Source organism: Acinetobacter sp. YH12205, from assembly GCF_013418125.1.
In the GTDB taxonomy this organism is placed as follows: Bacteria; Pseudomonadota; Gammaproteobacteria; order Pseudomonadales; family Moraxellaceae; genus Acinetobacter; species Acinetobacter towneri.
Genome location: NZ_VPCQ01000004.1, coordinates 230,686 through 288,356 on the forward strand (window position 1 = coordinate 230,686; position 57,671 = coordinate 288,356).

Sequence of the window (57,671 nt, forward strand, 5' to 3'; positions counted from 1 at the left end):
GGCAAAATTGGCTCACGGTAAATTTTGTCTGAAATTTTAGGCGAATATGACAAAGGTGTAACAATCTAAATTTGAGAGAATGGCATAAGAAAAGTAGGTTTATTTATTCTAAGTGTTTAAATTTAAATGTTAATTTTAATTTTATGCACAAAAAAAACAGCTTAAAGTGTGAAAATAAAGTATGAAAGTTGCTTTATATAGCAGCTCTTTGTCATATAATTGTCACAATTTAATTGAACAATAAGGGGATTTTAAATCCTCTTTTCTGCTTGCATGAATTCTAATCCAACTCCTGTAGATTCAGCACACAAGTCGACCACTAAATCGACCAATGTTCATGTGCCTACACCGAAATTTTTTATGCCGGTGTTTTTAACGATCATCGTTTCTACCCTTATTTATATTGGTTTCCAATTGTCTGCGGACTTATCCCACGTGCCTGCGCTGAGTATGTACTCGGTGATTTTATTGGCGACCGCTTTATTCATTGCCTTAGGCTTTGAATTTGTGAATGGTTTCCACGACACAGCCAACGCAGTGGCAACGGTCATTTATACTAATGCCTTGTCTGCACCTGTGGCAGTAATGTGGGCGGGTTTCTGTAACTTCCTTGGGGTGATGGTCGCCAGTGGTGCAGTTGCCTACGGTATTATTGCCTTACTTCCAGTCGAACTAATTATGAATGTCGGTTCAGGCGCAGGCTTTGCCATGGTTTTTGCCATGTTGATTGCCGCGATTGTCTGGAACTTGGGAACGTGGTACTTCGGTATTCCTGCTTCAAGTTCGCACACTTTAATCGGTTCGATTTTAGGTGTGGGGATTATGAACTACTTGATTAACTCAGGTGCGGGTGCAAGTGGTGTAGATATGGAACAAGTCATGAAAGTGGGCAAGGCTTTATTGTTCTCGCCACTGATTGGTTTTGCTTTTGCTGCGATTTTGTTCTTCTTGGTGAAAAAAATCTTCAAGAAACAAATGGAGTTGTTCCAGCCGCCTGAAGGCAATAAGCCACCACCACCACTGATTCGTGCCATTCTAATTTTTACTTGTACTGGGGTAAGTTTTGCGCATGGTTCAAACGATGGTCAAAAAGGCATGGGTTTAATCATGTTGATTTTGATCGGGATTGTACCGTTGGCGTACTCGTTAAATAAAGAGTTAGACCAAAACCACATTCAATCGTTCCAACAGCTTTCAACGCAAACAGCTGATGTGATTTATGCACAACATGTCGATATGCCAGATGAAAAAGCACGTCAGGTCATCACTAGCTATATTCAGACCAAAGAAATTACCCCTGAAGTCGTGCCTGCTTTGGCAAGCTTAACTGACCATTTGGGTGAGCGTGTGGGTCAATATGGCAACTTGAAAGATGTGCCTGAAGCTGAAGTAGCAGAAATGCGTAATGATATGTATTTAAGCACGACTTCATTCAAGCGTTTAGACAAAGCCAATGCCTTGCCTGAAATGTCGGAAGAACAGAAAAAAGTGGTTAAAAGCTACCGCAGCCATTTAGATTCATTCTTACAATACATTCCAACTTGGGTCAAAGTTGCCGTTGCCTTAGCACTAGGCTTGGGTACGATGGTCGGCTGGAAACGTATTGTGGTGACTGTTGGTGAACGTATCGGTAAGCAGCACATGACTTATGGTCAAGGTATGTCTGCCGAGCTTGTGGCAATGTCAACTATTGCTGCTGCAGATGGTTTGGGGATGCCAGTTTCAACTACACACGTACTGAACAGTGCGGTGGCAGGTACCATGGTGGCAAATAAATCGGGTCTGAATTTCCAAATGGTGCGTACAATTCTTTCGGCTTGGATTTTCACTTTACCTGCGACAATTTGTTTATCGGGTAGCTTGTTCTGGTTGTTCTTAAAAGTGTTTTAATCCATTCTCAACTTTTTTGAGTGGTTGAAAAAAGCGCTGTGATGATACAGCGCTTTTTTTATACCTGCAGATCAGTCTAGAGAAATATTTGCAGGCAAGTTTTTGAATAGATAGATTAGCGGTTTACATTACTTTTTAAATTTTTGGATGACTTTGTCCAGTGGTAATTTATCTGCAGCAAAGCCATAGAGCGCAGCGAAAGGTAGGGCCGTTCGTGCCAAATACGCCACGCGCCACAATCCACCATGGTTCGCACCTTCCATCATCAATTCGAGCGGATGCTCAAGTTTCACTTCAGGATTGGCTGCCGAGTTTGGATTGCGTAAGTCATGAATCCACAATGCCGCCATAATCGCATTGGTGGTTTCAGGGCTAAATGCTTCAACATCAAACAAACTTGCGCCACTAAATGCTGCTTTGAGTAATGGATTTTTGGTCACAGAGTGTGTGGTGGTCGAAGGTGCAATATTGATGCTGACATGCTGTCCTTGATGACGCGCTAAAATTGCACGCCATTGCTGGATGCGTTTTGCTAAAGCATAGTTTGGCCCTTGTTCAACCACCAAACAGTCGGCAATACCATAATGTTGACCATTGTCTGAAGCAATTAAATTATGCAGATTCTTTTGGAAGAAATGACTGCGTGAAATGGTTTCAATACTTTTGGTGAGTAGCTTTTGCCCTTGTGAACGCTGCTGAAACTTCTCTGCCGATGCGCTAATCACTTCTTCAGGAACGGCATAAACATCGGTTGGGGTACACATAAACATAAGGCTGCTATCAGCTTTGTGTTCGCTGACATATTGCATAATCGCATCCATCGCCATCGCAACACGCACGTGTTTTTCACCATCTAAATAGGCAATGGCTGCTAAATCTAGCGTTTCAGGTTTTTGAGCTAACCATTGTGCAATTTCTGGGGTTTGTGTCAGTAGATTTGCACCCAACTGTTCTGTTAAAATATCAAGTGGGGTATCTGCCGCGAGTTGTGTTGTACTGGGTGCATATAAGGTGGCATTGCCTTGTTGCACAGTGCTTAAAATTTTATTCCACACACGGCTATTTGGTAAATCGACTGCAATAATATTGGCTTTCCATTTGGCTAACCATGTGAGTGGCCCTGCTTCTGAAGCTGCACCAAATAGCACCATGTTACGGTCAGACAAATCAAACCATTCAGGATGCGCCATTGCAGCATTTAACGCTTCGGCATGACTTGGTTCAATAATGCCTGCTGCTAGCCAAATTGCAATTTGATCTAGTAGAGCTTGACCTTGTAACTTTTGCCCACGATACGGCACATACCATTCGGGTGCTGCTTGGCTGCTGCCTTGTAATTTAAAGGTATGTAAAGTTTCAGTAGGCAAGAGCATGACATCTTTCAGCACATATTTTTGCTCATGACGATAAAACTCAAAACTTTGATGCGCTTTTCTTAAACCATCTTCTGCAATTTGAATTGCGTTAGCTTGTTCACGAATACCATTGGTCACGAGGGCTTTAAAGTATTTTGGATAGTGTTTACGCCAGTTTTTTTCTGCCAAAGCATCGACTGAGCTTTGATGATCGACTGTGGCTAAGGCTTCGGCAATAATTTGTTTGCCCGTGCTTGAGGTGCTGGGTTTATGATTTTCTGGATGAATTGGAAACTGTAAGCCATCGTAAGAAGTGGACATGCAAAAACTCGCAAACTAAATTGAAATTAATATACAGATGTATACATTATCTATGCCAAGTTGCGATATGGGGTAGCAAAAACTACCAAAATTGAGTGAAATTTGAATAAAAAAACCTTCACGAAGTGTAAAGATTTTTAATGTGAATGAAATGTTGTTGAGATTTAAAGGTTAGTGTTTAAATGTCTAGGTTCGAATCATAAATGAGTCTGATGCTGTATCAACAATGTTTTATTCACTCAGACCAACAGCTTAACAACGTCCTTTTTTCGCCTGACCTGGAGGACAAAAATCACCATCACCATGCGGATGTTGGTGTGGATAATAGCCTTTCGGGTAGATCGTGCGGTCAGGATCAATCACCACACTGCCTTCAGGGGTATGTACGGCACAGGCGCTTAATCCTAGACTGAGTAACAGGGCGCTTAGAAGTGCAAACTTTTTCATGGCTGACTCCTGATTGCTTGATAGTTTTAGTCTTTATATTCTTAGTATAAGTGCTTGTCGAGTAACTGCATGTTATTTGTTGTGTGCTTTATGCTGTATTGGATCATTCAGATGCTTTCATCAATCAAAAATACTTATCAGCAGTTCATAAAATGACGATTGAAAGTCGTTTTTCCCAATGAGAGAGGCTGAAGATGAGAGGCAATAAATGATGGTGTTAAGCGGATTTATGAAAGCAGTCTATTGACGGATTTGAAAATTCTTTAAAGTAGCAACGACTCAGTGGTAGATGTACCGAGTCGTTATAGTTTTAAAAGTTAAAACGGCAGTTGCGCCAGTTTATTCAGGAAGTGAGGCAAGATGCGTGGTTCAATTAAAATAGTCACAATCACACCATAGGCCGCACCCCATAAATGCGCACTGTGATTAATATTGGAATTGCCGCGTTTACCCGACCAAATGCTATACGCTACATACAGTATTGCAAAAATAATGGCAGGCACTGGAATAAAGAACACGAAAATCAACTTCCACGGCTCAAACAAAATATAGGCAAACAACACCGCAGATACAGCACCAGATGCGCCTAAGCTGGCCCAACGATGGTCATTTTTATGCTTTAAATAACTTGGAATAATCGCGGCAATCAAACCACCCAAATAGAATAAAACAAAGCCTAAATCATAGACGTATTGGCGATAAAAACTTTCAATAATGCTGCCAAAGAAAAACAGGGTAATCATATTGAACAGCAAATGCGCACCATCGGCATGCACAAAACCATGGGTAATGAAGCGATCATATTGTCCACGTTGCATGGCAGGCGGCCAAAAGATCAGGCGATTCATTAATTCTTGTTTGGAAAATGCCAACATAGACACAATGACCGTAATAATGATAATGGTCACGGTATGATTAAAAGGTAAATCGAGCATAAACGCCTATTCTTTTACTTGAATTCTGCTGTAATAATGCATCAAAACTGAGTTTGAGTCGAACTTTAGGAATAAATCCGACAATTTTGGTTGATTTTTTTTTATTCCCCCGCATCTTCAGTTAAAATAGCCACTTCAGCTTGAGGAAATTATTGTTATGTCGACTGAGAACAGCAGCACAGCAGTTGTAGATGAAATTCCAAACTTATTGATTACGCCAACTGCTCAAGAGTATTTGAAGGATTTATTGGCAAAGCAAAATACACCGGGTATTGGTGTGCGTGTTTTTGTGGAAAATCCTGGTACACCGCGTGCTGAATGTTGCATGGCTTATAGTGCGCCCGATGAAGTTGTACCTACAGACTACAAACAGGAATATCCAGACTTTCCTGCATTTATTGATACGCCGTCTATTCCGTATTTATTGGATGCCGTAATTGACTACAACAAAGACCGTTTTGGTGGTCAATTGACTTTCCGTGCACCGAACTCAAAAGTGCCACGCGTAGGCCCAGATGCTTCAGTAGAAGAACGCATTACTTATGTTTTACAGTCTGAAATTAACCCAGGTTTAGCAGGGCATGGTGGTAACTGTGCTTTGGTTGAAGTGGTTGAAGATGAAGAACACGGCTTAACTGCAGTATTGAAATTTGGTGGCGGTTGCCAAGGATGTTCAGCGATTGATGTGACTTTAAAGCAAGGTGTTGAAACAACCTTGAAACAACACGTACCTGAATTGATGCGTGTGGTGGATCAGACTGACCACAGTCAATCTGAAGGTGCTTATTTTAAATAAGCTCTAAGCCTCGCTTAAAAATAACCTCCTAAATTTTAGGAGGTTATTTTTTATCTGAAATTGTCAACAGACCCTATTCATTCGTTTGTAGATTTAAAATTTGTTGTGTTTTTTCAGAATAATAAAATTTCTCTAAATAATGGCGCGCACGTTGCTTTAAATAGCCTTCAGCGATCATTTTTTGAATGACTGGATTTAACAGTTGTTGTAATTGTTGTTGGACTAGCGCTTCATCAATGTTTAAGTCGTGCAATAACAAGTCAAAAGGGCGCGCCTGATTGCGTACATACCACGCATAAACCCCATCATGCACTTGCTGTTTCAAATAGTCACTTTGGCGTAAATGATCCCAAATTTCATGTCCTAAATTGACAGTTTGGGATAGGTCTTGTACTTCAATATAATTTTTTAAAACGGAAAGTGGCAAGTCTTTAACTTTGTGCCATAAATTGGCTTGGAAGTGATACAGTTTTTCCTCATCAAAATGTTGATTAAGCACCGACTCGCTCATTTGAGTCAGCTTCTGCACATTTTTTTGCAAATAATGCTGAATGGTCTGGTCTAAATTGGTATCGGTAACGCTTTCCAAAACCGATTTACCCATTTTCATAAAACGCGATACGCCAGGCACGCTTTTGGCGATCACCGAATTATCCATATAATCCTGAATGGAATGTTGAATGAGTTGGGTAATCATGGCGGCAAAGGCAGGATTATTCACCACGGCTTTAATCAAACGCTGACGATGTCCACTTTTACTTGCAACATATTGTGCAATTTTGTCGATGGTCAGCACAGGTATCACATCGGCAATTTTACTGCTGTCATTAACAGGGTGTACCAGTGCAAAACGAATATGCTCAGCAATTTGTTCCACTAAAAATGAACTGGCAGGTGTATTTAAAATTTGATGTTGAATCAGTTGATGAATGGCTTCAGATGTCCATAAATCTTGTAAGCTTTGTTTGCGAAACCATTGGTAAAACTGCACAAATTCAGTTTGTACCATTTCACTTTGGTTAAATTCTTGATCTAAAAAATCAAGCTGAGCTTCAATTAGTTGCTCAATGATGGGATGTTTCTGCATGAAGGTTTTATATAATAATTAATTTAGAGGAATCAGTTTATCAGCAAGTGGGTTTTTTAGGTTTTGAGTTTTAGCCAGAAACGGCAAATAATATTGTGCGACTTGTTTTTCAGCTTCCAATAACGGCATGTGTCCAACATTATTAAGAATCACAGGTGTTTCGGCGCGTTTGAGTAAAGATTGTAATTCCTTCGCCACTTCAACATTAATAATGCGATCTTGCTTACCCCATAAAATCAGGGTCGGTGCTTCAATTGATCCTGCTAAACGTGCAAATGAGTCTGGAGTATAAATACGGTTGAGTTTGACAATTTGCTCAATTGCTTTACGGGTTTGTTCTGAGCGAGAAATCAGGACTTCTTCTTGCGCATGTTGAATTTGTGAGGTCATGGCAGGCGGGCTTTGCATGATTTGTTTGGCGACGTCGGCTAAATCGCCATGTTTGCTCACAATTAAGTCATTTAAAGATAATGGATTTTTGGTGTAAGGCGTATTAGCAAGTTTATAAATGCCTGCACTATTGAGTAAAAATAAACTTTGCGTATCAAAAGGATATTGCGAGGCATACACGGTTGCAATTGAGCCGCCTAAAGAATGTCCTGCCACGTGTAAGTTTTCTTCACAGTCAATTGCTTCAATAAATTGACGCAGTTGTGAAGTTACATTCGGAACTGAATTATCAAAATTGCTTGGAGTTTTGGTGTCACCGCTATTGGGTAAATCTGGAATAATCACATGATAATGTGGGGTTAAAAATTGCGCGACACGGTTCCAATTATCACGTGTGCCTGCCAAACCATGAATCAATAAAATTGTGGGTTTGCTGTGCGAGCCACCTTCGTTATAGCTCCAGACGACATCTCCAACACGAATGCTTTTAGAGCTTAGTCCTGCTTGTTTGCGCTGTTGCTGAAAATGATTTTGTAATAGTTTAAGTTCAGTTGCGTTGCTGTTACTGGCGTTATTGTTTTTTGTGAAGGTATATGGATTGGGCGCAGCGCTTTGCACAAGGCAAGATGTACTTAGTCCCAAAGCCAATAAAGTCGTATGTAGATAACGTGATCGAATAAATTTCATCATGAAAACGTCTTCCCCTGACGAACCCAAAACAGGCTCCAATAATGATAGGCACTAGCTCTTAGGTCTAATTGCACAAGTGTATTCTGTCTATTGTAGGCGTTTAAAAATGAAAGTCATCCCTTGCTTTTTTGATCAAAGCTTTGAAATTGGTAGAAAATGTGACCTATCTCAATAAAAAGTGAAAAAATTTATAACAAAAATGAATAAAGAAAAGCGCAGCTGCATATTTTTTTGCAAGTGACATTCATAAAAACTGGCTTTAGAATATCGCAACTTCAAAGATCGGTGGTAAATCAAGAATGCTAACAGCTCAAGAAGCTTTAGAACGTCTTAAACAAGGAAACCAACGTTTTGTTTCTGGTGATACCAGACATCCGAAGCAATTGTCGCACCAACAGCGTGCAGAAATGGCAGAAGACCAAAATCCATTTGCCATTATTTTAGGATGTTCAGATTCACGTGTTCCTGCAGAAATGGTATTTGACCAAGGATTGGGTGATCTTTTTGTAATTCGTGTTGCGGGCAATGTGGTTGCGCCATCACAGGTAGGTAGTGTTGAATTTGCGGCAGAGCGTTATGACTGTGCTGTGGTTGTTGTCTTAGGACACAGTCACTGTGGTGCAATTCAAGCGACAATTGATACTTTAATGTGCCCAGACTGTCCACCATCGGCAAATTTAATGTCGATTGTGAACCGTGTTCGCCCTTCAGTTGAAACCTTAATGCAGACTGAACTGAAAAATGATTTGGCGAAATTGTCTAAGCATGCAGTACGTTCCAATGTATTTGCATCGGTAAATCAATTGCGTCATGGTTCAGCAGTTTTAGAAAACCTGATTGAACAAGGTCAGTTGAAAGTAGTCGGTGCAGAATATTCACTGGAAACAGGTGAAGTGGTTTTTTTTGATTTTTAATCCGAACCGCACAGCAATTAGATTTTCCTCAAAGGCGCTTTATAAAGCGCCTTTGATATATGGATAAGCATTATTTAGCAAAATAGGCTGAGCTTTGGCATTTGGATGAATTAAATCTTTTTGCATCAATTGCTTATTGCCCGCAATACCTTCCATAAAAAATGGCAGTAATTTGACTTTATATTGCTGACTCACCACTTTATAGTTATTTTCAAATGCTTTGCTATACGCCGAGCCGTAATTTGGCGGCATTTTCATCCCAAAAATCACCACTTTCGCTTTGGCTTTTTGGCTATGCTGAATTAAGTTCGCTAAATTTTTTTGAATCATTTGTGGCGGTTGTCCACGCAAGCCATCATTTCCGCCTAACTCAATGACTACAACGTCTGGACGATGGGTCTGCAGCAATTTAGGCAGACGCGCCAAAGCACCACTGGTGGTTTCGGCACTGACACTTGCATTGACCACTTTATGCTGTTTCGGATACTGTTGTTCTAAACGTTTTTGCAATAAGTGAACCCAACCTTGTTGTGGTTGTATGCCGTAACCTGCACTTAAGCTGTCACCTACAATCATAATGGTTTTTGCAGATACCACGAGTGGGCTGAAACATAGTCCGAGCAGCAACACACGCGGGAAGACACGACTAGTTAGATTGCGATTTTGCATAATGGGAAACGTATGACTCAAAACACTAAAGAATCTAATATCATGCCACAAACGATTATTTCTGCCCAAAATTTGACACAAAAGATACAACTTGCACAAAAACAATTGACCATTTTTGAGAATTTAAACTTCGATATTCAGGAAGGTGAACAAGTGGCCATTACAGGTCGTTCGGGTTCAGGAAAATCGACCTTATTGGGTATTTTGGCAACATTAGATCAGGCCAGCAGTGGAAAATTGGTGGTATGTGGTGAGTCAATTGCAGAATTAAACGAAGAACAACGTGCAGAAGTTCGTTTAAAGCATATTGGTTTTGTGTTCCAGTCATTTCAGTTATTGCCGCATTTGACGGCACTGGAAAATGTGATGTTGCCACTACGTTTGCAGGAAAAATTTAAATATGCAGAGGCAGAACAAAAAGCCCTCAACTTGCTGAAACGTGTGGGTTTAGAACGACAAGCACAGCAAACGCCGAAAGTGCTTTCGGGAGGTGAGCAACAACGTGTCGCCATTGCACGTGCTTTAATTCGTGAACCTAAAATTATTTTTGCCGATGAACCGACAGGAAACTTGGATGGGGAAACTGCAACTGAAATTGAGCAATTGTTATTTGAATTGAACCGCGAGTTGGGCACAACCTTGGTGTTGGTCACGCACGACCCGAAACTGGCGGCACAATGTCAGCGTCACTATGCCTTAATTGATGGGCAATTGGTTGAGCAATTTGCAGCTAAGCCAACTGCTGCCATAACAGGAGGATGAAATGAACGCATTATTTCATCCGCTGTTAAAGCAGAGTTTTAAAAGCAGTGGTGTATATTTACTGATTATTGCGCTGACTTTAGCGATTAGTGCGACCACGGCCTTAAAGTTTAGCAATGAGCAAATTCAAAATGCAGTGGCATTGCAAGCGGCAGAAATGCTGGCGGGTGATTTAGTACTGAGTGACAATGAGCCCATTGCGCAAGACTGGCAGGATCAGGCGACTGCACATCAGTTACAACAGTCGCATGTGACTGTATTTAGTTCGATGGCACATACTCAAGCGCAATTTGTGATGGTGAATGTCAAAGCGATTGAGCACAATTTTCCGTTACGTGGTGAATTGAGGGTGAGTCCTGCAGCGGACAAGATTCAATCTGGTGAAATTTGGCTCAGCCAACGTGCCATGGATTTGCTTCACGTTAAACTTGGTGAAACGGTGAATATTGCCGATGCAGCATTTACCGTGACTGCCAAAATTGAACATGATTCTAATCAGGAACTCGGTTTTTCAGGTTTTTCGCCGACAGTAATTATTTCACAGGCCGATGTGGCACGTACCCACGCGATTCAAGTGGGTAGCCGCATAGATTACCGTTTGTTGTTGGCAGGCAGCGCCAAAGATACACAAAATTTTGAGCAGTATTTTAAAACACATACACAACAGCCTGCACAGGCACAGCAAACGGCCAGCCCTGAACAAAACTTTGAAGAACAAAGTAGTTTAAGACTACGCAATGCCAGTGAAGGCAATACTCGCTTAATGCGCCCAATTGCCAATTTAGACACCTTTTTACAGTTAGCGAATATCCTGACCATTTTATTGTGTGGGATTGCGATTGGTTTGACCAGTCAGCGCTATGTGCAACAAAATCAGGATCATATCGCCTTATTACGTTGTATTGGTGCAAGTAAACGACAAGTTTTAGCCGCTTATTTGGCTTTGCTTGCTTTGGTCTTAATTATCGCTATGGGCATTGGCAGTATTTTGGGCGTGACGTTGGGCTATGCTTTGTTGCAAATCATGCTGCAACTGATTCCGCACCTGGAAATTCAATTTTCAGCCATGGCAATGTTGCTTGGGCCATTGCCAATCGCCATGCTCACCAGTGCTGTGGTGTTGTTGGGTTTTGTGCTGCCTAATTTATTGCAATTGCTGAATACCGCACCGATTCGCGTGATTCGCCAACAAGACAAAAGCATGCGCGCTTGGTGGTGGATGTTGCTTACAGGGACGCTAAGTCTAATCGTATTTTGTGTGGTCTTGACCGAAAGTTTAGTGCTTAGTACATGGGTGATTGGTGCGATTATTGCGCTGTGCGTATTGCTGTATGGAGTGGTGTGGAGTTTATTAAAATTATTGCGTCATTCTAAAGGCAGACTCGCAGCGTATATTCGTGCGCCTGCTGTCACGGCATTTCAAATTACTGCATTGGCTTTAGGATTAAGTTTAATTACGGTACTTGCAGTGTTGCGTACCGACCTGCTAGATCGTTGGCAGCAGCAATTGCCCGAAGGAACACCCAATCAGTTTGTTTACGGCTTGCCACCGTTTGATATGCCTGAGTTTCAACAACAATTAACGCAGCAGCAGTGGCACAGCACGCCACTTTATCCAAATATACGCGGGCGTTTGGTCGCCAAAAATGATCAACCTTTTGCCGACGCCTTAATTCAGCAAAGCAATACGTTAAGACGCGAACTCAACCTGACACAGTCTGACCGTTATCCTGCCGATAATATCATTGTAAATGGGCAAGCCAATTTCAGTGCAGTGGGACAAGTGTCAGTAGAAGCAGATACGGCTGCCGAGTTGGGCATTCAAATTGGTGATCGACTCAGTTTTAGTTTGCCTGAAGGCATACTTGAAGCCGAAGTGATTAATCTGCGTACGGTGGAGTGGGAAAGCTTTAGTCCAAATTTTTTCTTTATTTTTTCACCGCACACTATGGATGAAAATGCAGGCAGTTATTTGGGCAGTTTCTATGTGCCTGAAGCAGATAAACCGAAACTAATTCAATTGATTCAGCAATTTGCCAACACAGTGTTTATTGATGTCAGCCTAATTTTGGATGAAATTAAACGCATTGTGAATGTGTTGGTGCAGATCATCACCATTTTAGCCATTTTGGTGAGTGTGTCTGGGCTGTTGGTATTAATCGCGTGTTTAAACTTGCTGATGGATGAGCGCAAACGCGAAGTCGCATTACTGCGTTCTTTTGGTAGTTCTAAACAAAAACTCAAACGTATGTTGAGTCTGGAAATCGGTTTTATGGGCTTTATAGCGGGAATAGTGGCGTGTTTATTTGCCGAAGTCATTAGTGCTGTTGCCAGTTACCGCATGGATTTAATGCTGCAACCACATTGGGAAATCTGGCTGATTTTGCCTGTATTTATGACCGTGCTGTGTGCCTTGATTGGACGTTATCGTTTAAGTTATTTATGCGATATTCCGCCACTGCAAAGTTTAAGGGAGATGAATCAGTCCTGATTCATCTCTAGTTGATGTTGTTTTACTTGCTGTAAAGGTTGATTGTTCAACCCAGACTGCGTTGCATCATGCTAAGCAGTTCTTGCCAAAGGGGTTGAATTGGAGCAAGCAGTTTATGGCAATACCAGTAAAATGCAGCACAACCCAATGGTGCAAGGAGCATCGCAAAACTGTTCACTAAGTTACTGTGTTTGCTGCGTTGTCCAAGGTACCAAATGATTGTCATGGCTGCGCCCATGAGCATGCCGCCAATATGTGCAGCATTATTAATGCCACTGATCATAAAGCCCATACCTAAGTTCAGTGCCATCACCATCACCAAAGTCTTGCCATCCAACAGAAATTTTTGGCGAGGTAATTGGGGCAATAACGCCAATACCGTCAGTGCAGCTCCAAGTCCCATCACTGCACCCGATGCACCTGCACCCACGCTAGGTAACAGCTTTGGATTAGCGACACCTTGTTCGAGCAGGGTATAGCTGTCTTGAATGCTGACATAGCCACTAAGCAGGCTACCCATCAAACCTGCGCAAACATATAACACTATAAAATAGACACGCCCAAACAACTGTTCACTGACGCTGCCAAAAATATACAAGGCCCACATATTTAACATTAAATGTACTAAACCGAAATGAAAAAACATGCTGCTGAACAGGCGAATGGGTTCCGCCAAAAAGGTTAAAGGTGCATAATCAGCACCCCAGCGTATTGCATCTTGCGGGCTAGGATTGCTAATGTTCATGCCGTTGAGCACTTGCCATGCAAACAAAGCCACGTTTATTGCAATCAGGGCTGCGGTAATCCACCACAGGTGAATTTCAACTTTATTGTTGCGCAGGTTTGGGGGATGTTGGGACATATATTTGAATATTGTGTCGTAGTGATCAATCTAAGCTTAACACGAAAAAATAACGCTTCAGGAGCCATGCACCAAGATGAAAGCTTTTTTTATACGAACTTTGTTAATTCTTGTCAGTGTGGTGCTTTTGGTTCAATTATGGATTTTTAGCAGCTTGGTGTGGTGGCGTACGCAGCCTGTGCAATCGACCATGATGATGCGTTTGGATTATTGGGCTGAACCGAGTAAGCCTATACAACATCAATGGCGCGACTATGACCAACTCAGTGATAATTTAAAGCGAGCTGTGGTGACTGCCGAAGATGGCAAATTTATGCAACATCATGGCTTTGACTGGGAAGGTATTCAAACTGCGCTGGAACGGAACAAAGATGAAGGCAAGGTTGTTGCAGGTGGTTCCACAATTTCTCAGCAGCTCGCCAAGAATTTGTTTTTATACAATAAGCGATCTTTTTTGCGTAAAGGGCAAGAAGTTGTGGCGACATGGATGATGGAACGCATGTGGTCAAAGCAGCGTATTTTAGAGGTCTATCTCAACTCGGTAGAATTTGGCGATAATATTTATGGTGCCGAAGCTGCGGCACAGCATTATTTTGGCAAAAGTGCAAAAAGTTTAAGCCGTGATCAAGCAATTTTCTTGGCTGCGATTTTAACCAATCCAAAATATTTTCAGGAACATCGTAATGCGGGGGCATTAAAAGCCCGTAAACAGATGGTGCAGCGCTATATGCGTTATGCGGAAATTCCCTAAATTGAGCGAAAACAAACTATAAAATGTGAAAATATCCACAAAGCCTAATTTTTTAGGCTTTTTTTATGAAAATGTCACAAAATTGAAGCATACTTGTAGCAGTGCCAAACATTTTAAAAAAGCATAGGTGGGTATGAATACGGCAACAGGCGCGACTCCTGCGCAAACAGAATATACATATAATGATCGCTACATTAACCGCGAACTGTCTATTTTAGATTTCCATTTGCGCGTGCTTGAGCAAGCTGTCGATCCGTTGCATCCTTTGTTGGAACGCATGAACTTCCTGCTGATTTTTTCACGTAACTTGGATGAGTTTTTTGAAATTCGTGTTGCGGGCATGATGGAACAATTGGACTTGGGCAATGAAAGCCGTAGTCCAGATGGTTTAACCCCTAAGCAGGTGTTAGATCAAATTTCTAAAACAGCACATGCTGCTATTGAACGCCAGTACCGTATTTTAAATCAGGAAATTTTGCCAAAATTACGTGAAGAAGACATTTGTTTCTTACGTCGTGGTGAATTAACCCCTGCACAATCGGCATGGGTGAAAAAATATTTCCAAGAGCAAGTTGCCCCTGTATTAACCCCAATTAGCCTAGACCCTGCACATCCATTCCCACGTTTGGTCAATAAAAGCCTGAACTTTATTGTGACTTTGGAAGGGAAAGATGCTTTTGGTCGTCAAATTGATTTGGCGGTTGTTCCTGCTCCTCGTTCATTACCACGTGTAGTGCGTTTACCCGATGAACTTACAGGCGGTAAAGAGCACCACGTCATGCTTTCAGCAATTATTCATGAGCATGTGTCTGACTTATTCCCAGGCATGACTGCGACAGGATGCTATCAATTCCGCGTGACCCGTAATGCAGATTTGGCCTTAAATGAAGATGTTGAAGACTTGGCTAAAGCCCTAAAAGGCGAATTAAACTCACGCCGTTTTGGTCGTGCGGTACGTTTAGAAGTAACGCAAAACTGCCCGAAAGCCATTTATGATTATTTGTTAGATGAGTTTGATCTTGAAGAAGAGCAACTTTATAAAGTAGATGGCCCAGTGAACTTGGCGCGTTTATTGTCTAATTTTAAACGTCCACATTTACGTTATGATTCACATACACCCGCCATTCCAAAGGTGTTAAAAAAGTCTGAAAATATTTTTTCAGCGATGCAAAAGCAAGACATTTTATTACACCATCCGTTTGAATCTTTTGCACCCGTGATTAACTTGCTGCGTGAAGCTGCACGTGATCCACAAGTCTTGGCAATCAAACAAACTTTATATCGTAGTGGCGCAGATTCTGAAATTGTACAAGTGCTTGCAGAGGCTGCACGAAACGGTAAAGAAGTGACTGCGGTGATTGAACTGCGTGCACGTTTTGATGAAGAATCTAACATTGCTGTGGCTAACGTGTTGCAAGAAGCGGGCGCTGTGGTTGTGTACGGTATTGTGGGGTATAAAACCCACGCCAAAATGATTTTGGTGGTGCGCCGTGAAAATAATAAATTGGTGCGTTATGTACATTTAGGCACAGGTAACTACCACGCAGGCAATGCGCGTATTTATACCGACTATGGTTTACTGACCACAGACAAAGAGCTGTGTGAAGATGTGCATCGTATTTTCCAAGAGCTAACAGGCATGGGTAAAATGGCAAAACTGAAAAAGTTGTTGCATGCACCATTTACCCTGCACGCACAGTTGGTGAATTATATTGATGAAGAAATTGCCAATGCTAAAGCAGGTAAGCCCGCACAAATTATTGTGAAAGTGAATGCACTGACTGAAATGCAATTGATCAATAAATTGTACGAGGCGTCTCAGGCGGGTGTGCAAATTGATCTCATCATCCGTTCAATTTGCTGCTTGCGCCCAGGTTTGCCGGGCTTATCGGAAAATATCCGTGTGCGTTCGATTGTCGGACGTTTCCTTGAACATACCCGTGTCTATTATTTCTCTAATAATGGCAATCCACGTATTTATTGTTCAAGTGCTGACTGGATGGATCGTAACTTATTTAACCGTGTTGAAGCGTGTTTCCCAATTGAAGATCCTGCCTTGAAAAAGCGTATTTATGAGCAAGGTTTATTGACCTACATGCAAGACAATCAACAGGCGTGGTTGTTGCAGGGTGATGGAACTTGGGTGCGTGTAAAAGCAGCTGAGGGTGAAGAGCCACACAATGCGCAGCGTATACTGACCGATAGTATTGTTTAGTTTAAAGCATTTATAACAGGTAAAAAGAGCGATGCCAGACATCGCTCTTTTTTTGTTTCTAATATTTATTTAAGACTTATATTTTTGATTGATATTTATTGATCAATAATTTAAGAAAAACAGCACATCGCATCATCCGCATTCATAATTTTGCGATAAATACTTTTCACATAACCATGCACCAGTTGTTCTGAAGCATTCAGGTTGGCAGCAACTTGTTGTGAAGGTAAACCTTGTCCTGAAAGCGCCAATATTTCATGTTCAGTTTTAGAGAGTGCCAAAGAATGACCATGTGCGACAATGGATTGTTCGCAGGCTAAGATTTCATTGGCTAAGTTGACATCTAGCGGTGAGCCACCACGTAAAATAGTGCGAATCTGGTTTTGCATGCCTGTAGCAGATTGGTCGCTAAAGACATAGGCTGAAATGCCTAAATGGATGGCTTGTAGCAATTGTTTGGGCATACTGGAAGGCAGCACTGCCACAATTAAGGTGTCTTTACGGAAATGTTTGAGATTTTGAATAAAATCAATTTGAGCTTTTGACCAAGACTGTAAATTGATAAATACCAAATTAGGTAAATGTTGCTGCACCATCAACACTGCATTTGCGAGCGATGAGCTACAAAGCAAAACCTCTTTAGGGTAGCCAAAATTTTGTAAAATGTGGCTTAAATTTTTTAGTGCTTCTACCTGATCATCAATCAGCAGAACAGGTACAGGTAAAATGAGATCTCTGTGAATCATGGCAATTACTCCTGTGCTGTTCTATAAATAATTTTTATAAATAGATTGTGCGTGATATTGCTGTAACTGAATATCCTTAAATATAGTGATTTTTATATAAAAATGGTAAATATAAGTAATTGTTGCTGAATATTTTTTTTGAAATGTGTTGAAAACGTGAGTAATGTAACTCGATACCGTTCTTTCGTTCAGTGGTAAGAGTGAATTGTTGAATTTGTGATGAATCTCACATTTTAAAACTTATTCATATTTATAAGTCACTTAAATCATAGTGAACTGCAAAAACAATACGCATTTTTGAACGAAAAATAAAAAAGGAGCCATGTTGGCTCCTTAATGAAATGTTGGATCGTGTGTCTAAATTTAGACTGCGTTTTGAGTGATTTTCTGTAAAATCTGCAGCAAAACGTCAAATTCACTTTGTAATGGCGTGCTTTTACGCGTCACTAAAGCCAAAGTACGGCTTGGTGCAGCCTCAATACTTTTGATCTGTAAATCTGGATTCGATTTGATCATGGCATTATGAATTGCAATTTCAGGCAATAGGGTAAAGCCTAAATTTGCAGACACCATTTCAACCAAGGTCGGCAAAGAGCTGGCTTTTAAACGATGATCGTTTTTGCGTTCACCAATCGGGCAAGCACTTAAAGTGTGATCACGTAAGCAATGACCTTCTTCAAGCAGCATTAAACGCGATAAATCCAAATCATCTAAAGAATTGGCCTGCGCCGATTTTTGATCGCCCTTGTGATAAACCAAGAACAAATCTTCTTTAGAAATTTCAGCCACTTTCAAACCACGCGTATCGAATGGCAGGGCTAACACCACCATATCTAAATTGCCGTGTTCCAGTTTTTCGACAATTTTTTCACTTTGCGCTTCGTGTAAATGCAATTGAATTTTAGGTAGCTGCTTATGCACTTCATCTAACAGTTGCGCCAAAATAAATGGGGCAATGGTTGGAATCACGCCTAAGTGTAAATCACCTGTGAGAGGCTCACTCATTTCACGGCTTAAACGCATTAAGTCCTGTGCATCTGCTAACAGAACACGGGCGCGTGCTACGACTTGTTCACCCAATGGGGTTAAACGTACATTCTGTCGATCACGTTCTACCAGTACGCCGCCAAGCAGGCGCTCCAGTTCCATGATCCCGCCAGACAAAGTCGACTGAGTTACAAAAGAACGGCGAGCCGCTTCTGTAAAATGTAACGTTTCAGACAGTGTAACGAGGTATGACAGCTGTCTTAAAGATGGTAATGCAGCCATAGTGTCCTAATGATTATGATTTAAAGTGGTGAGCAAACAGTTCGCTAAGATGAGGAATAAAGTGTGGAGGAATATCATGCCCCATTCCTTTGATTAATTCAAACTTAGCGCCCGGAATCGCTTTCGCAACAGCCTTACCATGCCCTGGTGGGAGCAAACGATCTTGCGAACCATGTACCACAAGGGTAGGTTGCTGAATTTGTTTGTCCAGTTGTAGCAACGAGCCTGTACATAATATTGCTAAAAACTGTTGAAGTACACCCGCAGGGTAATAACTTCGCTGATATAATTTGCGTGCAGTTTGCATCGTTTCGAGTTGATTCACATAGCCAGGTGAGCCTATCACCTTAAATAGTTTTAAACTATGATCAACAATGCCATTTTCATCTTGTGATTTTGGTCTTTCTAGCAAGCTGAACAGTTGTTTCGGAAATGGTGGTGGTAAAAAAGGCTGGTTATTACTGGTAAATAATAAGCCTAAATTATTCACGCGATCTGCATATTTGGCTGCCAAAATTTGTGCAATCATGCCGCCCATAGAAGCACCAATCACCTCGGTCTTTTCAATGCCTAAGCGCTCTAATAGCAATGCAGCATCATCCGCCATATCAAATAAGTTATAAGGCGCACCGTGGTTTTGCAGACCTAAGCTAAAACGCCCCATCATTTTATAGGTGTTCAGACGTGGACCTTTGTGGCGAATTTTGGATGACAAACCAATATCGCGGTTGTCATAGCGAATGACACGATAGCCCTGATCAATCAGTGATTTACAAAAGAAATCGGGCCAGTACAACATTTGTGCGCCTAAACCCATAATCAGCAAAATAGGTGGATCTTCAGTTTTGCCGCCCACTTCGACATGCAGCTGAATTCCGTTGCCTAAATCGACTTTGGTTTCGTGCATAAATGCCGTATAGGGCGATGTGGTGAACTGAAGTGCACTATTCATGTTGTGATCCTCATGTCAGGCAAGGGCGAAATCAATCGCCCTTTATTGTTTTTATTTTATTCCGATACAGGCAATAAGTCTGGCACTAATTTGGTCAAACTCAAGCGTTGTTTGGCCGCTGTTGTGCCTAATAGGACAAAGCCACGTAAGGTATCGGTTTGGTCATAGGCTCTGGCAATCATGCCATCGTCAAATTCTTCGGTATGCCAGTTGACATCTACCCCTAGTGGCGCAGGTAAAACGGTCAGTGGTGCAGCAGGTGTTTTCACTGCAACAGGCATGGCAGGGTAGTGTACCTGAGTAGTTTCACCATTTAAGGTTTTGGCTAAGGCACGTGCTTGCTGCATGATTGGCATCACATACGGCAATAAAATACCATTCACTTCCGCACAGTCACCTACTGCATAGATATCAGCTTGGCTGGTTTCAAGTTGCGCATTGGTTAAGACCCCACGACTGGTTTCGATGCCTGCTGTTTTAGCCAAAGCAATGTTTGGTTGTAAACCAATGGCAGACAGTACCACATCGGCAATTAAAGACTGACCACTGGTAATGGTCACTAAATAGTCGTCATTTTTAATTTTCGAAACTTTTTCAACGGTTGTACCCAATACAAAATGGATACCCGTTTCTTCTAGGTTTTGTTTAAAAGCACTGGCTACATAATCCGGCAATAAACGACCTAGTGGTTGTGGTGCAAGGTCAATCACCGTGACTTGGTGTCCTGTTTGCTGCAAGTCATTGGCAAATTCACAACCAATTAAACCTGCACCTAAAATCACCACACGTTTGTCTTGACGTTGTTCAAGCTGTTGGCGAAATGCGGTGTAATCACTTAAATTATTTACCACATGAATGTCATCACTGCCATCGCCCGCAATGGCTAAACGTACAGGATTCGCACCCACTGCCAAAACCAATTTAGAATAAGGTTGTTGGCTGCTTACACCCTCTTTTTCTAATTCAAGTACATGCGCTTCTGCATCAATTGCTTTAACCCAAGTGTGGGTTTCAATACGCATATTGAGTTGGCTTGCCATTTTAGCTGCATCGCCCAATGCAATTTGAGCAGGGGCTTTATTGCCCGCCAATGCGTTAGATAAAGTTGGTTTGGCATAATTGGCAGCATCATCTGCACAAATCATGACTAACTCTTGTTCTGCATTTAGCTTACGAAACTCGCGTGCAACAGTATAACCTGCCATGCCTGAACCAATAATAACGATAGGATGCATAAGGTGAACTCCAAATGAGGGCATAGAAATTGGCGTTAAAAAAAGACCATCGGACATGGTCTTTTCGTGGTCTTAAACTTCAATCATTTCAAAATCAGCTTTTGAAACGCCGCAGTCTGGGCAAGTCCAGTCATCAGGAATATCTTCCCATAATGTACCTGCCACAATACCATCTTGAGGCCAGCCTTCTGCTTCGTCATAAATCCATCCACAAACGATGCATTGATACTTTTTCATTCAATTCTCCATAAACCGATCTTTAAATTTCCAGATCAGCAAAAAACTTATCTACGACTAGTTGTATGATATATCTATTTGATTAAATTTTTACGCAGTTATACGGCTAAAGTAAAGTAAATAAGCGATTTTAATCTGTGCTTTTATAGAATGAATAGCTGCATGGGACATAACCGCGCAGAAAAGACCTCTTTTGATATAGATACGGCATTGTAATGAGAGAATGGCTGCAGGAAAAATCACGTTTTTATGCGTTTAAATGCCATTTAAGACCTTGGTCGTACAGTAAAAGTCTTATATTTTTGCTATTTTATTATGGAATAAATATATATTAATATTTTTAAGTATATTAAAGTTTATAAAAATCAAAACCTTGTAGTGTTTTAATGCGTGATTGATGGCAGTCTTGCCGATTCGATCACTAGCCTTATGTGAAAATAAACGGTAAAATTCAACCATTCTTTAGTCACATTTCTGATCTTCCATGAGCAATTTGTCTACTTTTTTGTGGTCGCATATTCGTACAGTTCCTCATTTTCCAAAACCAGGCGTAGATTTTTATGATTTAACGCCTTTGTTTATGAATAATTTGGATTCATTAACAGATGCTTTAATTGCCAGTATTCCTGCAGAAAAATTAGCTGAAGTTGAAAGCTTTATTGCAGTAGAAGCACGTGGTTTTGTATTGGCGAGCCTTTTGGCACAGCGTACAGGCAAAGGTTTGGTACTTGTGCGTAAAGCAGGTAAATTGCCACCACCAGTTGTGGGTGTGGGTTATAGCTTAGAATACGGTTTAGACCGTTTAGAAATGGCTGCCGATGTGCAAGCGCAAAAAGTCATTATTGTAGATGATGTATTGGCGACAGGTGGCACTTTAAAAGCAGTGAAACAATTGGCTGAAAAATGTAATCATCAAGTTTTAGGTGCAAGCATTTTCCTAGACTTACCAGATTTACACAAAAATTTAGGTTTAGATATTTGGTCCGTATTGGACAATAAATCTAAACCAGAACAAGCAGTGGCTTAATCCTTTTAAGTTATTGTAACTGCTGTAAAAAAGCCTGATCTCCATAGTTGTGATCAGGCTTTTTTAATGGGTGATGTTTAATTGATTGTTTTTAATGGATAGCTTTGACTTTATTTGGCAAGATAAGCTTGTTCGATTTGCTGAATACAAGAATTAATATTTTCTGGATGCAATAAGCGATGATGCCCAGACTCAAAAGTAGAGGTCTGCATATAGTTTTCTAAAAATGCTTGCGCGGCATGCATATCCAAAATTTCATCGCCCAATTCTAAATAAGCCAATTGTGGAATATCGTGCTGCAAGTCATCATCTGAAATTGCAGGATAGTCATTGCGAAACGTGGGAGCTAAACTTGGATTTGCCACCACACACGGAATATGGTGCGACAAAGACATTTTGAGTGCCCAATAGCCGCCTAGACTATGTCCCACCAAAATTTCAGGCTTAATTTTTTGAATGATATTGTGATAAAAATCGGCAACAGTTTGATAATTTAAGTTGCGATAATCGACATTGATACAAAATTTTTGTTTTGCATCTATGGTATGGAATTTAGTCGACTCCCGCGAGGAATCTAATCCATGTAAAAACAAGACTTTTAAAGCACATGTATTCATTGCCAGATTCACAAAGTTAAACATCTTGAGTCAAACTGAGCCTAAAGATAAAGTGGATAGAAAATAAAATATTTAGACTGATACATCAGCAGGTTTAAAAACAGCAAAATACGGTCTTTTTCATCTATTTTCTGAACAATATTGTAGTGCGCTTAGCCTGAGAAAGAAGTTAGCTTTTGGTCTAAGTCTACAAAAAATCACAAAAGCAAGTGGCAATTTAAAAAATAAATTGCTCGAGTCAGAGAAGGCATACGAAATCGTGTCTAAATCTGCTATTCTATTGAACTTCTTTTTTTAGTAATTATTCGAGGCAGAGATGACGCAACATAACGCTCAATCGACTTCTGAACCCACTATTTCCGAAAACGATTTAATTGCGCAGCGTCATGCCAAGTTAAAGCAAATTCAAGAACAAGCGCAGGCGAAGGGAACTAGCCCTTGGCCAAATACGTTTAAGCGTGAAAACTACGCAGAAGATTTGCAGGCACAATTCGCAGAAGTTTCTAAAGAAGAAATTGAAGCAGGCGAAAAAGTGTATGTGTCTGTAGCAGGTCGTGTGATGTTGAACCGCGGTTCATTCATCGTAATTCAAGACATGACAGGTCGTATTCAGTTGTATGTGGCGCGTAAAGAACTTAGTGCTGAAACATTAGAGACGATCAAGAGCCTAGATTTGGGCGATATTATCGCAGTGAAAGGCTATATTGGTCGTTCAGGCAAAGGCGATTTATATGTTCATATTCAACATTTTGAATTGTTGACCAAATCTTTACGTCCATTACCAGACAAATATCATGGTTTAAGCGATACCGAAGCGAAATATCGTAAGCGTTATTTAGACTTAATCGTAAATGAAGACACCCGTAAAACCTTTGAAATTCGTGCCAAAGTGGTTTCGGGTATTCGTGCATTTTTAACTGAACAGCGTTTTATGGAAGTTGAAACGCCAATGATGCATGTGATTCCTGGCGGTGCATCGGCACGTCCATTTGAAACGCATCATAATGCTTTAGATATGCCGTTATTCTTGCGTATTGCGCCTGAATTATATTTAAAGCGTTTAGTGGTTGGCGGTTTTGAACGTGTGTTTGAAATTAACCGTAACTTCCGTAATGAAGGGGTGTCTACACGTCATAACCCTGAATTTACCATGATCGAATTCTACCAAGCTTATGCCGACTATAAAGATTTGATGGCATTGACTGAGCAAATGCTAGAAAAACTGGCTTTGGATATTTTGGGTACTACCGATGTGCCGTATGGCGATGAAGTGTATAGCTTCAAAGGCCCATTCAAGAAAATTTCTATGTTTGATGCCATTCTTGAGCATAATCCACAATTCACGCCAGAAAATGTTAATGACCGTGATTTCTTGGCTAAATTTGTGCAGGAAGAATTGAAAGAACAGGTGAAGCCTGGTTTTGGTTTGGGCAAATTACAAACGATTGTGTTTGAAGAAACCGTAGAAACTCAATTACGTCAGCCGACTTTCATTACAGAATATCCTGCAGAAACGTCGCCTTTGGCACGTCGTAATGACGATAACCCACACATTACTGACCGTTTTGAGTTCTTTATTGGTGGTCGTGAATTGGCGAATGGTTTCTCAGAATTAAATGACCCGATTGACCAAGCTGAGCGTTTCCAAGCACAGGTTGCAGAAAAAGACGCAGGCGATGATGAAGCGATGCATTACGATGCAGACTTTGTTGAAGCTTTGGAATACGGCTTACCACCAACTGCAGGTGAGGGCATCGGGATTGACCGTTTGGTAATGTTGTTTGCCAACGCTGCGAGTATCCGTGATGTGATTTTATTCCCACACATGCGTCATAAAAACTAAGTTTTAGCGCATCGTTGACGACATAAAAAACAACCTGCAGAAATGCAGGTTGTTTTTTTGTTGTAACTTAAAGTTAAACACTTGCCACCAATTTTTTGATCATAGGTCGCTGGCGTTGACTGGCAAGCCATAAATCATGCTGCATTTGTAAATTCAACCAAAACTCTGGTGAGGTTTCTAAGGCTTCACTCAAACGAATCGCCATATCTGCAGAAATTCCAGTATGACCATTCAAAATGCGAGATAGGTTTGCACGTGTCACTCCAAGTGCTTGAGCCACTTCAGTCACAGAAGTTTCACCAATATATTCGCGCAACATTTCGCCCGGATGAGGTGCATTAAACATCATATTCATCTTTGTACTCCTGCGCTAGAAGCTATGTGATAATCCAAATAATCTACAATGTAGACATCACCATCTTCAAATTTAAAAATTACACGCCAATTACCATTTACTGTTAGTGACCATTGATCTTGTAGATTTCCACTCAATTTATGTAAACGCCAATTGGGTGGAGTTCGCAAATCATTCACCGTAGATGCAGCATGTAGTGCTGCAAGTATTAAACGTAATTTTGTAGAATGCGCTGCTTGAATACCTGCTGTTGAACCAGTTTGGAAAAAAGCCTGAAGACCTTTATGTTTAAAACTCTTAATCAAGCCTTAGTATCCAAGTGTATTGTGTATGTGTACAGTATACGATAATTTCGAGTTTAATCAATCAACCAGTTTTGGCGGGGTTTAAGTGCATCTTGCGTAATCCGCAGAAACTTAAAGTGATGATGCTTATAACAACGCCGTTTGAATCCGTACTTTCATCTCTAAAGCTTGCTGCAAAATATGCGCTTTCATCCAAGTTACTTGTGTACCCATGGGGTTGGTTTTAATAGCAGTGTTTAAGAAATCCAGTTTTTCTTGCGAAAATAATTGCGTTTCAATCGCTTGATGCAGTTCTGCCGTGGTTGCATTTAAAGGCACATCTACCAAATAAAAACCTTTAGGATAATTATAAAATGCATACATTAAGTTAAAGGCTTTTTGTTCGGCCTTTAAATTGCCCGCACCAATTTCATAGCTGCGGTCTTGATTGCTATGCGTCACGCCTATTAAAAAGGAGAGTTGTTGATCACGGCAACGCAAACCAAATTGCAGCCCAATCTGATCTGCACTGAGTTCATGTTGCACAAAAACATTCAGCATTGAAGCATCATCGTTTAAAGGCTCTTGTAGGACGAGTAGCTCAGGGCTGTGCTGATACAAAAAACCAGCCAGCTGCGCCTGTTCAAGTTTGGATTTGATCTGTTCAATCTGTGGCATGGGAGCATCTTAAAAATAAAAAAATATGTTTTTACTTTAAGCATTTTTTGTTCATGCTTGAAGCACTGAATTAGATGAATAATCTATGAAGTTATTCAAAAATGAGCAGCTTGTAAGCGCGATTTGTATGTATCAAACGTAGCGAGAATGACGTTAAATTTCAATATATGATGGAATAAACTATTGATTAAATAAAACTTATACTGCTTATTGGTTTTCTTTTATATGAGCTTTTTGCATATAAATATAATAAAACAAGCAATAGTCTGCATAACTAAGTCACTATAATGAAAATCAAATTCTATCTGTGTTATTCGTACACAAGTTTAAGTACATCTGGTGTGATCAATGTCAATAAATCAGGAAAGACTTACTCATCTTAAACAGCTTGAAGCTGAGAGTATTCATATTATCCGTGAAGTTGCAGCCGAGTTTGAAAATCCAGTCATGTTGTATTCGATTGGTAAAGATTCAGCGGTAATGTTGCATTTGGCTTTAAAAGCATTCTATCCAGCGAAACTGCCATTTCCACTGTTACATGTGGATACAGGCTGGAAATTCAAAGACATGATCACTTTCCGTGACAACATGGCAAAACAGCACGGTTTTGACTTGATTGTTCATCAAAATAAAGAAGGGGTAGATGCCAACATTAACCCATTCGATCATGGCAGTTCTAAATATACCGACATCATGAAAACCCAAGGCTTAAAACAAGCTTTAGATAAATACGGTTTTGATGCGGCATTTGGTGGCGCGCGTCGTGATGAGGAAAAATCACGTGCCAAAGAACGTGTTTATTCTTTCCGTGATGCAAAACATCGTTGGGACCCGAAAAATCAGCGTCCTGAATTGTGGAATTTGTATAATGGCAAGGTCAATAAAGGCGAAAGTATTCGTGTGTTCCCATTGTCTAACTGGACTGAATTGGATATTTGGCAATACATTTACCTCGAAAGTATTCCATTAGTACCGTTGTATTTGGCTGCAGAACGTCCTGTCGTTGAGCGTAGCGGCACTTTAATTATGGTCGATGACGAACGCATGCCGTTGCTAGAAGGTGAAGTTCCACAAATGAAATCGGTACGCTTCCGTACTTTAGGTTGTTATCCACTTACGGGTGCAGTCGAATCAGAAGCGAATACCTTGCCTGAAATTATTCAGGAAATGCTATTGGCAACCAGTTCAGAGCGTCAGGGTCGTATGATTGACCACGATGAAGCTGGCTCGATGGAAAAGAAAAAGCAAGAAGGTTACTTCTAATCTCTCCTGAAAAATCTCCCCAAACCCCTCTTTATAAAAGAGGGACTTATAAAAAGCGGAGCAAAGCCTCCCTTTATAAAAGGGAGATTTAGAGGGATTAAAGATTAAAAAACCGATTTCTAAAAAATATGTGGAGCTTTGAGCAATGTCTCATCAATCGAATTTAATTAGCCAAGATATTTTGGCGTATTTAAAACAGCACGAAAACAAAGATCTGCTGCGCTTTTTAACTTGCGGTAACGTAGACGATGGTAAATCGACATTAATTGGTCGTTTGTTGTATGACTCAAAATTGATTTATGAAGATCAATTACAAGCCGTGACTCGTGACTCGAAAAAAGTCGGCACTACGGGCGATGCACCTGATTTAGCTTTATTGGTCGATGGTTTGCAAGCCGAGCGTGAGCAGGGCATTACCATTGATGTGGCTTATCGTTATTTTTCTACTGAAAAGCGTAAGTTCATCATTGCCGATACACCTGGGCATGAGCAATATACACGTAACATGGCAACAGGTGCATCGACTTGTGACTTGGCGATTATTTTGATTGATGCGCGTTATGGCGTACAAACTCAGACCCGTCGTCATACTTTTATTTCTAGTTTATTGGGCATTAACAATATTGTGGTTGCCATCAATAAAATGGATTTGGTGGATTATTCAGAAGCACGATTTAACGAAATTCAGACGGAATATGCGAACTTTGTGAATCAACTGGGTGATCGTAAACCATCGAATATTATTTTCACGCCAATTTCTGCCTTAAATGGCGATAACGTGGTGAACAAGTCTGAGCATACCCCTTGGTACACAGGCGATACTTTAATGGGAACATTGGAGTCGGTAGAAATTAACCGTAACTCGGCTCAAAATGATTTCCGTTTCCCTGTGCAGTATGTCAACCGTCCAAACCTTGACTTCCGTGGTTTCTGCGGCACGATTGCTTTGGGCGATATTCATGTGGGTGACCGCATTGTGGCATTGCCATCGGGTAAAAGCTCGACAGTAAAAGAGATTGTGACTTTTGATGGCAATCTTGAACATGCAATTGCAGGTCAAGCAGTTACCCTAACACTGAACGATGAAATTGATATTTCACGTGGTAATGTGTTGGTGCGTGAAGATCAAGTGCGTCCTGAAATTTCACGTGCTGTAAATGCCACTGTGGTGTGGATGGCTGATCAGCCACTATCTATTGGCAAGCTGTATAACTTAAAAGTGGGTACACAAACTGTGCCTGCAAAAGTCACAGCCATTCATTACCGTACCAATGTGAATACTTTGGAACAGGTGCAGGTTGAACAGCTTGAACTGAATGCAATTGCCAATGTCACCATCGAATTTGATGCGCCTGTGGTATTTGACCGTTATCAAGACAGTCGTTATACGGGTTCGTTTATTTTCATTGATCGTTTAAATAACGTGACCATTGGCGCAGGTATGGTTGAAGCTTGCGTAGAATGGACTGCACACAGTACACCTGTAACAGCCGAAGACCGTGCTGCACGTTTGGGTCAAAAACCTGCAGCGGTATGTGTACCAAGCCAAGCACTTGAACAGGCACAAGCACTTGAAAGCTTGCTGATTCAGCAGGGTATTGTTGCCATTGCCAAAGCAGGTTTAGATGCTGCGCAGGTTGCATTACTCCGCGAAACGGGCATTGTGGTCATTAGTGATGTAAACAGTGGTGCAGATGCAGAGTTGACTGCGACAGCTACAGAAGAACTGGCAGAAAAAATTATTGCCCTAGTTCGCTTATGAAATTAGATTCGTTTATAAAATCGAATCCACATCCCCAAAAAACCGCTTTCACCTGAAAGCGGTTTTTTTATGTGCGTTCACTATATTGGAAAGTTTGTTTTTTAAGTGTGCTCTAAGGGTTCGCCATTGAGATGTTTGAGCATGGGTGTGAAGTGCCCATAGCTAATTTTTTGAGGTTGTATTTCAAAGCCATTTTTTTCATAAAAACTTAAAGCAGTCTGTGTGCTAAATACACTCATGTGCGATACATTTTTGCGCTTTAAATCGCTTATTGCTTCAAATAACAAGGCTTGACCAATACCGCGTTGTTGTACTTCGGGGGCAATGGCATGTTGTAAAATTTGCCCGCGATCACTCATCATAATAAAGCCAACCACCACATGCTGTAAGACATAGACCCAACAATTGTTGTAATGCAGCAGCATTAAAATATTTTCATAGCTTTTATTTTCTAGCCATGCCTGAATTTTGGCTTCATTGCGTTGATGATCTTGAATACAAGAGCGAATACTGGCGTGTAATACCGCAACCAAATTGGCGACATCTTGAATTTGTGCAGCTCTAATCATCTAGGCTTAGGGTGATAGATAAAAACAAGGCTCTATTGGAAGCGAAAAGTGTTTAAAGAAATAGCAGAAAATTGTTGTGTTTTACTGCGTTATACTGCAGCACAAGTCCTATTTTTAAGGCAATCGGTATCATTGTGTAATTGAGCATTGCACTTTTTAGCGATGCATGGATGGAATCATCTGTTAAAGCATAAGCGTTGAAGCGTGCAGCAGCGAATAGACGCTAAGCCCTGAAATGGTTATACTTTATTGAAACGCCTGAAATAAGAGCGAAGACCAAGATGGCAAAACTATTGTTATGGATTTTGTTGTTGATTGCCGTATATGCAGTCTGGAAAGTCTGGTTCAAAATAAAAATTAATCGTACTTTTCAGCAAAGCTGTCAAGATATTGCCAATATTGTCCAAGACCCGATTATCCACAAAGCACCGCGCCCTGTAGAAGAGGTGGTGGAAGAAGTTGCCGAATACGAACAGCAATTATTTGATGATATCGCAGAAATATTTTTAAGCTTAAAAGTATCTAGTCGTGACCCTGAAGATGCCGAAACTATTCAACAAGAAGTGCTGAATAAAATGCCTGCCAAAGCACATACGCAAATTCGTCAGTTAGACTTGGGGGAGTGGTCAATTTACTGGAGTTTTTACGAGCAATCCCTTGAATATTTTGTCGGCAAATACGGAGTTTTTATTACCCATGTAGACCGCTTTGGGCAAGAGCATAAATACAATAATTCAGAGCAGTTTCAAACAGATTGATTTTCATGCCTGATTTTCTGTTTATGATTTTACAGAGGTTTCTTGAAAATTAATTGCAGCATCTTCTTGTCAGTTAAGTGTTTGGTTAAATGTTGAGTTTTGCGCTATTTTCCCGAAAAGAGGTATCATGCCTTTTTCTTTTACATAGGCAGCATCAATGTCAGTTTTAGAAATCATTGCTGTGTTGATTAGTGTTTTAGGCGTGACCTTAACCATTAAGCGACATATAGCTTGCTGGGTGGTGAATTTTATTGCCTGTTTGCTGTATGCCTATTTGTTCTTTGAATATCAATTGTATGGCGAAACGGTATTACAAACCCTATTTATGGGCATGGCTGTTTATGGTTTTTTCCAGTGGAAAACTGCACAGCAGCAAAAACAACATATCATCGTTCAAAGCTTGCCACTCTCTAAAATGTGGCTGCAAATTGCACTGAGTAGCATACTGGGTTTACTGTTTGGGCTAAGTTTAAAGTGGTGGACGCAGGCTTCACTGCCTTTATTGGATGCACAACTGGCAGCTATGAGTCTATTGGCAACCTACTGGACCAGTCGTAAATACTTGGCTACATGGGTGTTATGGATTGTGGTCGATCTGGTGTATATCGGCATGTTTATTTACAAAGAGTTGCTGTTAACGGCTGTGTTATATGCAGGTTTTGTGGTTCTTGCTTATTTGGGCTGGCGTGAATGGCATAAAATCCGACAACAACATGCGGCACATTCTGCGGTGTGATGGCGTGTAGCGATGAGCAATTTAATTGATTTTAAACAGGCGCAGCTTAAACAATTTGATTTATTGGCATTGGATATTTTAGCGTATCCTGAGCGTTATTTACAGTTTGATTCGATTGCAGATTTTTACCAAGCCCAGTGGTTAGATGATTTCCCCAAAGGGACGACATGGTGTTCCACAGGACTAGATGATGGCGCAGAACATTTTTATGCCAAAATTGAATTTTATGGGCATTATTTAACTATTTATAGCCATGAAACCTATGCCGCTGAATTTGGCATCATTCACACAGAATAGACAAAATAGAGTCAATGACAGCAGGCGGAAAAAACACTTTAATAGCCTGAAAATAAAGTTGTATTTAGGATATAAAACAACTTATACCCGTTGAGCATCAGCCAAATTATATTGCACGATGATGCTAGACCTACTCCATCAATAAACAAAATAAAAGGAACTCAAATGGCTCATCAATTTACTGTAAACGCCACCATTCATGGCGTTTCAATTGACGAATTTAAGCGTTTAGTGGCAGATGTTGCTTTGCATGAAGCAGTCTGCAAGCGTATTCCTGGTGAAAATTTGGAAATTTTAGAATCTAAAAAGAACGGTGATATTTACACTTTACGCCGTGCTTATAATTTAGATGTGAATATTCCAGATATGGCTAAAAAATTATTAAAAGATGCATTTCGTTTAAAACGCAATGATGTGACCCATTTAACGGCGCTTACTTCTACCGTGGAGCTTGGTGCAAACTTGCCTTTAGAAGCTAAAGGCGAGCGTAGTGTGACAGGCAACCATGAAAAAATTGATATTCAATTAAACTGGACAATTAAGGTTAAAGTGCCATTGATTGGCGGCATGTTGGAAAAACATGCAGAAGGGGAAATCCGTCGTTTCAGTGAGTTGGAAATTGGTATTGTAGAAGATGAACTCAAGAAAAATTTAGCGGCTTAACCCTTCATTTCTACTAGAAAAGATTGCTCTTAAATACATGCTTGGCGCTGCCGTTTTCGGTGGCGCTTTGTTTTTTGGACGTATTGAATTGTGATTGTTGATGCTGGGGTCATTTTACAGTGATCAATTTTTGATTTTTGAAAAAGTTTAGTGCTTGGCTTTATTGCATACAGACTATCGTCTTAATTTATTATTTAAATATAGTATATTTATTATGCTAATATTTTGACCAGATTTAAATTGAGTGTGAGTTCTGCCATGAAATTGATTCAGTTGTTATGTTTATCGGTTTTGCTGACCTTTGCCAGTCTATCTCCAGCAATGGCAGAGAGCAAAAAAGATCCACTTTTTGTCTTGCTTACCAGCAGTGATGCGCACCGCACCAAAATGGCAATTGGCATGAGCAATAACCAATTTGGCAAAGGTCATCCACTGACGATTTATTTGGTCGATCAAGGCGTAATGTTGGCATCTAACCGCTTTGAACATAAATATGCAGAGCATCAGAACATGCTGAAAAGTATTATCGCCAAAGGTGGTGATGTGTATATCTGCAAAATGTGTATGGAGCAGTACGGTGTTGTTGAAGGTGACTTAATGAAAGGTCTGAAATATGCCAATCCAGATGCTATGGGTGAAGCAATTTTCCGTCCAGGCACTCAGACACTGAGCTGGTAATTCGGCTGCTTGAAATGCAAAAGCCTTGTTGAAAAACAGGGCTTTTTTATTGCGGAATTTCTAGCGCATGGCGTATTTTTTTTAAACGATAATCCAGTGCAGCGCGGGAAATTCCCAATAAGCGTGCCGCTTCAGATACATTGTGTTTGGCTTTTTGCATCGCGGTGATAATCAGTTGTTGCTCATGCTGTTCTAAATCAAAACCTTCGGTTAAAAGCGTGTCTAAATCTACGCTGTCTTGCTCATCTACAGTATGGTCGCTGTGCATTTGCGGAAACAGGGCATTCAGTTTAATCAGTTGTTGATCTTCCGTCAGTAGTACCGCACGTTCGAGCAGGTTTTCCAGTTCACGAATATTGCCAGGCCACGCATAGCTTTGCATAAAGTTAGTGGCTTTTTCACTGACGCCTTGAATTTGTTTGTCATACATTTTTTCAAAGCGTTTTAAGAAATGTGCAACCAATAATGGTAAATCTTCACGGCGTTCACGCAGCGGTGGAATCTGCACAGGAAAAATGTTTAAACGGTAATATAAATCGGCACGGAAACGACCTGCTTTAACCGCTTGTTCTAAATCTTCATTGGTTGCAGCAATCACGCGAACATCAATATGACGGGTTTGCGAATCTCCAACGCGTTCCACTTCACCTTCTTGTAGCACACGCAGCAAAGCCGCTTGAGCGCGTGGCGAAAGTTCAATCACTTCATCTAAAAAAATAGTACCGCCATGGGCGCGTTCAAATTTACCTAAGCGTGATTGATGTGCACCTGTAAATGCACCTTTTTCAACACCAAACAGTTCAGATTCAATCAGTTCAGGTGGAATTGCCGCGCAGTTGACCGCAACAAAAGCATGTTCTTTACGCTGACTCAGTTCATGCACACCACGGGCAAAGGCTTCTTTTCCGACCCCTGTTTCACCTTGCAGCAAAATCGACACTTTGGCACCTGCGGCTTTTTTGAGTAAGTCACACACCCGCTGATAAGCCGCCGATTGTCCGACTGAGCTGAACATGCTGTAGTCATTTTTACTGGTGGCATAAATCGACTTTTTCAGTTCATACAATTCGGCTTGCAGTGCAATGAGTTCCTGTTCCATCGGTTCAGGCGACATGAACTGAATCAGCTCATCGGCATTTTCCCATTCACTGAGTTGTTTACCAATAATACGGCAATGCTCACGCCCGCAGGCTTTACATTCCACTTCCTGATAAATAATGGTCATGCCTGTGGCAAAACTGCTGTAACCGCAAGCATAGCCCAGCAGCATCCAGCAGGAAGGTTCGTGACTCAGTCCAAATTGCTCAACATGCACATCGGCTTCAAAAGAGTTATGCCAGTTTAAGTCTGCATAAAACTGTTTTTTCTTTTGATTTAAAATCAATTGATTGGCAGAAACTTGCACCATGCCACGAATACCGTGCATTTGCGGCCCTGCCATAAAAGCCTGTTCTTCATTTAAACCTGGGCGCATTTTAGTAGTGACTTCTGCATCTTTCAGACCTGCCTGATAGCCCAAACGAATAAAAAAGCGTTTGGTGCGTTCCATTCCAATCATATTGGCAAGGTCTTTACGCAAATAGCCCATGATGCTGGTATGCATCAGCAACATGCGATATTCATCAAACCAGATTTGTCCACGCTCAGTGTCAAAATGTAGTTTGGAAAGCAGGTCGTGAATTTCCTGAGGATGACCTGCATATTTGCCGCTGCTGTCGTATTTTACTCGTACCATGCGCCGTGTTTAATCCATTAAATTCGAGGCTGTTTAGCCATCTTATGCAAATTCGTGAAAATTCAATAATACCTAAACAGCATCATGCCAAACCTTAAAGGTATTTAGTTGTATCTATATGTTTTTGTTGTTTTTATTCCGTCTTTGTCATAAGCGAATTGCATAAAGCCCAAGGGTAAATTTTTGTATCTGTACGGGCTGTATTTCATCAAATCATGAAATCTTAAATTTTTTAAACATCAAAATTCATCAAATCATGAAATCCAAATTCTTATAAAAACACTCAGATTTTTTAAGTTGCTGTTTTTCAATGTTTTTATAAAGTTGGCACGCTTGTTGTAATAGTAAAAGTAAGCAACAGATGCATGAAGCAACTGAAGCAAGTTCTGAATGAATCAGATCTTGTAGGAGAACAATATGAAGGATGCAACAGGCGCATTGCCCTTAACCAAATATATTCGGGTAACGGGCGATATTAATGCCGCATTTGTCGAGTTCGACTTTGCCATTCACGATCCCACTTTATATGTGGAGTTGGTGTTACCGCAGCAAGCATTCCGCGAGTTCTGCGCAACCAATCAAGTGGTGGAAATGAGCGAACAACAGCAAGCCGTGAATGATGCTGAAGAAGACAAATGGCGTTACGGCATTGAACACGACACTTTAGTCGGTGCACAGCGATACAACATTGATCATGAAGATCAACACTGAATGCTTAAGGAGATAAGCGATGACTTTAGAAATTAAAACAGCGGGTATTGAGCCAATTCGTCAAAACTATGCCTATATTGAGCGCCGTTTTGGCAACAAGCCAGCCACCCGTTATCAGGAAGTCAGTTTTGATATTCAGGCGGAAACCAACTTTCACTATCGTCCGCTGTGGAAACCTGAAAAAACCTTAAATGATAAAACCCATACTGCAATTGAAATGCAGGATTGGTACGCATTTAAAGACCCGCGTCAGTTTTATTACGGAACTTATGTGCAGCATCGTGCGCGTTTGCAGGACATTGCCGAAAGTAACTTTAGCTTTTTTGAAAAGCGTCAGTTGGCAGAGCATATTTCTGAAGATGTCAAAGCCAAAGTGATTGCCTTGTTTTTGCCGTTTCGTCATATCGAACAGACTGCCAATTTACACATGATGTCGGGCAGTGCTTATGGTTATGGCACGGTGCTGACCCAAGCCTGTATTTATGCTGCGATGGATCGTTTAGGGATGGCGCAGTACATCTCACGGGTTGGTTTGGCACTCGATGGCAACACGGGCGAATCTTTAATTCCAGCCAAACAAGCATGGATGCAGGATGAAGCATGGCAAGGACTGCGCAAGTTGTGTGAAACCAGTTTGATCGAGCAGGACTATTTCAAACTGTTTTTATTACAAAACTTGGTGATTGACAGCTTTATGAGCGAATTGGTTTACACCCAATTTGATCAATGGTTGGCACAGCATCAAGCACGTGACTTGGCGATGCTGATGGAATTTATGCAGGAAGCCATGGCAGATTTACGCAAATGGTCAGACAGCGTATTTAAAACCGCAGCTGCAGAATCTGCACATAACAAACAATTGTTGAGCCAGTGGTTAGCCGAATATTTACCTGAAGTGAAAGCGGCATTTTCAGCGTGGGCAGCTGAGGCGTTGTCTGCAGATGCAGTCGACATTGCAGAACAAAAACTGCTGGAACGCAGTAAAAAAATTGGCATCGAACTCGAACAAATTTTGCAGGCTTAAGGAGAAGCAGCATGTCTAAGGTTTATCTCGCATTACAGGACAATGACACGTCGCGCTACATCATTGAAGCGATTGAAGAAGACAACCCAGATGCCACGATTCAATATCTGCCAGCCATGATTCGGGTAGAAAGCGAAACAGGTCTGATTGTTAAAGCAGAAACGGTATCTGAAAAACTTGGACAAGATTGGGATATTCAGTCTTTACAACTCAACATGATTACGTTGGGCGGCAACGTCGAAGAAGATGATGACAGTTTCCGTTTGCACTGGAACTAGGAATAAGGATGTGCACTGAGCCAATTTGAGTACAGTGCCGCCAGAACATATTGCTGCATAGATTGCCGCTAAAAAATTTAAGGATGATGAGCATGAATTCACAAGTTAAAACCCCAGCAAAAAAACTGAATGCCAAAGACCGTTATCGCGCACTTACTCGTGACTTGGATTGGGACTTTTCTTATGCAGACCGCAAAGAAGCCTTTCCATACGAAGAATTTGAAGGCATTAAAATTACAGACTGGTCTAAATGGGAAGATCCATTCCGTTTAACCATGGATGCTTACTGGAAGTATCAGGCAGAAAAAGAGAAAAAACTTTACGCCATTTTTGATGCTTTTGCACAAAACAACGGTCAAATGAACGTGACCAATGAGCGTTATTTGAATGCCATCAAACTGTTTTTAACTGCGGTAACTCCGCTTGAATATCAGGCATTCCAAGGTTATGCACATGTAGGGCGTCAGTTCAGTGGTGTAGGTGCACGTATCGCATCACAAATGCAGTCGATTGATGAATTACGTCACGTGCAGACGCAAATTCATGCCATGAGCCATTACAACAAATTCTTTGATGGTTTTCAGGATTGGTCGCACATGCATGACCGCGTTTGGTACTTGTCTGTACCAAAATCTTTCTTTGAAGATGCGCGTTCAGCAGGGCCGTTTGAGTTCTTGTTAGCCATTAGCTTTGCCTTTGAATATGTATTGACCAACTTGTTGTTCGTACCGTTCATGTCAGGTGCAGCACACAATGGCGATATGGCAACGGTCACCTTTGGTTTTAGTGCACAGTCCGATGAAGCACGTCACATGACTTTAGGTCTAGAAATCGTGAAATTCTTGTTAGAACAACACGAAGATAACGTGCCAATCGTACAGGAATGGATTGATAAGTGGTTCTGGCGTGGGACTCGTCTGTTATCTATAGTTGGCATGATGATGGACTACATGCTGCCAAACAAAGTGATGTCGTGGAAAGAAGCGTGGGAAACCTACTTTGAAGAAGCGGGCGGTGCGTTATTTAAAGACTTGAGCCGTTACGGTATTCGTATGCCGAAATATTCAGAAGTAATTACCAAAGAAAAAGAACACGTGTCGCATCAAGCGTGGTGGATTTTCTATAACTTCGGTCATGCAGCAGGTTTCCATACTTGGATTCCAACCGATCAGGAAATGGATTGGTTATCTGAAAAATATCCAGACACCTTTGACAAATACTACCGTCCAAAGTGGGAGTTAGCACGCAAGATGGAAGCAGAAGGCAAGCGTTTCTACAGCGCAGGCTTACCGCAATTGTGCCAAATTTGCCAAGTGCCAATGACTTTCACCGAAATGGATGGCGATCCGACCATGTTTACGTATCGTGAGTCTGTTTATAAAGGCGAGCGTTACCACACCTGTTCAGATGGTTGTCACGATATTTTTGAACGTGAACCTGAAAAATATGTGCAGGCATGGTTGCCAGTGAACCAAATTCTACAAGGCAACTGTGGTGGCTTAGATTTGGAAAACATGCTGCGCGAATATTATCGCTTCAATGTCGGTGCAGATAACTTGGATATTGAAGGTTCACCAGACCAGCAACGCTGGAAAAAATGGAAAGGTGATGCGGCTTAACACGCATTCACTATCTAAAGTAAATATCTAAAATTTAAGTTATTTCAAGATTCAAATTTAAAAGGATTTCGGTTTGAGTCATTTGCGGCTCAAACCACCCCAATACGGAGAATGACCATGTCAGTACGCGCTATTCGCCCAGATTACGACTTTGAACCACGCGACCTACAAAAACACTATGGCGACAACATTTTGGTGTATGTGGGTTGGGATCATCACACTTTATATTGTTCTGCACACGCCATGTTGGTTTCGCCGCAGCAAACCTTTCAGGAATTTTTGGATCAGCAAATGCAGGCGGGTTTCCATCAACATCCTGACTTTGAAAACATTAAATGGGATGAAGTGCAATTTACTTTAAACAAACAGGTAATTCAGCCACGCCCTGAACAGACCTTGGCAGAAATTGGCTTCGATCAAAAATCACTACTGCGTTTTGTGACCCCAGGACTGAATGGGTACAAGGGCGCACACGTTTAAAACAGTAAGATCACAACAAAATAAAGACAGCAAAGCACAGTCAGTAAGTACAAGACAGGAGGTCGCAGATGAGCTATCAAGTCACAATTGAGCCAATTGGCGCAACCATTGAGGTTGAAGAAGATCAAACCATTTTAGATGCCGCGTTACGTCAAGGCGTGTGGTTGCCATTTGCTTGTGGGCATGGCACTTGCGGCACTTGTAAAGTCCAAGTCACCGATGGTTATTATGATGTCGGCGAAGCGTCACCTTTCGCGCTGATGGATTTGGAACGTGAAGAACACAAAGTGTTGGCGTGCTGCTGTAAGCCTGAATCAGACATGACCATTGAAGCCGATGTTGATGAAGACCCAGATTTCTTGGGATATTTGGTTCAGGATTATCAGGCCAAAGTCCTTGAGGTGAAGGACTTATCTCCAACCATTAAAGGTGTGCGCTTGCAGTTAGACCGCCCGATGGAGTTTCAGGCAGGGCAATACATTAACGTGCAATTCCCGGGTATTGAAGGCACTCGTGCCTTCTCAATTGCCAATGCACCAAGCGAACTAGGCATTATTGAATTGCATATTCGTCATGTTGTGGGCGGCAGTGCTACGACCTATGTGCATGAGCAGCTTGCGGCAGGCGACGCACTGGAAATTTCAGGGCCATACGGACAATTCTTTGTACGTAAATCGGATGATCAGGATGCGATTTTTATTGCAGGTGGTTCAGGTTTATCTAGCCCGCAATCTATGATTTTAGACTTACTAGAGTCGGGTGATACCCGCACCATTTACCTATTCCAAGGTGCGCGTGATGTTGCGGAATTATATAACCGAGAACTGTTTGAGCAGTTAGTCAAAGACTATCCAAACTTCCGCTACATTCCTGCATTAAATGCACCTAAAGCAGAAGACCATTGGACAGGATTTACAGGCTATGTGCATGAAGCGGTTGCCGATTATTTTGAGCAGCGTTGCGGTGGACACAAAGCCTATTTATGCGGCCCACCAGTCATGATTGATGCAGCAATTTCGACCTTAATGCAAAGCCGTTTGTTTGAACGTGATATTCACACTGAACGCTTCTTGAGTGCTGCCGATGGTGCAAGTGGTCAGTCACGTTCAGCATTGTTTAAACATATTTAACACATATTTAAAAGTGGATAGGTGCTGCAATATTGTACTGAGCCTATCGAATTGCAATAGATAAAAAGTTTCCAAGGAAGTCGGTCAGTGTTGAGGCATTTAGCTCAGCACTGACACCATCATCAACACAGTAAGGCAGTGTCAAAAGCCAAAATAGCAATGCGACAACCAGCAAAGCCAAAATAGCCAAGGAGAGTTACATGGACCGTCAACAAATTGATACTTTAGTGAAGGAAATGAACGTAGACACCGCTACACGCCCTGTCGATCAGCGTGTGCAGCAAATAGTGGTGCGTTTAGTGGCAGATTTATTTCAAGCCATTGAAGATTTAGACATTCAGCCTTCAGAAGTGTGGAAAGGTCTGGAATATATTACCGATGCAGGCAAAGCCAATGAACTTGGTTTACTTGCAGCAGGTTTGGGTTTAGAACATTATCTAGATTTACGTGCCGATGAAGCCGATGCCAAAGCAGGCGTAACAGGCGGTACACCACGTACCATTGAAGGGCCACTTTATGTTGCAGGTGCGCCTGAATCAGTCGGTTTTGCGCGTATGGATGATGGTTCAGAATCAGACCATTTAGATACGTTAATTATTGAAGGTACAGTCACTGACACCAATGGCAATATCATTGAAAATGCCAAAGTCGAAGTTTGGCATGCCAACGGTTTAGGTAACTATTCATTCTTTGATAAATCTCAGTCTGACTTTAACTTACGCCGTACTATTTTCAGTGATGCCAATGGTAAATATGTGGCGCAAACGACCATGCCAGTCGGTTATGGCTGCCCACCAGACGGCACGACTCAAGCTTTATTAAACAAACTAGGTCGTCATGGCAACCGCCCATCTCACGTGCATTACTTCATTTCTGCACCAGGTTACCGCAAACTCACTACGCAATTTAACATTGAAGGTGATCAATACCTGTGGGATGACTTCGCATTTGCGACCCGTGAAGGTCTGGTTGCAACAGCGGTAGATGTGACCGATGCTGCAGAAATTCAGCGCCGTGGTTTAGACAAACCATTTAAGCACATCACCTTTAACTTTGAATTAGTCAAAGACACTGCAAATGCACCATCGACTGAAGTTGAACGTCGTCGTGCAAGTGCTTAATCCCACACCTTAAAACACAAAGTTTTAACACGTTCGCCAATACAGCATCAGCAAGTTCTTTGTTGATGCTGCCCTTAAAAGTCGGCTGTTCGCGCATGAATGATTCAGGCGCAGCAGGCCGACTTCATCAAAATTTCTATTGAATAGGATGTTCTATGAATAACAAAATTTGGGCACTCATGCTTTTGGGTGTCATGGCGACACACGTCAATGCAACAGAAAACGGTTTAGATACATTTGGATTAGGCGCAGAAGGCATTGCAGCAGGGGCTTTACCACCAGCTGGGGTATACTTACTCAACTACTATCAGAACTATCATGCCAGTGAGTTTAAAGACGGCCCAGACAATTTCCATGCCGATGTGAATGTCTATATTCCACGTTTGGTATGGATGACCCCCCAACACATTGCAGGCGGTCAGTTGGGTTTATATGCTGCACAGCCTTTGGTCGATTTGCGTTTAAATGTGATGGGCATGTCAGACTCTAACAGTGGTTTGGGCGATTTGATTATTGGCAGCATGTTGGGTTGGCATAAAGGCAATCATCACAGTGTAGCTGCTTTAGAAGGTGTGCTCGCAACAGGCGATTATGAAGATGCCAATCCACAACGTCCTGTAGTTGCCAACTTAGGTAAGAACTACAACACCATTCGTCCTATCTTTGCGTATTCTTATTTGCAGCCGCAAGGTTGGGAGTTTTCCACCAAAATGTCTTATAGCTTCAACAGTGAAAATGACGACACAAATTATCAGTCGGGGGATTATTTCGCTGGAGATTATGCAATCGGTTATCAATTGAATGATCAAGTCAAATTGGCACTCGAAGGTTATGTATTTAAACAAACCACAGATGATGAAGTGAATGGTGTCAGTATTGGCAATAAAGGACAGGCTCTATCTTTTGGTCCCGCGATTCAATACAAACGTGATAATTGGTCTTTGGAAGCAAAGTTTTTGAAAGAAACCGAAGTGGAACATCGTCCTGAAGGACACTCTTCGACTTTGAAATTGGTTTGGGCTTTTTAAAGCCCGAACCTGATTCTGCAGTGTTGCACATCAAGCTATCTTACAAAACAAAGTCAAGTTGAAAGACTTGGCTTTTTTGCAGCATCATTTTTCAAGATGGCTTGCTTCTAATTACGTGCTTCCATAAGTTGAGTTTGGTGGACTGAATTTTTAATCTCTCACGTGTTGCACTTATGCGCTAAGATTAGGCATAGCAACAGGGTGCGTATTGCGAGCAGGAGAGCCATTTTGAATCAAATAATGGATGCCGATGTAATTATTATTGGTGGCGGACAAGCAGCATTGGCCACGGCTTACTTTTTAAAACGGCAAAAAATCAATTTTCTGATCTTGGATAATCAAACGCAGTCGGGCGGTGCGTGGCAACATGCGTGGGATTCTTTACAGCTGTTCTCTCCAAATACATGGAGTTCTTTGTCCGGCTGGTTAATGCCAAAAACCGAACAGGAATATCCGAAACGATTAGAAGTGATTGACTATTTAACAGCGTATGAAACACGCTATCAATTTCCTGTGCTGCGTCCTGTGCAGGTCGAAAAAGTCCTGAAGGAAGGCAATGATTTAATTGTGTGTTCGGCACAGCAAAGCTGGCGAGCCAAAGCCGCTGTGAGTGCTACTGGAACGTGGAGTCAGCCTTTTATTCCTGCTTATACAGGACGCGAACGCTTTTTAGGCACACAAATTCATTCGGCTCATTACCGCAATGCCAATGCTTTTCAGGGCAAAAGAGTCATGATTGTCGGCGGGGGTAACTCAGGCGCACAAATTTTGGCAGAAGTGTCTAAAGTGGCCGAAACTTTTTGGGTTACACAGCAACCGCCAAGTTTTTTAGCCGATGATGTAGATGGACGGGTTTTATTTTTACGTGCCACGGAGCGCTTAAAAGCCCAGCAGGAAGGTCGCAGTATTGAACAACCGATCGGTGGTTTGGGCGATATTGTGATGATTCCAAGTGTCAAAGAAGCACGGCAACGTGATGTATTACATGGTCTGCCGCCATTTGACTATTTAACCGAACATAGTGCAGTTTGGGCAGATGGGCGCGAACAGGAAATTGATGCCATTATTTGGTGCACAGGTTTTAAGGCAGCATTGTCGCATTTACAAAGTTTGAATGTGGTTAATGCACAAGGCACAGTCGATGTGTTAGAAAATCGAGCGTTACAACAGCAAAATTTATGGTTGGTTGGTTATGGCGATTGGACAGGCGCAGCCTCGGCAACTTTAATTGGTGTTTCCCGAACCGCACGGAATGTGGCAGAGCAAATTGCTGCGTATTTGCAGACAACAGCGTAAAGTCATTAACGTGACAAAAACTGTGTTTAAAAAATGAATCATGCAATTTCAGCCATAAAAAAGCCCTCTGTAGAAGAGGGCAAGAGGGTAACTCAAAAAATTAAAGATGCTCAATCATAATAAGGTGACAGTCAGGACTTACTGTTTTGGTAAATCAAACCAAATGAACTGGCTGTCTTCTTTTGCTTCAATCACAGCATTATCAGCAAATAACAAAGCATCGCCCGCTTTAACTGTTTGCTCGCCAATGGTGATTTCACCACGAATTACATGCACATAGTTTACCGCTTGTGTTGCTGTAACTTCTAAACGATGTCCAGTTTCTAAAACAGCTGCTTTTACTTCTGCCTGTTGACGAATGTGCATTGGGGCATTGTCATTCGGGCCGACAATTAAATGCCACTGGTTGGGTGCTGTATTTGGGTCACGTTGAATTTGCTGATACGTCGGCTCTGCATCGCGTACATTCGGCTGAATCCAAATTTGCAGCATGTGTACTTCTTCATCACCATTGTTAATTTCGCTGTGCTGAACGCCTGTACCTGCGCTCATTAACTGCCATTCACCTGCAGTAATATGGCGTTCATTGCCCATGCTGTCGCGGTGGGAAATCGTACCACTTAATACACAAGTCAAAATTTCCATGTTGTCGTGTGGGTGAGTACCAAAACCATTATGTGCGGCAATACGGTCATCGTTAATGACACGTAAGGCACTAACACCCATATATTTCGGGTTATACCAATTACCAAAAGAGAAACTATGTTTGGTGTCTAACCACCCCATTTTCATATGACCACGATCTTCACTACGGTGTAAATAAGCATTCATGATAATGCTCCTATCATTTTTTTAACTTGAACTAATCTTAATCTTTTCACCGCAGCCGACCTAGAGGCGAACTGCAACATGCCGTTCTAAAATTGCAACATGTGTAGATTTTTTGCAGAACCTAGACATTTTAGAGTTTTATCGCGGCATTAAAAAACCCACGTAAAAACGTGGGTCTTTTGCGGTTTAAAGCGATCACTGATTATTCAAGGAATTTTACAGTCACGCCAGAATGTACTTTACGACCTAAATCGTTTGCATCCCAGTTGGTTAAACGGATACAACCATGCGACGCCGTTTTTGAAATGGTCGATGGGTTTGGTGTGCCGTGAATACCGAATGATTTTTTACTTAAACCAATCCAGATATTCCCCACAGGGCCGTTAGGGCCTGGTGGTAAAGACAGCGGTTTTAAGTTTTTGCCCTGAATAAAGTTACTTGGTGAATAGCTGTACCATGGGTTTGGTGCAACACCTGTCACTTTATAAGTACCTGTTGGCGATGGAGTATCTGCACTGCCAATGGTTGCTGGGAATGAGCCGACCATTTGGTTTTGTTTGTTGAACAAATACAGTTGTTTTGCACCTTTGTGCGCCACAATCAGGTGAATGTCTTCAGGTAAGTCATTGCGAACGTTGGTCACCAATAACTTTTCACCCACTTTATTAAATGTTGCATTCGGATTTAATTTCTTTAAGAAATTTTCATCCATGTGGAATTTTTCACCTAACATTTCACTTACGCGGGTGTAGTACAAGCCTTTCATTTTGGCTTGTTCTGCATAGTCATGCGGAATAGATTTCGCATAAGGACCTTTTAAGTCCGCTTCAGTAACCGTGTATTCTACAAATGCAGGACGTGAACCTTGACGTGCAACCAACGCATCCCAAGTTTCTTTGGTTAAAATACCCGTTGGGCTAATGCCATTCATTTGCTGGAATGATGCAATTGCTTTTAGGGTGTTCTTACCACTAGTGCCATCAATTGCACCTGGAGAAGCATGTGAATTGTTCAGCATCACGTGTGCACGTGCATACACAGGGAACTGACCTTTACCAATATTTTCATACCAAGTGGCATTATTTAAACCATCTAAAGTCCATGAAGCTTTTGGTGCTGCTGTGTTGGATGTAGCAGTTTGGCTTGCAGAGCTTTTGGTTGGTGCAGTGCCTACATCGGCAGTGGTATCTTCAGTTTTGTGTAGATCATCTAAGGTTTTTGAAGCCTTATTTAAATCATTTTGTTCTTGTTGCGTAATAGCAGTGTCTGTTGCATTTAGATTATTTTGTGCAGCCGATGCTTCTGTCGCTAAAGGATCAATCGGATCTTCAATAGCGGTATTGCTAATCACTTGTGGATTTAACGGTTGTTCAGCAGTAGATGCAGCAAAAGTAGTCCCTGCAAAAATGCAACTTAAACTCATTGCGAGTATTGTGCGAACCAACATGTAATTCAACCTTGAGAATTATTCATTTACATAGATAAAAACTAGCCAAGTATTGCAGAAAAACTAAGGAGATGCAGTAGTTGTTTTGTGTAAATATGCAAGATAACCCCAATTTTACAGTGACTTTTGTTTGTGTGATGTATTTCACATAAACGTAAGCTGAATTTGAACACTTAGAATAGGCTGAAAAGACGAGCAAGAAATGAAGTTATTAAAACTTCAACCTTTTTGATATGATGGCTGCAAGATTGAAAATGAGTTGGGAAAGTAAATGACGACCTTAAAAAATGATCGTTTTCTTCGTGCCTTATTACGTGAGCCAGTAGATTGCACGCCCGTATGGATGATGCGTCAGGCAGGACGTTATTTACCAGAATATCGTGCTACACGTGCGCAGGCAGGAGATTTTCTTTCTCTATGCAAAAATACTGAATTTGCCTGTGAAGTGACTTTACAGCCTTTGCGTCGTTATGAATTAGATGCTGCGATTTTATTTTCAGATATTTTAACTGTACCCGATGCATTAGGCTTAGGTCTGTATTTTGAAGTAGGCGAAGGGCCAAAGTTTCATAAAACGGTGCGTACCGAGCAAGACGTTGCCAATTTACCTAAATTTAATGCCAAGTCAGACTTAGACTATGTCATGAATGCAGTATCGACCATTCGTTCTGCTTTGGGCGGACAAGTGCCTTTAATTGGTTTTTCAGGTAGTCCATGGACTTTGGCAACGTATATGGTTGAAGGTGGTTCAAGCAAAGATTTCCGTTTCACCAAAAACATGATGTACGCACAGCCTGAAGTTTTACATGCACTATTAGACTGTCTGGCCGATGCAGTGACCGAATACTTAAATGCACAAATTGATGCAGGTGCACAGGCAGTACAAATTTTTGACAGTTGGGGCGGTGCATTGGCCCATCGTGAATATCTTGAATTTTCACTCCACTATATGCAGAAAATTGTGTCAGGTCTGCAACGTGAAAAAGATGGACGTAAAATCCCTGTTATTTTATTTACCAAAGGTGGCGGTCAATGGCTTGAGCCAATGATTGCAACAGGTGCAGATGCTTTTGGTCTGGACTGGACAACACCGTTAAATGTCGCACGTCAAACGGTGAATGGTCGAGCCGCATTGCAAGGTAACTTAGATCCAGCGACTTTATATGGTTCACCTGAAGCAATTGCCAAAGCGACACGTGCGATGCTAGATGATGCCTATGCCAATGGTGAAAAAACAGGTTATGTGGCTAACTTAGGTCACGGTATTACCCAATGGGTAGATCCTGAACGTCCTAAAGTATTTATCGACACGGTTCATGAATACAGTGCCAAATATCTATAATCACGTAATGATATAGATGGATCATTTTTAGATGTATCAGAGTAATTTCAGCTTCGGTCAGGTTGTCAGATCATGTGGATAACATGGTTAAAGTCAGGACTTGAGTTTTCGACTAAGGCAGCTTCGGCTGCCTTATTTGGAATTTTATTGCTGATTGCATTTGCACTCACTGCATCAATGGGTAGCCAGGAATATTTCGGATTTTTCCGTTACGACTATTTATTATTCTATGCCTTAATCATTCAAGTTTGTCTTTTATATTTAAAACTAGAATCTTGGGCAGAAGCCAAAGTCATTGCTTTGTTTCACATTTTGGCGATGATTATGGAAATTTTTTTAACCCATCCACAAATTGCATCTTGGCAATATCCTCAACCTGCTGTCTTTAAAATTATGACTGTACCGCTATTTGCAGGCTTTATGTATTCTGCAGTTGGCAGTTTCTTTGCGCGTTCTTTGCGTTTGTATCGGGTATCTTTACGGAATTTGCCGACTTTTGGCAATATGATGGCATTGGCGGTGTTGTCGTATATCAACTTCATGAGCAAGTTTTTTATCCCCGATATTCGTTATGGCTTGTTTGCGTGGAGCGTTGTGATTTTCTGGAAAACCAAAATTCGTTTTCAATTACAACGGTCTCAATTACAACTACCGATGTTGCCTGTATTGCTGCTTTTGGCTTTTATTATTTGGGTGGCAGAAAATATTAGCACCTTTTATCAAATATGGTTGTATCCAAGTCAGGTCGATGCATGGCACATGGTCGGCTGGGGAAAACTCGGTTCTTGGTATTTATTGCTTTTACTGAGTCTGGTTTTGGTCATGAAAATTTTGGGTTATCGCGATGCCCAAGGTCAGTGGAGACTGAAAGCTGAAAATCAGCAGCACTAAATCTAAATACGACCTCGAACATACAGAATCTATCTTTAAACTTAAACCCAAATTTGAAGATAAAATCAATCATCGCTACAAAAATGCACAAAAATAATGCATGACTTTGGTATAAATGTTTTGCGTTCTCAGCTACATCTCGCTATCTTAAAGCGGTGTAATAAATGTTACACAAAGCAATAATAATGATTCGAAGCATAATTTTTCGAATAATAAATCTCTGGAGTAAGGTGATGATTAAAAAATTAGCATTGGCTGCTGTCTTGGCATTGGGTTCTACAGCAGCATTTGCAGACCGTGATGCAGGTTGTGGTATCGGTTCTCAAGTTTGGGCAGGTCAGTCTGGCAAAGTTGCAAAAATTTTAGCAGCAACTACAAACGGTATTTTTGCAAACCAATTGTTTGGTATCACATTTGGTACTTTAGGTTGTAGCGGTACAGGTACAGTAACTGCACAAGTTGTGACATTTACCAATGAAAATGCTGAAACATTGGCACGCGATATGGCAGTTGGTGAAGGCGAAAGCTTGAACGTATTGGCTGAATTATTAAGCATTAAAGCAGAAGATAAAGCACATTTCTTTGCGGTTTCTAAGCAAAACTTTGCATCTATTTATTCTGCAGAAAACCAGACTTCTTTAGAAGTATTGGCATCTTTACAGAACGTGATGGCGAATGATGACGTTTTAAAAGCATACGTTTAAGTTTGAATAAAAGCCCTGCATTATTCGCAGGGCTTTTTTATAGCACAAGAATACGTTTAAGCCTGAATATGTATATAAAATTTATAAAATGTCCATGAAATCCATTATTTTAAGTAGTTTAGTTTTTTTATCTCCTACGGTTTTTGCGTTATCTCCTGAAATATCTCCAATACAGATTCAGCCACTTACAGCCACTTCTACAGTACAAAATACAAATAAATTAGCAATATCTTCCGCACATTATGTGCAAAAAGCCAAAGACCTACACTTGGCAGAACAGGTGACTTGGCAGCGTTTAATGTATGCGCAGCAAGGCAAAAGTAAAGTGCAATATGCAGGCTATTTTGTGTCGGAACAAGGCGGAAGCAATTTAAACCAAGAGTTACTTCGCAATGTGCAGGCATTATTTGAAACAGCGCCTGCCAATCAATCGGTGCAGTGCAAATTTCCTGCACGTAGCCGCTGGTTAATTGAACAATTACAAATTCCTCAACAAGATTTGGCACAGGTGCAATGTCCTGAATTGGACGAATGGATTGGACAAATTAAACCTTATAAAGCAGTGCTGATTTATGCCACAGACTTTATGGGCAATCCAAGTTCTATGTTTGGGCATACTTTATTGCGCTTAGACCCAAAAGATCAAAAACAGCTGAATTTAATTTCCTATGCTGTCAATTATGCAGCAACGGTAACGGGCAGCGAAGATTGGTCTTATGCATGGAAAGGACTTACAGGGCAATATCCAGGTGAATATTCACTGATGCCGTATTACCGCAAAGTAAAAGAATATGGTGATTTAGAAAGCCGAGATTTGTGGGAGTACGAACTGGCACTGAATGAGCAGGAAACCACATTTTTGGTGCAGCACATTTGGGAAATGAAGCATGTGCAATTTCCGTATTATTTTATCAGTGACAATTGTGCCTATCGCTTATTGGGCTTAATGGATTTGGTGCGTCCTGAGCTAAATTTACAGCAGCAGTTTAAAGTCGCATCTATTCCAATTGAAACACTAAAAGCTGTAGAGCAGGAAAATTTAGTGGCAGATGTTGTCTATCGTCCTGCTTTGGAAACTCAGTTATTGGCGCAAGCCAGACAACATGGTACAACTTTGGCAAAAACTGCCCATCAAGTGGCCGAAGCAGAACCTGAAAATGTGGCGGCAATTTTGCAAAATTACAGCCAAATCGATCAAGCTAAAATTCTGGAAATGGCTTATGACGATTTGTATCTGAAACTGATTGGACGCAAAATTGAAGCCAAAATTGCACAACCGCGACTGAGACAAATTTTAAGTTTAAGAAGTCAGATCAATTTAGAAAAACAACGTCAGGATGTCGCACGCCCTCAGGTCGATCCTGTGCAGGGGCATCATGCACGAAGCTTTGCTGTGCGTACTGGCGAGGTGCAAGGCGAGCATTTTGTAGAGTTGAGTCATCGACAGGCTTACCATGACTTACTTGATCCGCAAGGTGGTTTTCGTACAGGGACGCAACTCAACTTTTTAGAAGCTTCTGTGCAATATCGTGAAGACCGCTTAAAACTGAATCAGTTAGATTTACTCTCGGTGAACTCTTATAACCCAATGACCGCATTTAAAACACCACTTAGTTGGGGCTTTAATTTGGGTTGGCAGCAAGAAGCCCTGAATTCGCACGGGGCTTTTAGCGAAACGGAACAGCATGGTGTTTTAAGTTTAAAAACACAGTTTGGTTATAGCGTGGCTAATCAAGCGCGTGAACATTTGTGTTATGTGCAAATTCAAAATCATGTGCAAGCGGGTAAGGCTTTAGACAAAGGCTGGCGTGTTGGAATTGGCCCAACACTGGGTTGTCAAAATATCTGGTCAGCACGCATGAATAGTTTGGTTCAGCTTGAATTACCGTATTGGGAAGATCGTCACCAATGGCAATTTAAGCTGAACAGCCAGTTGCAATATGTACTCAACCCGCAGCATGTGTTGCGATTAGGTTGGGAATATCAACAACAGGACAAACAGGACTGGAACAAGACCAGTTTAGGCTATGTGCATTTTTTTTAAAGAGCTGTTGAATTTATACTGAATTGTAAAAAACCAGCTAAACAAGTTGAGTTGCTGGTGAAACCCGTTAAAATTTAGCAGTTTCTTTTGGCTGGGTTGTTGTGGATGTATCAAGAGTGTACGCATGAGCTTGCAGAGCAATGGAAGTCAATTTGCGAGCAATTTAAGCCAGAAGATTTGCAAGCGACATTCCAGTTTATTCAAGCACATGCAGAAGATTTTGTGATCGAGTTCTATCAGCAAATGTTGCTTGAAGAACATGCGACAGAATTTTTGTCTGCAGAGATGGTGAAAAACCGCTTAAAAAACTCTTTATATCAGTGGCTAATTTCCAGTTTTGAAGTTCCGTTTCAACACAATTATAACGAGATTGTAGAAAAGCAATTTAAAGTGGGCGATGTGCATGCACGTGTACAAATTCCATCTTGGCTGATTATTCGTGGTGTGCGCGTTATTATAAAAAAGGCTTTTGAGTTTTTTGCAACAGAAGCCAATAGCAACTTAAATCAGTTTAATTATTTAAGCCAAATTTTATGCTTTGCCACAGAAATTATGTGCCGATCTTATGAAATGAAGGTCGAAGTACATAATGATATGAAACATACCTATCGCTTATTTTCTGCCATGCAAGATGTTGCCGTGCACAAAGATCGACAACGCGGAACTTTGCTGGATTGGGAAAATGAACTGATGTTTCAGGTGGTGTCCGATCACACCAAAATGACGCAACCGATTTTATCTAAAACAGAATTTGGTTTATGGTTTATTCATAAAGCGGCTTATGCATTTTCAAGTTCGGAACAAGTACAAACTATTACTGAATTTATTTATCAGGTGGATGAATTAATTCAGAAAATTGGTCAATGTGAAAGTCAGGCACAGGCAATTGAAATGATTCAATCCATTCGTGCCAAGAATCGTGAAATTTTGCATTTAGTCGATCAAATTTTTCAGGTGTCTGAATATATCAGTTCAGGCAATGATGCCTTAACTCAACTGCTCAACCGCCGTTATTTAAATACCATCGTGTCCCGTGAAATTAATTTTTCACGAAAAAATAATTCGCCTTTAACATTGTTGGCGATAGATGCCGATCATTTTAAATCAATCAATGACCGTTATGGACATGCAGCAGGAGATGATGCATTACAGTTTTTAGCTGATGTGATTTTGCAATATGCAAAAGGCAGTGACTATGCCTTCCGAATTGGCGGCGAAGAATTTTTACTGTTACAGATTGATACCACCATTGATCGTGCCTTGGTAGTCGCTGAAAATATTCGTAAACGTGTCGAAAAAGCCACATTAAAAACATCAACAGGTGAAGAATTTAACTTTACCATTAGTATAGGTGTGCATGAATATGATGGGCATCCAGACTATCAACGTTTTTTTGAAGAAGTGGATAAAGCCTTGTATATAGCAAAAAATAATGGACGCAACAATGTGTCTGTAGGTTGAATCTGAAGATGTATCAAGCTAATTTTTTAATCTAAAACCCAAAAATCCCGAACATAAATTTCGGGATTTTTTATTTGATTGAGGAACTTAGCCACAATTTAAAAACTCTCAGGCACCGCACTTAAAAATTCACGGCGGGCTTCTTTATCGGTTTTAAAATCGCCCACAAAAGAAACAGTTCGAGTGGTCGATTCCTGCTTACCTACACCACGCATCATCATACACATATGAGCTGAATCAATTACTACTGCCACACCACGTGCTTTGGTCACTTCAGCCACAGCTTCCGCAATTTGCTGAGTCAGATTTTCCTGAATTTGCAAACGACGTGCAAACATTTCGGTAATACGGGCAAATTTAGACAAGCCTAAAACATTACCTTCAGGTAAATAGGCGATATGCACGCGACCATAAAATGGCAATAAATGATGTTCACACAGTGAGTAGAACTCAATATTTTTCACCAAGACCATTTCACGGTTGTCGGATGGAAATACGGCATTATTGGTCACTTCGGCTAAGGTTTGGCTATAGCCCGAAGTTAAATACGAAAAAGCTTTAGCAGCACGCATCGGCGTATCTTTTAGACCTGGACGATTAAGATCTTCACCAACGGCGGTTAGGATGTTTGCGTAGGATTGCTGCATAGACATAAGACGTGTTCACTTACACTGATATTGAACAAGGTCGGCATTGTAACAGAAAACTATTGCAATGCCTTGTTTAAAAGATGAAACCGATTACTGTTTAAACTTTGGGTTCTTTTCGCTGCGTTTAAGCAACACTAAAACTGCACCAGTGCCACCTTGTTTTTCAGGCGCACTCACAAAAGCCAAAACATCACGATGCTGACGCAGCCAGCCATTTACATAAGTTTTTAAAATGGCTTCAGGGCCTTTGCCATGCACAATTTTAATCACGTTCTGGTTTTCATCTTTAGCCATTTGAATGATTTGCAAAACGGCTACCCGCGCTTCTTCTACCGTACAACCGTGCAAATCAACAGCTTCAAACCAGCGTAAGTTGCCTGCTTTTAAATCTTCAAAGACTTTATGTTGCAAAGTTGCAATGCGATAGCTCAGCGAAGCTTGGCTGCCCACAGGGTTAAGCATGGCTTGCGTATCGGACAGCAAGGTATCATCGGTTTCCATAGGGCCTATGGCTGCTGCACGTTTGGCCAGCGTTTGGGCATCTGGTTTTTTCTTGGCAGTGTGTTCGATTTTTGCAATATTGCCTGCGTCCATTTTTTGAACGCCTTGCATTTGCTGACGAAACAAAGCGAGATCATCTTCCTGTTGTTGCTCAGGCGTCTGAACTTTGGGTTCAGACGGCTTGGCAATACTTGAAGTATGAGGCTGAGTGATTTGCTTTTTAAAAGATTTTAGTAAATTGTACTGTTCTTTAGAAAGAGAGGAGTCGTGTCTACTCATAATCAAACAAAAATAGAAATGATGATTTATACTATATGATTTTGGCTTTTATTTTTACAAAATTTATTTTTGATTGAGGGAATCTATGAAACGACAAATTTCTGAGCAAGATAAGAAGTTAGTCCAAGAACAACAACGTAATCAAAATGGTTCCTTGAGTTGTTTTATTTCTGGGGAAATTATCGATTTAATCAATGATGAGATAGAGTACGATCACATTTTACCTTATGCGAAACAGGGAGATACTGATTTAGCCAATATCCGTATTGTTAAAAAAATATATAATCGAAGAAAGTCTGATCAGTCTTTATATGAGGTTAGAGATAATCTTAAACTTGAGCAATTGTTTATTGAAAAAAAGAATAAAATAAAGTTGCAAGATATTTTTAAGCTAAAAGATATTGAACAAAAGTCCCTTATTTTTACGAAAAAAGAGCATTCTATTATTATTGATGATGGTGTCGATAAAAAAGAATTTTATTTATTGTTTGATAATATTTTAGAAGTTGAATACTTCTACGGTAGAATCCCGGTCAAATGGCTTGAAAACGATGATCAAGAAGGTTTGCAACCGAGAGTTATTGATTATAAGAGATTAATTTCTCTGAGAAATCATCTTAAATTTCATCCACAATTAGCACCATCTATTGCGCGTTTAATTGATCGTAAATTTAAATTGTTTGATGGTCAGCATAAACTGGCAGCACAAGTCCTCAATAACAATACAGAAGTAGATATTAAGGTTTATGTATCGCCTGATGATACAGAAAAAGCTAAAAAATTGTTTGATGACTTGATGATCACTAATTTAGAAGCACATTCAAAGCACAAACAAATTCCATTTTATACCTCTACATTGTTAGATCGTTTATCTGTTATTTATAAAGAGATGCTAGATGAATTTACGGCGAAAAAAGCGGTCGGGCAGCATTCAGAAGAGAATTTCATTAAGTTTTTAGTGGCTGAAAAACAACAGAATAAAAAAGATGCGAAGGAAATGCTTAAAAGTGCAATTATGGATAACGCAATTGAACTTTCTGCATTAAGACCTTTTATTGCGGAAGCATCTAAGGATGCGGCATATCCTTTGTCGATTGATTTGCTCAAAAAAACAATTTTTAGCAATACCCTATATTTGGAGCCATCTTCTGCAAATTTTAAAGCGGTCAATGATTATAGAGATACAGAGCTTGAAAATTTTAAAGAACTTGCACAATTGCTAGTGCAACATGGTTATTTGAATAGTTGGGTACAAAATATCAGAGGGAAAGAGTTAACTGATCTTGAGCTCAAATCACGCCGTATTTGGCATAAAGGTGCTGTATCAACCTGGTCACCTTATTTAGAAAGTATTTTAGGTATGGCTTTTAATTTTATGACGCATGATGAGCGCAAAAAGCTATTGTATCGCGATCTCATGACGAGTGACCAAAAAGAAAGAATTAAAGCTTGTTTGCAAAGATTATTTAATCATCCTTTATGGGATGAACCTAAAGGTGAAATTGATAGTTTACTAGTTTCATCAACTAAACAGAACGAGTTGTTTGATCGTAAAGGTTTAACAGAAATCTATGTTTTAACAGGACAAAGTAAATAAAAATGAAGCATAACCAAGCGATTTTCATATCGCTTGGCTAGATCGATTTTAAGCATCAATATGCCCAAATAAATCACGGAAAGCATGGTCAGGACGTGCTTGTTTCATAAAACTTTCACCGACCAAGAAGCTGTGAATATCATGGTCTTGCATCATACGGACGTCTTCTGGTGTGGCGATACCACTTTCCGTGACCAATAAACGCGCAGGCGGCAACAAGTTTTTTAAACGCAATGAGGTGTTTAAATCGACTTCAAAGGTTTTTAAATTTCGGTTATTGACCCCTAAAATACAACGCTCTGAAAGATTCAAAGCACGTTCCAATTCATTTTCATCATGCACTTCAACCAACACATCTAAGTGATGTTCAAAAGCCGTTTCCGACATTTCTTCCAACTGTTGGTCAGATAAGCAAGATACAATCAATAACACACAGTCTGCATGTAAGGCACGTGCTTCCACCACACCATACGGATCAATCAAGAAATCTTTACGCAGAGCAGGCAAGTTACAGTGTGAACGGGCAATCTGAATATTTTCATCTGCACCCTGAAAGAAATCGCCATCAGTCAGCACAGATAAACAGGCTGCGCCTGCGGCTTCATATTGCTGTGCAATTTCGGCAGGGTCAAAGTTTTCACGAATAATGCCTTTAGATGGTGATGCTTTTTTAATTTCCGCAATCACCGCTGGGCGTTTGTTATGCAAGGCTTGTGCAAAGCCACGTGCAGGTGTTGCTGCACGTGCCAATTGTTCTAGGTCTGCATAACTGCGTTGTTTTAAACGCTCGGCAAACTCTTCTTTTTTACGTTCTACAATTTTACCTAAAATGGTATTGCTAATATCCACCATGATGCACCTTCCTGATTTGCTTTATGCTTCGTACTGTTTGAGCGTTTTGGTAAATTCAGACAACACGCCCATTTTTTCCAAAGCTTGTCCACCATAAATAATGTCATGTGCCAAAGCGACACCTTGTTTGTAGCTTGTAGTTAGACCCGAAACATAGATACCCGCACCCGCATTGAGTGCAATCATATTGGCCGCTTTTTCGCCTTTGTCTGATTTGTTTTTGCCTAAAGCATCTTTAATCAAACTCAAGCTTTCAGCAGAGTTTTCTACAATCAGTCCTGTTAAAGTTTGAGATTCAATTCCCACGCTTTCAGGGGTAAGTTCCCATTCGGTAATTTCACCATCTTTGAGTTCTGCAACATAAGTGCTCGAAGCAAGGCTAATTTCATCTAAACCATCTTTAGAATGCACCACCATGACATGCTCAGCACCGAGCTGTTTCATCACTTCTGCAATCGGGCGGCATAATTCATTGCTAAACACCCCAATGACAAAACGCTTTACACCCGCAGGGTTAGTCAATGGCCCAAGCAAGTTGAAAATACTGCGAATACCCAACTCTTTACGCGGGGTAACCGCATATTTCATGGCTTTGTGATGATTCGGTGCAAACAAGAAACCTACGCCCATTTCACGAATACAGCGTTCAGTTTGTTGCATGTTTAAGTCAAGATTAATGCCTGCTTGCTCAAGTAAGTCAGATGAGCCTGATTTGGTTGAAACCCCACGGTTACCGTGTTTGGCAATGGTTGCACCTGCAGCTGCAATGACAAAGGAAGAGGCGGTAGATACGTTAAATAGGTTTTGACCATCGCCACCTGTACCAACAATATCTACGAGAAAAGGAATATCGCTGACATCAATTTTGATGGCAAATTCACGCATTACACGTGCAGCAGCAGTAATTTCATCAATGCTTTCGCCTTTTAAGCGTAAGCCCATCATCAATGCACCAATTTGAGCGTCTGTTGCTTCGCCCGACATAATCGCGCGCATCACATCTTCCATTTGAGGCTGAGTCAGGTGAATTTGTTTTGTAATATGGTTGAGTGCTTGTTGAATATTCATGTGATTTGACTCGCTCATTATGCGTAAATTTCCAAAAAGTTTTTAAAGATTTGATGACCGTGTTGGCTCAGGATCGATTCGGGGTGAAATTGCACGCCTTCAACAGGCAAAGTTTTGTGCTTCACGCCCATAATTTCTTCCATCGAACCATCTGCTTCTTTGGTCCAGCATGTCACTTCCAGACAATCTGGCAAGGTTGCTTGATCAATCACCAAAGAGTGGTAACGGGTTGCAGAAAATGGTGAAGGCAGATTGCTAAAAATACCTGTGTTGCTGTGGTACATATCCGATAAACGACCATGCATCACGGTTTTAGCGCGCACAATGTTTCCACCAAAGGCTTGTCCGATACTTTGGTGTCCTAAACACACACCCAGTAACGGAATTTTGCCTGCAAAATGCTGAATTGCAGGAATAGAAATCCCTGCTTCAGATGGAGAACAAGGGCCTGGGCCAATCACCAAATACTTGGGTTGCCATCGCTCAATATCTTCTAATGTCACGGCATCATTACGAACGACTTTTACTTCCTGATTTAACTCGCCAAAATACTGGACGATGTTGTAGGTAAAAGAGTCATAGTTGTCGATCATTAAAAGCATGAGCTAACCTATTGAAAATTGAACACTTTAAGTGCTAAAGAGTCTGAGATAATTTGCTTTATTCCTGCGCCTATAACGAGAAAGGACTTTATTTTTCTTGTCGAAAAGAAGGTGGAATAAGGAAGCGCTTATCATCATAGCAAAAAATAAGCATTTTCTGCGGACTATTTATATGATAATCCCTGTTAAAGCTTATCAGCGCATTCACCAATTTATAGATTTTCAAAGCTTGCTGCGCAATGTTCAGGTTTGATCTGAAAGAAATGAACACATGATCAAACAGGGTCATTCACCAGTCATATTTTAGCTTCACACTTATAGATAACGTAAAAAATGCGCTAAAAAGTAGCATCATGGCGCATGTTATTAGCGGTTCACGTCAGGTAGTTTGAGTGCAGCGTTTCGATAGAAAATACAAATCTGCAGTATAGATATT

The 57,671-nt window shown here is 41.0% G+C and carries 56 protein-coding genes; 31 read left to right on the forward strand and 25 right to left on the reverse strand.

Translation table 11 applies throughout. The features are described from left to right. Window positions 1-273: 273 nt before the first annotated feature. Window positions 274-1,890 carry an inorganic phosphate transporter gene (locus FTU92_RS07215; RefSeq protein WP_154320948.1) on the forward strand — a complete coding sequence of 539 codons (1,617 nt, stop codon included), beginning with the start codon at window positions 274-276 and terminating at the stop codon, window positions 1,888-1,890. 128 nt (window positions 1,891-2,018) lie between these two features. Here FTU92_RS07215 and FTU92_RS07220 read toward each other — a convergent pair whose 3' ends face one another. The 3 genes from FTU92_RS07220 to FTU92_RS07230 form a co-directional block, all read right to left on the reverse strand. Further along, the gene (locus FTU92_RS07220; protein WP_004972044.1) at window positions 2,019-3,566 is read right to left on the reverse strand and encodes a hypothetical protein; all 1,548 of its coding nucleotides are present in this window, start codon (window positions 3,564-3,566) and stop codon (window positions 2,019-2,021) included. A 252-nt stretch (window positions 3,567-3,818) separates the two neighbouring features. After that, window positions 3,819-4,013 carry a hypothetical protein gene (locus FTU92_RS07225; protein ID WP_004972042.1) on the reverse strand — a complete coding sequence of 65 codons (195 nt, stop codon included), beginning with the start codon at window positions 4,011-4,013 and terminating at the stop codon, window positions 3,819-3,821. A 317-nt stretch (window positions 4,014-4,330) separates the two neighbouring features. Beyond that, window positions 4,331-4,948, reverse strand: coding sequence for a rhomboid family intramembrane serine protease (locus tag FTU92_RS07230; protein WP_004972041.1), 618 nt, complete (start codon window positions 4,946-4,948; stop codon window positions 4,331-4,333). A 157-nt stretch (window positions 4,949-5,105) separates the two neighbouring features. On the opposite strand from FTU92_RS07230, the gene nfuA reads away from it, so the two are divergent. Further along, entirely contained in the window at window positions 5,106-5,744 is a 639-nt protein-coding gene (gene nfuA, locus FTU92_RS07235; RefSeq protein ID WP_096900978.1) for a Fe-S biogenesis protein NfuA, read from the forward strand. Between the two features lie 73 nt (window positions 5,745-5,817). Here the strand turns inward: nfuA and FTU92_RS07240 are convergent, their stop codons facing one another. Together FTU92_RS07240 and FTU92_RS07245 are read right to left on the reverse strand one after the other, a co-directional pair. Then, window positions 5,818-6,831, reverse strand: coding sequence for a hypothetical protein (locus tag FTU92_RS07240; protein WP_096900977.1), 1,014 nt, complete (start codon window positions 6,829-6,831; stop codon window positions 5,818-5,820). Between the two features lie 18 nt (window positions 6,832-6,849). Further along, window positions 6,850-7,911: an alpha/beta fold hydrolase gene (locus FTU92_RS07245; RefSeq protein ID WP_026438298.1), complete on the reverse strand. Its 1,062-nt coding sequence runs from the start codon at window positions 7,909-7,911 to the stop codon at window positions 6,850-6,852. 299 nt (window positions 7,912-8,210) lie between these two features. On the opposite strand from FTU92_RS07245, the gene FTU92_RS07250 reads away from it, so the two are divergent. After that, window positions 8,211-8,825: a carbonic anhydrase gene (locus FTU92_RS07250; RefSeq protein ID WP_004972031.1), complete on the forward strand. Its 615-nt coding sequence runs from the start codon at window positions 8,211-8,213 to the stop codon at window positions 8,823-8,825. 39 nt (window positions 8,826-8,864) lie between these two features. Here the strand turns inward: FTU92_RS07250 and FTU92_RS07255 are convergent, their stop codons facing one another. Continuing rightward, window positions 8,865-9,494 carry an arylesterase gene (locus FTU92_RS07255; RefSeq protein WP_257218775.1) on the reverse strand — a complete coding sequence of 210 codons (630 nt, stop codon included), beginning with the start codon at window positions 9,492-9,494 and terminating at the stop codon, window positions 8,865-8,867. Between the two features lie 12 nt (window positions 9,495-9,506). On the opposite strand from FTU92_RS07255, the gene FTU92_RS07260 reads away from it, so the two are divergent. Further along, window positions 9,507-10,256: an ABC transporter ATP-binding protein gene (locus FTU92_RS07260; protein WP_004972026.1), complete on the forward strand. Its 750-nt coding sequence runs from the start codon at window positions 9,507-9,509 to the stop codon at window positions 10,254-10,256. 1 nt (window position 10,257) lies between these two features. Beyond that, on the forward strand, window positions 10,258-12,747 hold the full coding sequence (locus FTU92_RS07265; protein ID WP_180095994.1) for an ABC transporter permease: 2,490 nt from the start codon (window positions 10,258-10,260) through the stop codon (window positions 12,745-12,747). 46 nt (window positions 12,748-12,793) lie between these two features. On the opposite strand, the gene FTU92_RS07270 is transcribed toward FTU92_RS07265, so the two are convergent. After that, window positions 12,794-13,609: a rhomboid family intramembrane serine protease gene (locus FTU92_RS07270; RefSeq protein ID WP_096900974.1), complete on the reverse strand. Its 816-nt coding sequence runs from the start codon at window positions 13,607-13,609 to the stop codon at window positions 12,794-12,796. Between the two features lie 76 nt (window positions 13,610-13,685). On the opposite strand from FTU92_RS07270, the gene mtgA reads away from it, so the two are divergent. Then, entirely contained in the window at window positions 13,686-14,360 is a 675-nt protein-coding gene (gene mtgA, locus FTU92_RS07275; protein WP_004972019.1) for a monofunctional biosynthetic peptidoglycan transglycosylase, read from the forward strand. A 133-nt stretch (window positions 14,361-14,493) separates the two neighbouring features. Next, the gene (gene ppk1, locus FTU92_RS07280) at window positions 14,494-16,575 is read left to right on the forward strand and encodes a polyphosphate kinase 1 (RefSeq protein WP_180095997.1); all 2,082 of its coding nucleotides are present in this window, start codon (window positions 14,494-14,496) and stop codon (window positions 16,573-16,575) included. A gap of 110 nt (window positions 16,576-16,685) precedes the next feature. Here the strand turns inward: ppk1 and FTU92_RS07285 are convergent, their stop codons facing one another. The 5 genes from FTU92_RS07285 to rubA all read right to left on the reverse strand — a co-directional run bounded on the left by FTU92_RS07285 (window position 16,686) and on the right by rubA (window position 21,014). Continuing rightward, window positions 16,686-17,321 (reverse strand): LuxR C-terminal-related transcriptional regulator, encoded by a 636-nt coding sequence (locus FTU92_RS07285; RefSeq protein ID WP_180095999.1) that lies wholly within the window; start codon window positions 17,319-17,321, stop codon window positions 16,686-16,688. A gap of 363 nt (window positions 17,322-17,684) precedes the next feature. Beyond that, on the reverse strand, window positions 17,685-18,590 hold the full coding sequence (oxyR, locus tag FTU92_RS07290) for a LysR family transcriptional regulator OxyR (protein WP_096900971.1): 906 nt from the start codon (window positions 18,588-18,590) through the stop codon (window positions 17,685-17,687). 13 nt (window positions 18,591-18,603) lie between these two features. Next, window positions 18,604-19,542: an alpha/beta fold hydrolase gene (locus FTU92_RS07295; protein ID WP_131261612.1), complete on the reverse strand. Its 939-nt coding sequence runs from the start codon at window positions 19,540-19,542 to the stop codon at window positions 18,604-18,606. A 56-nt stretch (window positions 19,543-19,598) separates the two neighbouring features. Continuing rightward, entirely contained in the window at window positions 19,599-20,777 is a 1,179-nt protein-coding gene (locus FTU92_RS07300) for an FAD-dependent oxidoreductase (RefSeq protein ID WP_154320941.1), read from the reverse strand. Between the two features lie 72 nt (window positions 20,778-20,849). Continuing rightward, window positions 20,850-21,014 carry a rubredoxin RubA gene (rubA, locus tag FTU92_RS07305; protein WP_004972007.1) on the reverse strand — a complete coding sequence of 55 codons (165 nt, stop codon included), beginning with the start codon at window positions 21,012-21,014 and terminating at the stop codon, window positions 20,850-20,852. A gap of 484 nt (window positions 21,015-21,498) precedes the next feature. Between rubA and FTU92_RS07310 the strand changes: the two genes are divergently transcribed. Further along, window positions 21,499-22,041: an adenine phosphoribosyltransferase gene (locus FTU92_RS07310; RefSeq protein ID WP_004972003.1), complete on the forward strand. Its 543-nt coding sequence runs from the start codon at window positions 21,499-21,501 to the stop codon at window positions 22,039-22,041. A gap of 110 nt (window positions 22,042-22,151) precedes the next feature. On the opposite strand, the gene FTU92_RS07315 is transcribed toward FTU92_RS07310, so the two are convergent. Next, window positions 22,152-22,658 (reverse strand): YqiA/YcfP family alpha/beta fold hydrolase, encoded by a 507-nt coding sequence (locus FTU92_RS07315; protein WP_131261611.1) that lies wholly within the window; start codon window positions 22,656-22,658, stop codon window positions 22,152-22,154. Window positions 22,659-22,974: 316 nt separating this feature from the next. Between FTU92_RS07315 and lysS the strand changes: the two genes are divergently transcribed. Beyond that, window positions 22,975-24,501, forward strand: coding sequence for a lysine--tRNA ligase (gene lysS, locus FTU92_RS07320; protein WP_096900968.1), 1,527 nt, complete (start codon window positions 22,975-22,977; stop codon window positions 24,499-24,501). A gap of 73 nt (window positions 24,502-24,574) precedes the next feature. On the opposite strand, the gene FTU92_RS07325 is transcribed toward lysS, so the two are convergent. From FTU92_RS07325 to FTU92_RS07335, 3 genes are all read right to left on the reverse strand, one after another. Then, window positions 24,575-24,856: a HigA family addiction module antitoxin gene (locus FTU92_RS07325; protein WP_004971994.1), complete on the reverse strand. Its 282-nt coding sequence runs from the start codon at window positions 24,854-24,856 to the stop codon at window positions 24,575-24,577. After that, window positions 24,853-25,161, reverse strand: a complete 309-nt coding sequence (locus tag FTU92_RS07330; protein ID WP_096900967.1) for a type II toxin-antitoxin system RelE/ParE family toxin — start codon at window positions 25,159-25,161, stop codon at window positions 24,853-24,855. The genes FTU92_RS07325 and FTU92_RS07330 overlap by 4 nt, the downstream gene beginning before the upstream one ends. A gap of 126 nt (window positions 25,162-25,287) precedes the next feature. Further along, on the reverse strand, window positions 25,288-25,818 hold the full coding sequence (locus FTU92_RS07335; RefSeq protein ID WP_096900966.1) for a hypothetical protein: 531 nt from the start codon (window positions 25,816-25,818) through the stop codon (window positions 25,288-25,290). A 354-nt stretch (window positions 25,819-26,172) separates the two neighbouring features. Here FTU92_RS07335 and cysD point away from each other — a divergent pair, with 354 nt between their 5' ends. Next, window positions 26,173-27,081: a sulfate adenylyltransferase subunit CysD gene (gene cysD, locus FTU92_RS07340; RefSeq protein WP_026438300.1), complete on the forward strand. Its 909-nt coding sequence runs from the start codon at window positions 26,173-26,175 to the stop codon at window positions 27,079-27,081. A gap of 145 nt (window positions 27,082-27,226) precedes the next feature. Continuing rightward, window positions 27,227-28,843, forward strand: a complete 1,617-nt coding sequence (gene cysN, locus FTU92_RS07345) for a sulfate adenylyltransferase subunit CysN (RefSeq protein ID WP_096900965.1) — start codon at window positions 27,227-27,229, stop codon at window positions 28,841-28,843. A 101-nt stretch (window positions 28,844-28,944) separates the two neighbouring features. Here cysN and FTU92_RS07350 read toward each other — a convergent pair whose 3' ends face one another. Beyond that, a complete protein-coding gene (locus FTU92_RS07350) occupies window positions 28,945-29,412 on the reverse strand; it encodes a GNAT family N-acetyltransferase (RefSeq protein ID WP_131261606.1) in 468 nt (155 codons plus the stop codon). A gap of 281 nt (window positions 29,413-29,693) precedes the next feature. Here FTU92_RS07350 and FTU92_RS07355 point away from each other — a divergent pair, with 281 nt between their 5' ends. The 5 genes from FTU92_RS07355 to FTU92_RS07375 all read left to right on the forward strand — a co-directional run bounded on the left by FTU92_RS07355 (window position 29,694) and on the right by FTU92_RS07375 (window position 32,544). Beyond that, complete coding sequence (locus tag FTU92_RS07355; RefSeq protein ID WP_136143791.1) at window positions 29,694-30,170, forward strand: hypothetical protein; 477 nt, start codon at window positions 29,694-29,696, stop codon at window positions 30,168-30,170. 157 nt (window positions 30,171-30,327) lie between these two features. Next, window positions 30,328-30,906: a nicotinamide riboside transporter PnuC gene (gene pnuC, locus FTU92_RS07360; RefSeq protein ID WP_180096001.1), complete on the forward strand. Its 579-nt coding sequence runs from the start codon at window positions 30,328-30,330 to the stop codon at window positions 30,904-30,906. Between the two features lie 12 nt (window positions 30,907-30,918). Then, complete coding sequence (locus tag FTU92_RS07365) at window positions 30,919-31,203, forward strand: hypothetical protein (protein ID WP_096900962.1); 285 nt, start codon at window positions 30,919-30,921, stop codon at window positions 31,201-31,203. Between the two features lie 165 nt (window positions 31,204-31,368). After that, entirely contained in the window at window positions 31,369-31,866 is a 498-nt protein-coding gene (locus FTU92_RS07370; RefSeq protein ID WP_004971978.1) for a DUF2505 family protein, read from the forward strand. Window positions 31,867-32,124: 258 nt separating this feature from the next. Further along, the gene (locus tag FTU92_RS07375) at window positions 32,125-32,544 is read left to right on the forward strand and encodes a DsrE family protein (protein ID WP_004971976.1); all 420 of its coding nucleotides are present in this window, start codon (window positions 32,125-32,127) and stop codon (window positions 32,542-32,544) included. Between the two features lie 46 nt (window positions 32,545-32,590). Here FTU92_RS07375 and mobR read toward each other — a convergent pair whose 3' ends face one another. Beyond that, on the reverse strand, window positions 32,591-34,279 hold the full coding sequence (mobR, locus tag FTU92_RS07380; protein WP_179991127.1) for a phenol degradation transcriptional regulator MobR: 1,689 nt from the start codon (window positions 34,277-34,279) through the stop codon (window positions 32,591-32,593). A 417-nt stretch (window positions 34,280-34,696) separates the two neighbouring features. On the opposite strand from mobR, the gene FTU92_RS07385 reads away from it, so the two are divergent. From FTU92_RS07385 to FTU92_RS07425, 9 genes are all read left to right on the forward strand, one after another. After that, entirely contained in the window at window positions 34,697-34,990 is a 294-nt protein-coding gene (locus tag FTU92_RS07385; RefSeq protein WP_004971972.1) for a phenol hydroxylase subunit, read from the forward strand. Window positions 34,991-35,009: 19 nt separating this feature from the next. Continuing rightward, entirely contained in the window at window positions 35,010-36,014 is a 1,005-nt protein-coding gene (locus tag FTU92_RS07390) for an aromatic/alkene monooxygenase hydroxylase subunit beta (RefSeq protein WP_131261603.1), read from the forward strand. An 11-nt stretch (window positions 36,015-36,025) separates the two neighbouring features. Continuing rightward, a complete protein-coding gene (locus tag FTU92_RS07395; protein WP_004971969.1) occupies window positions 36,026-36,292 on the forward strand; it encodes an MmoB/DmpM family protein in 267 nt (88 codons plus the stop codon). Window positions 36,293-36,384: 92 nt separating this feature from the next. Next, a complete protein-coding gene (locus FTU92_RS07400; RefSeq protein WP_004971966.1) occupies window positions 36,385-37,911 on the forward strand; it encodes an aromatic/alkene/methane monooxygenase hydroxylase/oxygenase subunit alpha in 1,527 nt (508 codons plus the stop codon). A 117-nt stretch (window positions 37,912-38,028) separates the two neighbouring features. After that, window positions 38,029-38,391 carry a phenol hydroxylase subunit P4 gene (locus FTU92_RS07405; RefSeq protein ID WP_104853300.1) on the forward strand — a complete coding sequence of 121 codons (363 nt, stop codon included), beginning with the start codon at window positions 38,029-38,031 and terminating at the stop codon, window positions 38,389-38,391. A gap of 68 nt (window positions 38,392-38,459) precedes the next feature. Continuing rightward, the gene (locus FTU92_RS07410) at window positions 38,460-39,521 is read left to right on the forward strand and encodes an NADH:ubiquinone reductase (Na(+)-transporting) subunit F (protein WP_131261602.1); all 1,062 of its coding nucleotides are present in this window, start codon (window positions 38,460-38,462) and stop codon (window positions 39,519-39,521) included. Between the two features lie 200 nt (window positions 39,522-39,721). Next, window positions 39,722-40,642 (forward strand): catechol 1,2-dioxygenase, encoded by a 921-nt coding sequence (gene catA, locus FTU92_RS07415; protein WP_004971957.1) that lies wholly within the window; start codon window positions 39,722-39,724, stop codon window positions 40,640-40,642. 155 nt (window positions 40,643-40,797) lie between these two features. Further along, the gene (locus FTU92_RS07420) at window positions 40,798-41,670 is read left to right on the forward strand and encodes a transporter (RefSeq protein ID WP_004971953.1); all 873 of its coding nucleotides are present in this window, start codon (window positions 40,798-40,800) and stop codon (window positions 41,668-41,670) included. Window positions 41,671-41,910: 240 nt separating this feature from the next. Beyond that, window positions 41,911-42,966 (forward strand): ArsO family NAD(P)H-dependent flavin-containing monooxygenase, encoded by a 1,056-nt coding sequence (locus FTU92_RS07425; protein ID WP_373424807.1) that lies wholly within the window; start codon window positions 41,911-41,913, stop codon window positions 42,964-42,966. 138 nt (window positions 42,967-43,104) lie between these two features. Here FTU92_RS07425 and FTU92_RS07430 read toward each other — a convergent pair whose 3' ends face one another. Together FTU92_RS07430 and FTU92_RS07435 are read right to left on the reverse strand one after the other, a co-directional pair. Further along, complete coding sequence (locus FTU92_RS07430; protein ID WP_180096003.1) at window positions 43,105-43,797, reverse strand: pirin family protein; 693 nt, start codon at window positions 43,795-43,797, stop codon at window positions 43,105-43,107. Window positions 43,798-43,999: 202 nt separating this feature from the next. After that, entirely contained in the window at window positions 44,000-45,244 is a 1,245-nt protein-coding gene (locus FTU92_RS07435; RefSeq protein ID WP_180096005.1) for a L,D-transpeptidase family protein, read from the reverse strand. A gap of 271 nt (window positions 45,245-45,515) precedes the next feature. On the opposite strand from FTU92_RS07435, the gene hemE reads away from it, so the two are divergent. From hemE to FTU92_RS07460, 5 genes are all read left to right on the forward strand, one after another. Then, entirely contained in the window at window positions 45,516-46,586 is a 1,071-nt protein-coding gene (gene hemE, locus FTU92_RS07440; protein ID WP_180096007.1) for a uroporphyrinogen decarboxylase, read from the forward strand. 72 nt (window positions 46,587-46,658) lie between these two features. Beyond that, window positions 46,659-47,477, forward strand: a complete 819-nt coding sequence (locus tag FTU92_RS07445) for a DUF817 family protein (protein ID WP_180096009.1) — start codon at window positions 46,659-46,661, stop codon at window positions 47,475-47,477. Window positions 47,478-47,710: 233 nt separating this feature from the next. Then, the gene (locus tag FTU92_RS07450) at window positions 47,711-48,181 is read left to right on the forward strand and encodes a DUF3015 family protein (protein WP_180096011.1); all 471 of its coding nucleotides are present in this window, start codon (window positions 47,711-47,713) and stop codon (window positions 48,179-48,181) included. Between the two features lie 94 nt (window positions 48,182-48,275). Then, a complete protein-coding gene (locus tag FTU92_RS07455) occupies window positions 48,276-50,225 on the forward strand; it encodes a DUF4105 domain-containing protein (RefSeq protein ID WP_180051623.1) in 1,950 nt (649 codons plus the stop codon). Window positions 50,226-50,330: 105 nt separating this feature from the next. Further along, window positions 50,331-51,686: a diguanylate cyclase gene (locus tag FTU92_RS07460; RefSeq protein ID WP_180096013.1), complete on the forward strand. Its 1,356-nt coding sequence runs from the start codon at window positions 50,331-50,333 to the stop codon at window positions 51,684-51,686. A gap of 98 nt (window positions 51,687-51,784) precedes the next feature. Here the strand turns inward: FTU92_RS07460 and folE are convergent, their stop codons facing one another. Together folE and FTU92_RS07470 are read right to left on the reverse strand one after the other, a co-directional pair. Continuing rightward, window positions 51,785-52,333 carry a GTP cyclohydrolase I FolE gene (gene folE / locus FTU92_RS07465; RefSeq protein WP_171062567.1) on the reverse strand — a complete coding sequence of 183 codons (549 nt, stop codon included), beginning with the start codon at window positions 52,331-52,333 and terminating at the stop codon, window positions 51,785-51,787. A 93-nt stretch (window positions 52,334-52,426) separates the two neighbouring features. Further along, on the reverse strand, window positions 52,427-53,116 hold the full coding sequence (locus tag FTU92_RS07470; RefSeq protein WP_178318577.1) for a Smr/MutS family protein: 690 nt from the start codon (window positions 53,114-53,116) through the stop codon (window positions 52,427-52,429). Between the two features lie 85 nt (window positions 53,117-53,201). Here FTU92_RS07470 and FTU92_RS07475 point away from each other — a divergent pair, with 85 nt between their 5' ends. Continuing rightward, on the forward strand, window positions 53,202-54,713 hold the full coding sequence (locus tag FTU92_RS07475) for an HNH endonuclease domain-containing protein (RefSeq protein ID WP_178318578.1): 1,512 nt from the start codon (window positions 53,202-53,204) through the stop codon (window positions 54,711-54,713). A 48-nt stretch (window positions 54,714-54,761) separates the two neighbouring features. On the opposite strand, the gene trpC is transcribed toward FTU92_RS07475, so the two are convergent. Genes trpC through FTU92_RS07490 form a run of 3 tightly spaced genes read right to left on the reverse strand, consistent with a single transcriptional unit; the run spans window position 54,762 to window position 57,235 of the window. Further along, a complete protein-coding gene (trpC, locus tag FTU92_RS07480; protein ID WP_180096015.1) occupies window positions 54,762-55,565 on the reverse strand; it encodes an indole-3-glycerol phosphate synthase TrpC in 804 nt (267 codons plus the stop codon). A gap of 21 nt (window positions 55,566-55,586) precedes the next feature. Beyond that, the gene (trpD, locus tag FTU92_RS07485) at window positions 55,587-56,633 is read right to left on the reverse strand and encodes an anthranilate phosphoribosyltransferase (RefSeq protein ID WP_104853302.1); all 1,047 of its coding nucleotides are present in this window, start codon (window positions 56,631-56,633) and stop codon (window positions 55,587-55,589) included. Window positions 56,634-56,650: 17 nt separating this feature from the next. Continuing rightward, window positions 56,651-57,235, reverse strand: coding sequence for an aminodeoxychorismate/anthranilate synthase component II (locus tag FTU92_RS07490; RefSeq protein ID WP_004971915.1), 585 nt, complete (start codon window positions 57,233-57,235; stop codon window positions 56,651-56,653). Between the last annotated feature and the right edge of the window lie 436 nt (window positions 57,236-57,671).

Coding starts and splice junctions, on each gene's coding strand:
- FTU92_RS07365 (WP_096900962.1), top strand. CDS start 30,919: ATGAGCAATTTAATTGATTTTAAACAGGCGCAGCTTAAACAATTTGAT.
- FTU92_RS07400 (WP_004971966.1), top strand. CDS start 36,385: ATGAATTCACAAGTTAAAACCCCAGCAAAAAAACTGAATGCCAAAGAC.
- oxyR (WP_096900971.1), bottom strand. CDS start 18,590: ATGGCTGCATTACCATCTTTAAGACAGCTGTCATACCTCGTTACACTG.
- ppk1 (WP_180095997.1), top strand. CDS start 14,494: ATGAATACGGCAACAGGCGCGACTCCTGCGCAAACAGAATATACATAT.
- trpC (WP_180096015.1), bottom strand. CDS start 55,565: ATGGTGGATATTAGCAATACCATTTTAGGTAAAATTGTAGAACGTAAA.
- FTU92_RS07240 (WP_096900977.1), bottom strand. CDS start 6,831: ATGCAGAAACATCCCATCATTGAGCAACTAATTGAAGCTCAGCTTGAT.
- FTU92_RS07285 (WP_180095999.1), bottom strand. CDS start 17,321: ATGATTCACAGAGATCTCATTTTACCTGTACCTGTTCTGCTGATTGAT.
- FTU92_RS07385 (WP_004971972.1), top strand. CDS start 34,697: ATGAAGGATGCAACAGGCGCATTGCCCTTAACCAAATATATTCGGGTA.
- nfuA (WP_096900978.1), top strand. CDS start 5,106: ATGTCGACTGAGAACAGCAGCACAGCAGTTGTAGATGAAATTCCAAAC.
- FTU92_RS07215 (WP_154320948.1), top strand. CDS start 274: ATGAATTCTAATCCAACTCCTGTAGATTCAGCACACAAGTCGACCACT.
- trpD (WP_104853302.1), bottom strand. CDS start 56,633: ATGAATATTCAACAAGCACTCAACCATATTACAAAACAAATTCACCTG.
- FTU92_RS07460 (WP_180096013.1), top strand. CDS start 50,331: ATGTATCAAGAGTGTACGCATGAGCTTGCAGAGCAATGGAAGTCAATT.
- catA (WP_004971957.1), top strand. CDS start 39,722: ATGGACCGTCAACAAATTGATACTTTAGTGAAGGAAATGAACGTAGAC.
- FTU92_RS07475 (WP_178318578.1), top strand. CDS start 53,202: ATGAAACGACAAATTTCTGAGCAAGATAAGAAGTTAGTCCAAGAACAA.
- FTU92_RS07225 (WP_004972042.1), bottom strand. CDS start 4,013: ATGAAAAAGTTTGCACTTCTAAGCGCCCTGTTACTCAGTCTAGGATTA.
- FTU92_RS07295 (WP_131261612.1), bottom strand. CDS start 19,542: ATGAATAGTGCACTTCAGTTCACCACATCGCCCTATACGGCATTTATG.
- FTU92_RS07395 (WP_004971969.1), top strand. CDS start 36,026: ATGTCTAAGGTTTATCTCGCATTACAGGACAATGACACGTCGCGCTAC.
- cysN (WP_096900965.1), top strand. CDS start 27,227: ATGTCTCATCAATCGAATTTAATTAGCCAAGATATTTTGGCGTATTTA.
- FTU92_RS07455 (WP_180051623.1), top strand. CDS start 48,276: ATGAAATCCATTATTTTAAGTAGTTTAGTTTTTTTATCTCCTACGGTT.
- pnuC (WP_180096001.1), top strand. CDS start 30,328: ATGTCAGTTTTAGAAATCATTGCTGTGTTGATTAGTGTTTTAGGCGTG.
- FTU92_RS07405 (WP_104853300.1), top strand. CDS start 38,029: ATGTCAGTACGCGCTATTCGCCCAGATTACGACTTTGAACCACGCGAC.
- FTU92_RS07410 (WP_131261602.1), top strand. CDS start 38,460: ATGAGCTATCAAGTCACAATTGAGCCAATTGGCGCAACCATTGAGGTT.
- FTU92_RS07310 (WP_004972003.1), top strand. CDS start 21,499: ATGAGCAATTTGTCTACTTTTTTGTGGTCGCATATTCGTACAGTTCCT.
- FTU92_RS07255 (WP_257218775.1), bottom strand. CDS start 9,494: ATGCAAAATCGCAATCTAACTAGTCGTGTCTTCCCGCGTGTGTTGCTG.
- FTU92_RS07325 (WP_004971994.1), bottom strand. CDS start 24,856: ATGAATATGATGTTTAATGCACCTCATCCGGGCGAAATGTTGCGCGAA.
- FTU92_RS07220 (WP_004972044.1), bottom strand. CDS start 3,566: ATGTCCACTTCTTACGATGGCTTACAGTTTCCAATTCATCCAGAAAAT.
- FTU92_RS07425 (WP_373424807.1), top strand. CDS start 41,911: ATGGATGCCGATGTAATTATTATTGGTGGCGGACAAGCAGCATTGGCC.
- FTU92_RS07335 (WP_096900966.1), bottom strand. CDS start 25,818: ATGCCACAGATTGAACAGATCAAATCCAAACTTGAACAGGCGCAGCTG.
- FTU92_RS07390 (WP_131261603.1), top strand. CDS start 35,010: ATGACTTTAGAAATTAAAACAGCGGGTATTGAGCCAATTCGTCAAAAC.
- FTU92_RS07260 (WP_004972026.1), top strand. CDS start 9,507: ATGACTCAAAACACTAAAGAATCTAATATCATGCCACAAACGATTATT.
- FTU92_RS07265 (WP_180095994.1), top strand. CDS start 10,258: ATGAACGCATTATTTCATCCGCTGTTAAAGCAGAGTTTTAAAAGCAGT.
- FTU92_RS07355 (WP_136143791.1), top strand. CDS start 29,694: ATGGCAAAACTATTGTTATGGATTTTGTTGTTGATTGCCGTATATGCA.
- FTU92_RS07375 (WP_004971976.1), top strand. CDS start 32,125: ATGAAATTGATTCAGTTGTTATGTTTATCGGTTTTGCTGACCTTTGCC.
- FTU92_RS07370 (WP_004971978.1), top strand. CDS start 31,369: ATGGCTCATCAATTTACTGTAAACGCCACCATTCATGGCGTTTCAATT.
- FTU92_RS07490 (WP_004971915.1), bottom strand. CDS start 57,235: ATGCTTTTAATGATCGACAACTATGACTCTTTTACCTACAACATCGTC.
- hemE (WP_180096007.1), top strand. CDS start 45,516: ATGACGACCTTAAAAAATGATCGTTTTCTTCGTGCCTTATTACGTGAG.
- FTU92_RS07445 (WP_180096009.1), top strand. CDS start 46,659: ATGTGGATAACATGGTTAAAGTCAGGACTTGAGTTTTCGACTAAGGCA.
- FTU92_RS07245 (WP_026438298.1), bottom strand. CDS start 7,911: ATGATGAAATTTATTCGATCACGTTATCTACATACGACTTTATTGGCT.
- FTU92_RS07430 (WP_180096003.1), bottom strand. CDS start 43,797: ATGAATGCTTATTTACACCGTAGTGAAGATCGTGGTCATATGAAAATG.
- FTU92_RS07230 (WP_004972041.1), bottom strand. CDS start 4,948: ATGCTCGATTTACCTTTTAATCATACCGTGACCATTATCATTATTACG.
- mobR (WP_179991127.1), bottom strand. CDS start 34,279: ATGGTACGAGTAAAATACGACAGCAGCGGCAAATATGCAGGTCATCCT.
- FTU92_RS07470 (WP_178318577.1), bottom strand. CDS start 53,116: ATGAGTAGACACGACTCCTCTCTTTCTAAAGAACAGTACAATTTACTA.
- rubA (WP_004972007.1), bottom strand. CDS start 21,014: ATGAAAAAGTATCAATGCATCGTTTGTGGATGGATTTATGACGAAGCA.
- FTU92_RS07350 (WP_131261606.1), bottom strand. CDS start 29,412: ATGATTAGAGCTGCACAAATTCAAGATGTCGCCAATTTGGTTGCGGTA.
- mtgA (WP_004972019.1), top strand. CDS start 13,686: ATGAAAGCTTTTTTTATACGAACTTTGTTAATTCTTGTCAGTGTGGTG.
- FTU92_RS07270 (WP_096900974.1), bottom strand. CDS start 13,609: ATGTCCCAACATCCCCCAAACCTGCGCAACAATAAAGTTGAAATTCAC.
- FTU92_RS07450 (WP_180096011.1), top strand. CDS start 47,711: ATGATTAAAAAATTAGCATTGGCTGCTGTCTTGGCATTGGGTTCTACA.
- FTU92_RS07420 (WP_004971953.1), top strand. CDS start 40,798: ATGAATAACAAAATTTGGGCACTCATGCTTTTGGGTGTCATGGCGACA.
- lysS (WP_096900968.1), top strand. CDS start 22,975: ATGACGCAACATAACGCTCAATCGACTTCTGAACCCACTATTTCCGAA.
- FTU92_RS07315 (WP_131261611.1), bottom strand. CDS start 22,658: ATGAATACATGTGCTTTAAAAGTCTTGTTTTTACATGGATTAGATTCC.
- FTU92_RS07435 (WP_180096005.1), bottom strand. CDS start 45,244: ATGTTGGTTCGCACAATACTCGCAATGAGTTTAAGTTGCATTTTTGCA.
- FTU92_RS07300 (WP_154320941.1), bottom strand. CDS start 20,777: ATGCATCCTATCGTTATTATTGGTTCAGGCATGGCAGGTTATACTGTT.
- FTU92_RS07250 (WP_004972031.1), top strand. CDS start 8,211: ATGCTAACAGCTCAAGAAGCTTTAGAACGTCTTAAACAAGGAAACCAA.
- folE (WP_171062567.1), bottom strand. CDS start 52,333: ATGCAGCAATCCTACGCAAACATCCTAACCGCCGTTGGTGAAGATCTT.